54 protein-coding genes (2 of these 54 running past the window's edge) are annotated in these 57,270 nt (G+C 57.0%); 28 read left to right on the top strand and 26 right to left on the bottom strand.

The window, feature by feature from the left end; genetic code table 11:
- The 5 genes from BFP70_RS16770 to glmM all read left to right on the top strand — a co-directional run.
- Positions 1-417: the 3' portion of a putative PEP-binding protein gene (locus tag BFP70_RS16770; protein WP_066012940.1), read on the top strand. The gene continues 2,121 nt to the left of window position 1, outside the view; 417 of the gene's 2,538 nt are visible here — the last part of the coding sequence; the start codon falls outside the window, past its left edge; its stop codon occupies positions 415-417.
- Between the two features lie 247 nt (positions 418-664).
- Positions 665-1,354: a cell wall hydrolase gene (locus tag BFP70_RS16765; protein WP_083217576.1), complete on the top strand. Its 690-nt coding sequence runs from the start codon at positions 665-667 to the stop codon at positions 1,352-1,354.
- A gap of 94 nt (positions 1,355-1,448) precedes the next feature.
- Positions 1,449-2,351, top strand: coding sequence for a dihydroneopterin aldolase (locus BFP70_RS16760; RefSeq protein ID WP_066012785.1), 903 nt, complete (start codon positions 1,449-1,451; stop codon positions 2,349-2,351).
- 48 nt (positions 2,352-2,399) lie between these two features.
- Complete coding sequence (gene folP, locus BFP70_RS16755; protein ID WP_066012784.1) at positions 2,400-3,428, top strand: dihydropteroate synthase; 1,029 nt, start codon at positions 2,400-2,402, stop codon at positions 3,426-3,428.
- Positions 3,425-4,771: a phosphoglucosamine mutase gene (gene glmM / locus BFP70_RS16750; protein ID WP_066012783.1), complete on the top strand. Its 1,347-nt coding sequence runs from the start codon at positions 3,425-3,427 to the stop codon at positions 4,769-4,771. Before folP ends, glmM begins: the two co-directional genes overlap by 4 nt.
- Before the next feature lie 91 nt (positions 4,772-4,862).
- Here the strand turns inward: glmM and BFP70_RS16745 are convergent, their stop codons facing one another.
- From BFP70_RS16745 to rpsU, 5 genes are all read right to left on the bottom strand, one after another.
- Positions 4,863-6,515, bottom strand: a complete 1,653-nt coding sequence (locus BFP70_RS16745) for a methyl-accepting chemotaxis protein (protein WP_066012782.1) — start codon at positions 6,513-6,515, stop codon at positions 4,863-4,865.
- 77 nt (positions 6,516-6,592) lie between these two features.
- Positions 6,593-6,880 carry a hypothetical protein gene (locus BFP70_RS16740; protein WP_066012781.1) on the bottom strand — a complete coding sequence of 96 codons (288 nt, stop codon included), beginning with the start codon at positions 6,878-6,880 and terminating at the stop codon, positions 6,593-6,595.
- A 64-nt stretch (positions 6,881-6,944) separates the two neighbouring features.
- The gene (locus BFP70_RS16735) at positions 6,945-7,403 is read right to left on the bottom strand and encodes an Lrp/AsnC family transcriptional regulator (RefSeq protein WP_066012780.1); all 459 of its coding nucleotides are present in this window, start codon (positions 7,401-7,403) and stop codon (positions 6,945-6,947) included.
- A 132-nt stretch (positions 7,404-7,535) separates the two neighbouring features.
- Positions 7,536-7,970, bottom strand: coding sequence for a large conductance mechanosensitive channel protein MscL (gene mscL, locus BFP70_RS16730; protein ID WP_066012779.1), 435 nt, complete (start codon positions 7,968-7,970; stop codon positions 7,536-7,538).
- 272 nt (positions 7,971-8,242) lie between these two features.
- Positions 8,243-8,449, bottom strand: a complete 207-nt coding sequence (gene rpsU, locus BFP70_RS20475) for a 30S ribosomal protein S21 (protein ID WP_083217574.1) — start codon at positions 8,447-8,449, stop codon at positions 8,243-8,245.
- Between the two features lie 61 nt (positions 8,450-8,510).
- Here rpsU and BFP70_RS16720 point away from each other — a divergent pair, with 61 nt between their 5' ends.
- Both BFP70_RS16720 and BFP70_RS16715 read left to right on the top strand, forming a co-directional pair.
- Positions 8,511-9,254 carry a COQ9 family protein gene (locus tag BFP70_RS16720; protein ID WP_083217573.1) on the top strand — a complete coding sequence of 248 codons (744 nt, stop codon included), beginning with the start codon at positions 8,511-8,513 and terminating at the stop codon, positions 9,252-9,254.
- A complete protein-coding gene (locus BFP70_RS16715) occupies positions 9,251-10,234 on the top strand; it encodes an NAD(P)H-quinone oxidoreductase (protein WP_066012777.1) in 984 nt (327 codons plus the stop codon). The genes BFP70_RS16720 and BFP70_RS16715 overlap by 4 nt, the downstream gene beginning before the upstream one ends.
- 17 nt (positions 10,235-10,251) lie before the next feature.
- Here BFP70_RS16715 and BFP70_RS16710 read toward each other — a convergent pair whose 3' ends face one another.
- Complete coding sequence (locus BFP70_RS16710) at positions 10,252-10,887, bottom strand: ribonuclease T2 (RefSeq protein ID WP_066012937.1); 636 nt, start codon at positions 10,885-10,887, stop codon at positions 10,252-10,254.
- A 172-nt stretch (positions 10,888-11,059) separates the two neighbouring features.
- Here BFP70_RS16710 and BFP70_RS16705 point away from each other — a divergent pair, with 172 nt between their 5' ends.
- Positions 11,060-11,818: a DUF1013 domain-containing protein gene (locus tag BFP70_RS16705; RefSeq protein ID WP_066012776.1), complete on the top strand. Its 759-nt coding sequence runs from the start codon at positions 11,060-11,062 to the stop codon at positions 11,816-11,818.
- Positions 11,819-12,081: 263 nt separating this feature from the next.
- On the opposite strand, the gene BFP70_RS16700 is transcribed toward BFP70_RS16705, so the two are convergent.
- Entirely contained in the window at positions 12,082-13,308 is a 1,227-nt protein-coding gene (locus BFP70_RS16700) for a PAS domain-containing protein (RefSeq protein ID WP_066012775.1), read from the bottom strand.
- Between the two features lie 171 nt (positions 13,309-13,479).
- Positions 13,480-14,307: a GH25 family lysozyme gene (locus BFP70_RS16695; RefSeq protein ID WP_066012774.1), complete on the bottom strand. Its 828-nt coding sequence runs from the start codon at positions 14,305-14,307 to the stop codon at positions 13,480-13,482.
- Positions 14,308-14,603: 296 nt separating this feature from the next.
- On the opposite strand from BFP70_RS16695, the gene BFP70_RS16690 reads away from it, so the two are divergent.
- Positions 14,604-14,999 (top strand): hypothetical protein, encoded by a 396-nt coding sequence (locus BFP70_RS16690; protein WP_066012773.1) that lies wholly within the window; start codon positions 14,604-14,606, stop codon positions 14,997-14,999.
- Positions 15,000-15,254: 255 nt separating this feature from the next.
- Here BFP70_RS16690 and BFP70_RS16685 read toward each other — a convergent pair whose 3' ends face one another.
- Positions 15,255-15,794, bottom strand: coding sequence for a TlpA disulfide reductase family protein (locus BFP70_RS16685; protein ID WP_066012772.1), 540 nt, complete (start codon positions 15,792-15,794; stop codon positions 15,255-15,257).
- 39 nt (positions 15,795-15,833) lie between these two features.
- Here BFP70_RS16685 and argH point away from each other — a divergent pair, with 39 nt between their 5' ends.
- The 3 genes from argH to BFP70_RS16670 all read left to right on the top strand — a co-directional run bounded on the left by argH (position 15,834) and on the right by BFP70_RS16670 (position 21,401).
- On the top strand, positions 15,834-17,240 hold the full coding sequence (argH, locus tag BFP70_RS16680; protein WP_066012771.1) for an argininosuccinate lyase: 1,407 nt from the start codon (positions 15,834-15,836) through the stop codon (positions 17,238-17,240).
- Between the two features lie 152 nt (positions 17,241-17,392).
- Entirely contained in the window at positions 17,393-18,658 is a 1,266-nt protein-coding gene (gene lysA, locus BFP70_RS16675; RefSeq protein WP_066012770.1) for a diaminopimelate decarboxylase, read from the top strand.
- 88 nt (positions 18,659-18,746) lie between these two features.
- On the top strand, positions 18,747-21,401 hold the full coding sequence (locus BFP70_RS16670) for a TIGR02302 family protein (RefSeq protein WP_066012769.1): 2,655 nt from the start codon (positions 18,747-18,749) through the stop codon (positions 21,399-21,401).
- A 10-nt stretch (positions 21,402-21,411) separates the two neighbouring features.
- Here BFP70_RS16670 and BFP70_RS16665 read toward each other — a convergent pair whose 3' ends face one another.
- The gene (locus BFP70_RS16665) at positions 21,412-22,527 is read right to left on the bottom strand and encodes a zinc-ribbon domain-containing protein (protein ID WP_066012768.1); all 1,116 of its coding nucleotides are present in this window, start codon (positions 22,525-22,527) and stop codon (positions 21,412-21,414) included.
- 141 nt (positions 22,528-22,668) lie between these two features.
- On the opposite strand from BFP70_RS16665, the gene BFP70_RS16660 reads away from it, so the two are divergent.
- From BFP70_RS16660 to BFP70_RS16650, 3 genes are read left to right on the top strand one after another with little or no spacing between them, the layout of a single operon-like run.
- Entirely contained in the window at positions 22,669-23,340 is a 672-nt protein-coding gene (locus BFP70_RS16660) for a cell division ATP-binding protein FtsE (protein ID WP_066012767.1), read from the top strand.
- Entirely contained in the window at positions 23,340-24,230 is an 891-nt protein-coding gene (locus BFP70_RS16655; RefSeq protein WP_176715591.1) for an ABC transporter permease, read from the top strand. Before BFP70_RS16660 ends, BFP70_RS16655 begins: the two co-directional genes overlap by 1 nt.
- Positions 24,230-24,970, top strand: coding sequence for a 1-acyl-sn-glycerol-3-phosphate acyltransferase (locus BFP70_RS16650; RefSeq protein ID WP_066012765.1), 741 nt, complete (start codon positions 24,230-24,232; stop codon positions 24,968-24,970). The genes BFP70_RS16655 and BFP70_RS16650 overlap by 1 nt, the downstream gene beginning before the upstream one ends.
- 101 nt (positions 24,971-25,071) lie before the next feature.
- On the opposite strand, the gene BFP70_RS16645 is transcribed toward BFP70_RS16650, so the two are convergent.
- Positions 25,072-26,034, bottom strand: a complete 963-nt coding sequence (locus BFP70_RS16645) for an acetyl-CoA carboxylase carboxyltransferase subunit alpha (protein ID WP_066012764.1) — start codon at positions 26,032-26,034, stop codon at positions 25,072-25,074.
- A 176-nt stretch (positions 26,035-26,210) separates the two neighbouring features.
- Between BFP70_RS16645 and BFP70_RS16640 the strand changes: the two genes are divergently transcribed.
- On the top strand, positions 26,211-26,696 hold the full coding sequence (locus tag BFP70_RS16640; protein WP_066012763.1) for a GyrI-like domain-containing protein: 486 nt from the start codon (positions 26,211-26,213) through the stop codon (positions 26,694-26,696).
- Positions 26,697-26,751: 55 nt separating this feature from the next.
- Here BFP70_RS16640 and BFP70_RS16635 read toward each other — a convergent pair whose 3' ends face one another.
- Complete coding sequence (locus tag BFP70_RS16635; RefSeq protein WP_066012762.1) at positions 26,752-27,711, bottom strand: L-malyl-CoA/beta-methylmalyl-CoA lyase; 960 nt, start codon at positions 27,709-27,711, stop codon at positions 26,752-26,754.
- 342 nt (positions 27,712-28,053) lie between these two features.
- Between BFP70_RS16635 and dgcN the strand changes: the two genes are divergently transcribed.
- The 3 genes from dgcN to BFP70_RS16620 all read left to right on the top strand — a co-directional run bounded on the left by dgcN (position 28,054) and on the right by BFP70_RS16620 (position 31,061).
- Complete coding sequence (gene dgcN, locus BFP70_RS16630; protein ID WP_066012761.1) at positions 28,054-29,061, top strand: N-acetyltransferase DgcN; 1,008 nt, start codon at positions 28,054-28,056, stop codon at positions 29,059-29,061.
- A 155-nt stretch (positions 29,062-29,216) separates the two neighbouring features.
- On the top strand, positions 29,217-30,179 hold the full coding sequence (dgcA, locus tag BFP70_RS16625; RefSeq protein WP_066012760.1) for an N-acetyl-D-Glu racemase DgcA: 963 nt from the start codon (positions 29,217-29,219) through the stop codon (positions 30,177-30,179).
- 21 nt (positions 30,180-30,200) lie between these two features.
- Complete coding sequence (locus BFP70_RS16620; RefSeq protein WP_066012759.1) at positions 30,201-31,061, top strand: D-amino-acid transaminase; 861 nt, start codon at positions 30,201-30,203, stop codon at positions 31,059-31,061.
- Between the two features lie 86 nt (positions 31,062-31,147).
- On the opposite strand, the gene BFP70_RS16615 is transcribed toward BFP70_RS16620, so the two are convergent.
- The gene (locus BFP70_RS16615) at positions 31,148-31,555 is read right to left on the bottom strand and encodes a hypothetical protein (RefSeq protein WP_066012758.1); all 408 of its coding nucleotides are present in this window, start codon (positions 31,553-31,555) and stop codon (positions 31,148-31,150) included.
- Between the two features lie 430 nt (positions 31,556-31,985).
- Here BFP70_RS16615 and uvrB point away from each other — a divergent pair, with 430 nt between their 5' ends.
- Positions 31,986-34,169, top strand: coding sequence for an excinuclease ABC subunit UvrB (gene uvrB, locus BFP70_RS16610; RefSeq protein WP_066012757.1), 2,184 nt, complete (start codon positions 31,986-31,988; stop codon positions 34,167-34,169).
- 24 nt (positions 34,170-34,193) lie between these two features.
- On the opposite strand, the gene BFP70_RS16605 is transcribed toward uvrB, so the two are convergent.
- Positions 34,194-35,069, bottom strand: coding sequence for a hypothetical protein (locus BFP70_RS16605; RefSeq protein WP_066012756.1), 876 nt, complete (start codon positions 35,067-35,069; stop codon positions 34,194-34,196).
- Between the two features lie 106 nt (positions 35,070-35,175).
- Here BFP70_RS16605 and BFP70_RS16600 point away from each other — a divergent pair, with 106 nt between their 5' ends.
- Positions 35,176-36,834 carry an iron ABC transporter permease gene (locus BFP70_RS16600; protein WP_066012755.1) on the top strand — a complete coding sequence of 553 codons (1,659 nt, stop codon included), beginning with the start codon at positions 35,176-35,178 and terminating at the stop codon, positions 36,832-36,834.
- On the opposite strand, the gene hrpB is transcribed toward BFP70_RS16600, so the two are convergent.
- Positions 36,831-39,278 (bottom strand): ATP-dependent helicase HrpB, encoded by a 2,448-nt coding sequence (gene hrpB, locus BFP70_RS16595; protein ID WP_066012754.1) that lies wholly within the window; start codon positions 39,276-39,278, stop codon positions 36,831-36,833. The genes BFP70_RS16600 and hrpB overlap by 4 nt on opposite strands.
- A gap of 7 nt (positions 39,279-39,285) precedes the next feature.
- Positions 39,286-40,041 (bottom strand): DUF3108 domain-containing protein, encoded by a 756-nt coding sequence (locus BFP70_RS16590; protein ID WP_066012753.1) that lies wholly within the window; start codon positions 40,039-40,041, stop codon positions 39,286-39,288.
- A 204-nt stretch (positions 40,042-40,245) separates the two neighbouring features.
- Here BFP70_RS16590 and meaB point away from each other — a divergent pair, with 204 nt between their 5' ends.
- Both meaB and BFP70_RS16580 read left to right on the top strand, forming a co-directional pair.
- On the top strand, positions 40,246-41,229 hold the full coding sequence (gene meaB, locus BFP70_RS16585) for a methylmalonyl Co-A mutase-associated GTPase MeaB (RefSeq protein WP_066012936.1): 984 nt from the start codon (positions 40,246-40,248) through the stop codon (positions 41,227-41,229).
- A gap of 143 nt (positions 41,230-41,372) precedes the next feature.
- Positions 41,373-42,275 (top strand): MBL fold metallo-hydrolase, encoded by a 903-nt coding sequence (locus BFP70_RS16580; RefSeq protein ID WP_255356755.1) that lies wholly within the window; start codon positions 41,373-41,375, stop codon positions 42,273-42,275.
- 47 nt (positions 42,276-42,322) lie between these two features.
- Here BFP70_RS16580 and BFP70_RS16575 read toward each other — a convergent pair whose 3' ends face one another.
- The 4 genes from BFP70_RS16575 to BFP70_RS16560 form a co-directional block, all read right to left on the bottom strand.
- Positions 42,323-42,832 carry a copper chaperone PCu(A)C gene (locus BFP70_RS16575; RefSeq protein WP_066012752.1) on the bottom strand — a complete coding sequence of 170 codons (510 nt, stop codon included), beginning with the start codon at positions 42,830-42,832 and terminating at the stop codon, positions 42,323-42,325.
- A gap of 40 nt (positions 42,833-42,872) precedes the next feature.
- Positions 42,873-43,190 carry a hypothetical protein gene (locus tag BFP70_RS16570; protein WP_083217568.1) on the bottom strand — a complete coding sequence of 106 codons (318 nt, stop codon included), beginning with the start codon at positions 43,188-43,190 and terminating at the stop codon, positions 42,873-42,875.
- Positions 43,191-43,434: 244 nt separating this feature from the next.
- Positions 43,435-43,722 (bottom strand): 50S ribosomal protein L28, encoded by a 288-nt coding sequence (gene rpmB / locus BFP70_RS16565; protein ID WP_066012750.1) that lies wholly within the window; start codon positions 43,720-43,722, stop codon positions 43,435-43,437.
- Between the two features lie 214 nt (positions 43,723-43,936).
- Positions 43,937-44,638 (bottom strand): NAD-dependent deacylase, encoded by a 702-nt coding sequence (locus tag BFP70_RS16560; protein WP_066012749.1) that lies wholly within the window; start codon positions 44,636-44,638, stop codon positions 43,937-43,939.
- 27 nt (positions 44,639-44,665) lie between these two features.
- Here BFP70_RS16560 and BFP70_RS16555 point away from each other — a divergent pair, with 27 nt between their 5' ends.
- Complete coding sequence (locus tag BFP70_RS16555) at positions 44,666-45,115, top strand: low molecular weight protein-tyrosine-phosphatase (RefSeq protein ID WP_066012748.1); 450 nt, start codon at positions 44,666-44,668, stop codon at positions 45,113-45,115.
- A 139-nt stretch (positions 45,116-45,254) separates the two neighbouring features.
- Here the strand turns inward: BFP70_RS16555 and BFP70_RS16550 are convergent, their stop codons facing one another.
- Complete coding sequence (locus BFP70_RS16550) at positions 45,255-45,560, bottom strand: hypothetical protein (RefSeq protein WP_066012747.1); 306 nt, start codon at positions 45,558-45,560, stop codon at positions 45,255-45,257.
- Positions 45,561-45,748: 188 nt separating this feature from the next.
- Positions 45,749-45,937, bottom strand: coding sequence for a heavy-metal-associated domain-containing protein (locus BFP70_RS16545; RefSeq protein ID WP_066012746.1), 189 nt, complete (start codon positions 45,935-45,937; stop codon positions 45,749-45,751).
- A 231-nt stretch (positions 45,938-46,168) separates the two neighbouring features.
- Between BFP70_RS16545 and lepA the strand changes: the two genes are divergently transcribed.
- Positions 46,169-47,968 (top strand): translation elongation factor 4, encoded by a 1,800-nt coding sequence (lepA, locus tag BFP70_RS16540; protein WP_066012934.1) that lies wholly within the window; start codon positions 46,169-46,171, stop codon positions 47,966-47,968.
- 102 nt (positions 47,969-48,070) lie between these two features.
- Here the strand turns inward: lepA and BFP70_RS16535 are convergent, their stop codons facing one another.
- From BFP70_RS16535 to BFP70_RS21125, 3 genes are all read right to left on the bottom strand, one after another.
- Complete coding sequence (locus BFP70_RS16535; protein WP_066012933.1) at positions 48,071-49,876, bottom strand: TRAP transporter large permease subunit; 1,806 nt, start codon at positions 49,874-49,876, stop codon at positions 48,071-48,073.
- Positions 49,877-49,880: 4 nt separating this feature from the next.
- Positions 49,881-50,450, bottom strand: coding sequence for a TRAP transporter small permease subunit (locus BFP70_RS16530; protein WP_066012745.1), 570 nt, complete (start codon positions 50,448-50,450; stop codon positions 49,881-49,883).
- A gap of 120 nt (positions 50,451-50,570) precedes the next feature.
- Complete coding sequence (locus BFP70_RS21125; protein WP_176715590.1) at positions 50,571-50,708, bottom strand: hypothetical protein; 138 nt, start codon at positions 50,706-50,708, stop codon at positions 50,571-50,573.
- A 429-nt stretch (positions 50,709-51,137) separates the two neighbouring features.
- On the opposite strand from BFP70_RS21125, the gene BFP70_RS16525 reads away from it, so the two are divergent.
- Together BFP70_RS16525 and ilvN are read left to right on the top strand one after the other, a co-directional pair.
- A complete protein-coding gene (locus tag BFP70_RS16525) occupies positions 51,138-52,883 on the top strand; it encodes an acetolactate synthase 3 large subunit (RefSeq protein WP_066012744.1) in 1,746 nt (581 codons plus the stop codon).
- A gap of 136 nt (positions 52,884-53,019) precedes the next feature.
- Positions 53,020-53,580, top strand: coding sequence for an acetolactate synthase small subunit (gene ilvN / locus BFP70_RS16520; protein WP_066012743.1), 561 nt, complete (start codon positions 53,020-53,022; stop codon positions 53,578-53,580).
- 136 nt (positions 53,581-53,716) lie between these two features.
- Here ilvN and putA read toward each other — a convergent pair whose 3' ends face one another.
- Positions 53,717-57,100 carry a bifunctional proline dehydrogenase/L-glutamate gamma-semialdehyde dehydrogenase PutA gene (putA, locus tag BFP70_RS16515; RefSeq protein WP_083217567.1) on the bottom strand — a complete coding sequence of 1,128 codons (3,384 nt, stop codon included), beginning with the start codon at positions 57,098-57,100 and terminating at the stop codon, positions 53,717-53,719.
- 123 nt (positions 57,101-57,223) lie between these two features.
- On the opposite strand from putA, the gene BFP70_RS16510 reads away from it, so the two are divergent.
- Positions 57,224-57,270, top strand: the 5' end (the start) of a protein-coding gene (locus tag BFP70_RS16510) for an Lrp/AsnC family transcriptional regulator (protein ID WP_066012931.1). The gene runs 436 nt beyond the window's last position; the window shows 47 of its 483 coding nt (coding positions 1-47); it begins with the start codon at positions 57,224-57,226; its stop codon lies beyond the right edge, outside the window.

The raw sequence follows: 57,270 nt of genomic DNA, 5'->3' as shown, positions 1-57,270 counted from the left end.
GGCGCGATGATGGAGACCCCGCGTGCTGCGCTGCGTGCCGGTGAAATTGCCGAACATGCTGAATTCATGTCCTTTGGCACGAATGACTTGACCCAGATGACCTATGGCCTGTCGCGCGATGACGCTGGCCGGTTCATGTCGACCTATGTCAATCAAGGTGTGTATGCCGAAGATCCGTTCCATATCCTGGATGTTGAAGGGGTGGGGGAGTTGTTGTTGATCGGGGCAGGCAGAGGTCGCGCGACGCGGCGTGACATCACAATTTCTGTCTGTGGTGAGCATGGCGGAAACCCCGAATCGATAGCATTTTGCCGCGCGGCTGGCTTTGACTATGTGTCATGTTCGCCGTTTCGCGTGCCTGTCGCACGTTTGGCGGCGGCGCATTTCGCGTTATTGGCGCCCAAAAGTCACGGATAGGGCCGAAAAGGTCCTATCCCGATTTTCTATAAAATTCAATTTGATTCCAGTTTCTTCGCGGATGATATGGCCGCTTCGATCCTATTTGCTTTCCGTTAGGGTAGGCAAGATGTCGCTTAAGAGTGACTCCGAACATGCTGAAATCTGGGGCTAAACTGGACTTTTACCCAATCTATGCTGTATTGCGGCGAGGTTCCGTCACAGTTGAGTGAGATATCTGTGGCGCGTTCAGATGGAACGATGCGGGATGCCAAAGATGTTGAATGTGACCAGCTATGCCACAAAAGCCCTGTGCGGGGCTGCGATTGTGATCTTGTCCCTTTCGGGGGGCGCTCGCGCAGATGTGGCGGTAAGTGGTTCCAATGATCCATCTGAGCAAATCGACCAGCATCTGGTATCTTTAATGAGCGGCGAGCGTGACGGGCTTGGCAAATTGTCGGCCAAACGCATTGCGAAAATCACCACGACCCCGGAAGGTGCGACACCGCCGAAAATTACCGCCGAATGGTTGGCACAGCAACCTGCCGCCAAAGGCGGGCAGCAATTTGAATGCCTGGCAGATGTGCTGTATCACGAAGCGCGCGGTGAAAGCGTTCAAGGGCAGGTTGCCGTGGCCGAGGTCGTTTTGAACCGCGTGGAAGATCCCGCCTTTCCAAATACAGTGTGCGGCGTTGTGCATCAAAGCAATCGTCGCGGCTGCCAGTTCAGCTGGACTTGCGATGGAAAATCGGACCGTATCGGTGAAAGCTCGGCCTATTCCCGCGTGAAAAAAGTGGCCCGTGCAATGATGGACGGCGCGCCGCGTGTTGTGACCGATGGTGCGACATTTTTCCATACACCCGCAGTTAAGCCCTCATGGGCGCGTCGCTTTGTGCGCACGGCCAAGGTTGGGGCACATATCTTTTATCGTAAGCCGGTGCGCACCGCGTCAAATTAACGTCGTTTGAGGCCGTCGAAACGCCGTTTCGGGGTGGGCTTTGGCCCGCCCTTTTTCTATTCTGCACCGATGACAGCTTAGGTGACCGATCCCCATGACCAGCGACACTTCGCTTGCTTTTTCTCATCCCGAAGAACGTGCTATTGCCTCCGCCCCCGGAGATCCGCGCGACCGTATTTCGCTGCGTGATCACGTTGTTACGGCAGAAATTGGCGCGTTCCAACAAGAGCGGGGAAGCCAGCAACGCCTGTGCTTTAATGTCGTGGTAGAGGTCCGTCCCGCGCCAGCGCCATTGGATGATGATGTAGACCGCATCTTGTCCTATGACCGGATTACAGAATCCATCGCGGCCGAGCTGGCGGCAGAGCGGCTGAACCTGCTGGAAACCCTGGCAGAACGAGTGGCCGAACGTATTCTGGCCGAACCGCAGGCCATGCGGGTCTTTGTGCGGATTGAGAAGCTGGATCGTGGTCCCGGCGCGCTTGGCGTCGAAATATCGCGTTCGCGTGCAAGCAGCCCGGTGCAGGGCGATGCCGAACAGGCGCTGCACCCTTTGGTGGCCTATCTGTCCAATGACATCAGCGCAGCGGATGATTGTTCAGAGCGGTTGGATCGGCTGGAGGCACATGGCCTGCCCGTTATTTTGACCGTGGGCTTACCCGAAGCCACCGCGCCCGCGTCCGGCCATAAAACGACCCAGCGCCGCATTGATCTACTGGCGATTGAGCAAAACGCATGGATGTTGGCTGCGCGTGACCCGCGCTGTGTTGTCGTGTCGTCGCGCACCGAAATCGATTGGGCGATGAAACATGGCCAGACCGTTGTTTGGGCGCCGTCGAAAATCGTCCTGGATGCAGTGGATGGGCCGAAAGGTTCTGACCCGGTGGCTTTGGCGATTTGGCTGGCCGAGCAATTGGCGGCAACCCGGTTAGAGCTTCACGGGAATGTTTCGGCCCCGGCAGGAAGCCGCGTGCCGGTCATGGTCGACGCGGCCTGAGCCACCGCGCCCCCTTGCCAATGCCGCGCGTTTGCGGTGAATGGTGGCATGGAAAAACTGTATTACCGCCCGATTGCGCGCACCGATTTAGCCCGCCCAGACAGCGCAATGTCGCTGGCAGGTGGCTGGTGTTGGTTTGATGAGGTTGAGATCTTACGCCGTGGCGAAGATCCGGAGGTCATTTTGGCCGCTCATTTGCCAGAGGATGTGCTGGAACGGCTGACATCGCCACGCGGCCACATTGCTGGGCTGGATATGACGCAGCCACAGATCATGGGAATTCTGAATGTCACACCTGACAGCTTTTCCGATGGTGGCGATCACGACGATTTGGACGGAGCATTGGAACATGCGCAGCTGATGATTGAGGCAGGTGCCGATATGTTGGATGTGGGTGGCGAAAGCACACGCCCAGGTGCCGAAGAGGTTGATGAAGACGAGGAAATCCAGCGCACCGCACCGGTGATTGCGGCGCTGCGCGAATTGGACCGTCAGGTGCCGGTTTCTATTGATACCCGTAAATCCATGGTGGCCGATCAGGCCATTGAGGTGGGCGCGGATATGTTAAACGATGTATCTGCAATGGAATTTGATCCGGGCATGACAGAGCTGGCGATGATCTCGGGTTTGCCGATTTGCCTTATGCATTCGCAAGGTACACCGGAGATTATGCAAGAGGATCCGCGCTACACGGATGTGCTGTTAGAGGTTTATGATTATCTGGAGGCGCGCATTGCCTTGGCCGAAAGCGAAGGTATTTCGCGCGAGAAGATCGTGGTGGATCCGGGAATAGGCTTTGGCAAAACCTTGCAGCATAATCTGGCGCTGCTGCGCGGGATTTCCCTGTTTCACAGCTTGGGCTGCCCGATTTTGCTGGGTGTTTCGCGTAAACGTTTTATTGGCACGATTTCTCAAACCGAACAACCAAGCGACCGGATGCCGGGCAGTTTGGCATTGACCACATTGGCTTTGGAACAGGGCGTGCAAATCCATCGCGTGCATGACGTGGCGCAGATCGTGCAATCTGTGCGGCTTTGGAAAGCCCTCACATTCGGGTGGGAGCAGGAGGACATATGAGCAGAACTTTATTCGGCACCGATGGCGTACGCGGCGAAGCAAACTCGGGCCATATGACGGCAGAAACCGCATTGAAACTTGGGGCGGCTGCCGGGCGCTATTTTCGCCGGGACCGCAGCAATGGCCACCGTGTTGTGATCGGTAAGGACACGCGGCTGTCGGGCTATATGTTTGAAAATGCCCTTACGGCAGGTCTGACATCAACCGGGATGAATGTGTTGCTGCTGGGGCCGGTGCCAACGCCTGCGATTGGCTATTTGACGCGCTCGATGCGGGCAGATCTGGGGATCATGATTTCGGCCAGCCACAACCCGGCTAAGGATAACGGGATCAAGTTCTTTGGTCCCGACGGGTTCAAACTGTCGGATGAGGCCGAAGCCGAGATTGAGGCAATGCTGGGTGGGGAAATCCGTCTGGCAATCCCCGATAATATTGGCCGGGCCAAGCGCATTGATGATGGTCTGGGCCGCTATGTGGAATATGCGAAAACCACATTTCCGGCGCGCGATCGCATGTCTGGCCTGAAGGTTGTGGTAGATTGCGCCAATGGTGCGGCCTATAAGGCGGCGCCGCAGGTGTTGTGGGAATTGGGTTGCGATGTCATCCCAGTGGGCGTCACACCCAACGGGTATAATATTAATGACAATTGTGGTTCGACCCATACGCAAAGCTGTGCAGATGCGGTTTTGGCCAATGGCGCGGATCTTGGTATTTCGCTTGATGGTGATGCCGATCGGGTGATGATCATTGACGAGACCGGGCGCGTTGCCGATGGCGATCAGATCATGGCACTATTTGCCCGCCGCTGGGCGGATAAAGGGTTCTTGCGCGGTGGGGCCTTGGTGGCGACCGTTATGTCGAACCTGGGGTTGGAGCGGTTCTTGCAAGGGCGTGGTCTGCAGTTGGAGCGGACCAAGGTCGGCGATCGCTATGTTGTAGAGCGGATGCGCTCGGGCGGGTTTAATCTGGGCGGTGAGCAATCGGGCCATATTGTGATGACCGATTATGCGACGACAGGCGATGGCCTGATGGCCGGGTTGCAATTTTTGCTGGCGATGGCAGAGACCGGTAAACGCGCTTCTGACCTGTGCGAACAATTTGAAACAGTGCCGCAATTGTTGAAAAATGTTCGGTATCAGGCGGGGCAGGAACCGTTGAACGATGAGGCGGTCCGAAAAGTGATTGCGGACGCTGAAGTCAAACTGTCCGGGCAGGGGCGGTTGTTGATCCGTAAATCGGGCACCGAGCCGCTGATCCGCGTGATGGCTGAATGCGAAAGCGATGATCTTTTATTACAGACAGTGGATGGGATTGTGGCCGCAGTCGAAGCGGCAGCTGGCTGAACAAAACCGCCAAACATGGCACAAGGATCGGGACAGGTTTCAACTCGCCCCGATCCATTTTAGGCCGATCCGGTAAGGATGTCTTGCACCGCTACCCTGCGGCGCGCAGTGCATCATCGTTTAAGCTTTGCGCATCGGCCTGAAAAATAACCATAGCATCACGCAGGCTGCGGGCCATTCCGTCTAATGCCCTGTTCGCGGCGGTGGTTTCTTCAAACATCGCAACGTTTTGCTGGGTGACGTGATCAAGCTCTTCAACCGAACCGTTGATGTCCTCCAATGCGCGCGACTGTTCGCTTGCGGTCTGGGCCAGCTCATTGATCCGCACGGTAATTTTCTCAACCCCGCCGATGATACGATCCAACGCGGTGACGGTTTTATTCACCAGATCCACGCCGGTTTTTACCTGACGTTCGGACGCTTCGATCAAAGTGCTGATTTGACGCGCTGAGGAAGAGGAACGCTGTGCAAGTTCACGCACCTCGGAGGCGACGACGGCAAAACCGCGTCCTGCCTCACCCGCGCGGGCGGCTTCCACCCCGGCGTTCAGCGCCAATAGATTGGTTTGGAACGCGATATCGTCAATGACGCTGGTAATCCGCGCGATCTGGCTGGAGCTTTTTTCAATCTCTCCCATCGCTTCAATCGATTCTGCCACCACGCCGGAGCTTTCACGGGCGACCGAGCGGGCCTGTTCGGCGGTATCGGCGGTTTCACGGCTGACCTGTGCGGCCTGTTGAACGGAACTCGTCAGCTCATTTATTGCCGCTGCGGTATTGGCCAAAGTAGTCGCCTGTTGTTCTGACCGGTGTGACAGGCTTTCGGCTGCACTGGCGATTTCCCCGATTTGTGCCCCGATATCGACTGAACATCCCATAGCCACCGTGATGGATGAAGCAAGCTGTTGTGTTGCTTGATTAAAGTCACGCGATAAGGTTTTGAACCTTGGGTCGTCAAATTCTGGCAGGCGGACAGAAAGATCCCCGTTCGCCATGCGCGCCAAGGCACGTTGCAATTGCTGCGTAATTTGTTCTGTTTGCGCGGCGGTGTGCTCGCGCTCGGCGGCCAGAACCCGTTCCGCTTCGCGTGCGGCGGTGTCCGCATGTTGGGCGGCTGCGGCTTTGGCCTCAGCATCCAGACGCGAGGCTTCTGCACGTTTGGTCGCTTCTTCGGCGGCATTTTTTTGCGCCTGCGCGTCTTCGGACAGGGCCTGCGCGTGCTCTTTTGCGGCAATCGCGTCGTGCGACATCTGCTGCACCTCTTTCAGGCGCTCTGTGGCGGCAAGCTGCATACGCTGGCGCTGGCGCACAACCAGCATAAGCACCACGGCCTCTATACTAAAGGCGGCGCCGTGCAGGGCGATGCGGCCCAAGTTTTCTACAATATCAGAGCTGGGATACACCAAAACCGGATAAAACAGCCCCAACCCAGCGTGGTGCAACACCGTGCCAACCACGGTGACCGCGATCGCTCGAGTGTCGACCAGTGCCGTGGTCAATGCGCAGATTACGAAGAAAATCATATGGGTATCTATGATCCATGGATGACCTGCGAAGGCGGCTGTGAAGGCAAAACACTGACCAATCATCCCTTGTGCCAAAGCCGAGCGCGACTTGCGCGTATCGCCCTGACGTGCCGCCCAAAGCGACAGCGCCGCAAAGGCCCATGCGGACACAGTGGCAACGATAAAGGCATTCCCGATCATCCACGATACCAGTGTCGTCAGCGCGGCGAAGCCAACCATGCTCCTTGCCAGATATTTTATTGCTTTGTCGCGGCCTAAGAATGCAAGGTCACTGTCGTCATTCCAGAGTGATTTAATCATGCGCTACAAATCCATTTGGCTTTTTCTGCGTCAAGGATGAACCACGCTCCGGCATTTGATAGGGCGTCAATCTGCGACATTGTCTCGACAACGATTTGCACCCCGAATGGGGCTCTGGTCGGGCCGACAATCTGCGCCTTCGCGGCATGGGCCACGCTGCTGGCGTCCACCCAAGGAGGCATCACGACCAGCAATAGGCCCGGCGTGTCAGGTCGCGTAGCAGACAGATGCGCCAATGGCGCAATTATCAGCGACGACAGCGTCACCAAAATCTCAAGTTTCATACAAATACCCGAAGCACGTATTACCCGGTAATCTTCGGTCATATGTCTTAATATTATGTAGGGCTTAGACCGGAAACGCCGTGGTATTTTGAACTTCACGTAGGCTGAAGCTGGATTGAAGCTGTGCCACGCCGGGAAGTGAGGCCAATCGTGAGCGATGCAGCCGCGCAAAATCTTCGGTATCGATCGCGGCGACTTTCAGCAGGAAATCGGCTTTGCCCGCCATCAGGTGGCATTCCATCACCTCGGGCACTTTACGCACTTCACGTTCAAAAGAATTAAGAATTTCATCGGATTGACTAGAAAGGGTGATTTCAACCCAAACAACCGTCGTGCGGCCCAGCTTTGTGGGATTGAGCAAGGCAACATAGTTGCGGATGAACCCTTCATCCTCTAACCGCTGCACCCTGCGGTGACAGGCGGATGGGGACAGGTTCACGCGCTCTGACAAATCTGCATTGGAAATCCGGCCCTGCTTTTGCAACACATCCAATAAACGGCGATCTGTGGCATCAAGACCCATCTTTGCGCAACTTTCTTCGACATATCTAAGGCTTTGCCGAATTTATTACGTCAATCAGGCCCCGCACGCCAGATGCAAACATCCAACAGGGCGTGGCGGCAGGGGCGGGTGAGCGACCCTGCCGAAAGAAATTTACGCAGGTTTCTTAAGCTGATCGCGAATTTCGATCAGGATATCAAGTTCACTCGGGCCTGCGGGAACCTCTGGCACGACCTCTTCTGGCTTTTCAGCCTGGGCTTTCACGCGGTTGACCGTGCGCACCAGCATGAAAACAACAAAGGCGATGATCAGGAAGTTGATGACAGCCATCGTAAAGGCACCATAGGCGAAAATGGCGGCACCGGCTTCGCGCGCGACTTCAAGACTGGCACCTTCAGGAACGGATCCGGACAACACGACATAAAGATTGGTGAAGTCATACCCGCCGGTGAATAGCCCGATGAACGGGTTCAGAAGGTCATTTACCATGGATTTGACGATGGCTGTGAAGGCCGCGCCGACGATAATGCCGACAGCCATGTCCATAACATTGCCCTTTGCAATGAAGGCTTTGAATTCATTTAGCATGGTGATGCCCCTTTAAAAAACGGATCGGCGTAAGCGCCGATGGGATTACCGGGTAAATTGCCACAATCTGCATATGTGGACCAGACGGATTGCGCCGCCTGAATGTGCTTTTAACCATTAACCTTATGGGCGAGAGGTTTTCCAGATGTAAAAACACATCCGCTAAAAACCAAAAACCCCCAAAGCGCAACGCCATGGGGGCCATCGGTGCGGAACATCCATACAGAACGGACCGCCAGCTTTCTCAAACCACCGGGAAAACCCGGCAAGCCTCAGAGCGCGCCTTCGCGCTGAGCCTTCTTACGTGCCAGTTTACGGGCACGACGGACGGCTTCGGCTTTCTCACGCGCTTTCTTGACGGAGGGTTTCTCGAAGTGTTGCCGAAGCTTCATTTCACGAAACACACCCTCACGCTGAAGTTTTTTCTTCAGGGCGCGGAGCGCTTGATCGACATTGTTGTCGCGAACGCTGACCTGCATATGGTGTCACCACCTTCCTAAGTTAAAGTTGCATCAGATAGCAGGAACCCGCCATATAGCTATGACGTTGACGTTTGTCTACTATCAGACGGGAGAAACCGCAGTGAAGAATGATCATTTGGACGTGGATCGGGCCAAATCCGACCTTCTGGCCGCGATCGAGCCACATGTGCCCTTTGATGGCTGGACCAGACCCGCCTTTGAAATGGCTGTTGCTGATTCGGATATCGATCTGGCTTTGGCCGAGGTCATTTGCCCGCGGGGGGCGGTGGACCTGGCGATTGCCTATCACCGGAAAGGCGATCAAGCGATGTGCCTTGCGGTGAAATCAGCGGATTTCGACGGGATGAAATTTCGTGACAAGGTGGCTGCCTGTATCCGTATGCGCCTTGAAGGCGCGGATCCTGAATTGGTGCGACGGGGGGCAACGCTGTTCGCATTGCCACAAAACACCGCGGTGGGCGCCAAGTTGATCTGGGAAACTGCGGATAAGGTCTGGAACGTGTTGGGCGACAGCAGTCGTGATTACAATTGGTACACCAAGCGCGCCACTTTGTCGGGAGTCTATTCGGCGACCGTTTTGTTCTGGATGGGTGATGAAAGCGAAGGTCACTGCGAGACCTGGGAATTTTTGGATCGCCGGATTGGCAATGTGATGCAGTTTGAAAAGGTGAAAGGAAAGCTGTTGAAGCTGCCTTTCGCGGAAAGAATGGTGGGGGCAATACGCGCGCCGCAAGCGGGGCAGGACATGCCGGGCAAGACATATGGCGCCGCCGATGGCGCCAAAGAAAGGACGGATACATGAGCTTACCGCATCAAATGCGCGCCGTTGAAATCACGCAGCCCGGCGGGCCAGAGGTTTTGTCGATGATGCAGGCACCGGTGCCGGTTCCCGGCTATGGCGAGGTGTTGATTCATCTGTCCTATGCCGGGGTTAACCGCCCCGATGCATTGCAACGTGCGGGTTCCTACGCCCCGCCGGCGGGCGCGTCGCCTTTGCCCGGATTGGAAGGGGCTGGGCGGATTGCAGCCTGTGGTCCGGGGGTGACAGGTTGGTCGATCGGTGATCAGGTATGTGCGCTGCTGCCCGGCGGCGGCTATGCTGAATACGCGCTGTGCCAGGCCAGCCATGTGCTGCCGGTGCCTAAAGGACTGGATCTGAAATCTGCGGCCTGCCTGCCTGAAACTTGCTTTACCGTATGGTCCAATGTGATGCAGCGCGGCGGACTAAAGGCGGGGGAGCGGTTTTTGGTTCATGGAGGCTCCAGCGGGATCGGCACAACAGCGATCCAGATGGCCAAAGCCATCGGTGCGCGGGTATGGGCCACAGCCGGATCAGACGAAAAATGCGCCGCGATCGAGGCACTTGGCGCGACCGCAATCAATTACCGCACGCAGGATTTTGTCAAAATCATTGAGGCGGCAGGTGGTGCCAATTTGATCCTTGATATGGTCGGGGGCGATTATATCAAACGCAACCTGCGCGCACTGGATGAAGATGGGCGTCTGGTCTTTATCGCCTTTTTGCAAGGCCCAAAAGCCGAGATCAATTTTGCCCCCTTGATGATGCGCCGCTTGACCGTCACCGGATCGACCCTGCGGCCGCAATCAGATGCTGCCAAAGCCGAAATCGCACAGGCGCTGCGCCGCGATGTTTGGCCGATGATCGAAAGTGGTAAGTTAAAAGTTATTCATGACAGTGAGTTTCCCTTATCGCAAGCCGTTCAGGCGCACGAGCGGATGGAAACATCGCAGCATATCGGGAAGATCGTCCTGAAAATTTAACACCCGATTGGGCGGGATCATCGGATCCCGTCCATTCGTGCATCTGACAATGTACAATCACGGATAACATCCGGGCCACAATCGCGCGGCATCAATGCGCGGTTTAGGCAAATGCGCACCTCTTGAATGCGCCGGTCACGGCAGGTGACAGTGACGCTGTCGCGGGTGTAATTCGGATTTACCTCTAAAAATGCGTCTTCGACGACAGAGGCTGGCAGCTTCACATCTCGTTTCAGACTTTGAAAAACCTCTGGGATTTCAACGCTATCATAGGCCAACCGGGCAAGGCGGAAATAATCACTGGCGGCCAGTCCCGTACAGCGACCATGTTTTTTCCACTGATACCAAGCGGCGCCGGGCGCGCCCATGATGTCCGTCATAGCGGCGGTTGTACGCTTTTGCGGATCACGCGCTGTTGTGCGGCAATATTGCGGCCAGCCATCCTCATATTGTGGCCAAAGCCCATGCAAAACAAAGGAAAATTCTTCCTTTTGTGCGCATTGGGGCGATTGGCGCGCATCGCCTTCTAACGCACACCACGTTGGAGACCATGATAAGGCAAGAACATAATAGTCGAAGTCACCGGCGGCCTCACCATCGGCCTGAGCGATGGGGACGGATGTCAAATTTAAGAAGACAACGCAACAAGCCATCGCCAGCCACCGAACCAAAGCAGTCAAATGCGTCATTTCCTCTTCCCTCGCGCGTCAATTTTGCGTATATCAGAACCAATTCCCCTTCCAGAGATGGACCGCGGACCGGGACACCCCCGACGCCGCAGCCGATTTCTCGGCCCGGGAGAGATATGTGTAAAGGATGGCTCAGATGAACAACAAGCCCCTGATGGCCAAAGCGACCGCTGTGTGGTTGGTGGACAATACGACGCTGACCTTCAAACAGATCGGCGATTTTTGTGGCATGCACGAATTGGAAGTGCAGGGCATTGCCGATGGCGATGTGGCCGCAGGCGTGAAAGGCCAGGACCCGTTATCCAATGGCCAGTTGGATCAGTCCGAGATTGATCGCGCCGAGAAAGATCCGCTGCATAAGCTGAAACTGAAATTCAACAAAGCCTCTGTTGGCGAAGACAAGCGTCGCGGCCCGCGCTACACGCCATTGTCCAAGCGGCAAGATCGCCCGAACTCCATTCTGTGGCTGGTGAAGTTCCACCCAGAATTGGCAGATGCGCAAATTGCCCGCCTGGTTGGCACCACCAAGCCGACGATCCAATCCATTCGCGAGCGCACGCATTGGAACATTCAAAGCATGACCGCGATTGATCCGGTGGCTTTGGGTCTGTGCCGCCAGTCAGAGTTGGATATGGAAGTGCAGAAGGCGGTTAAGAAAACCTCTGCGAATGTGATGAATGATGACGAGCGTCGCAAGCTTGTCTCGACAGAGCAATCGCTGGAAATGGGCGAAGAGCCGCGTCTGCCCTCGTCCATCGCTGGGTTGGAGAACTTTAGCCTGTCCAATACCAAGAACGAAGAGGATGAAGAGGAGCGTAATTCGGCTAAGGATTATTCCAATGCTGACAGCTTCTTCAACCTGCCCGAAGGCGATGACGAAGACGATAAGAACTGATCGGTTCGGGTCTATCCGGCCTAACGAAACCGTAGCTGATATAGGATAAGCTGCGGAATTTTCGTGTTATTTATGAAGCCTGCCAGCCTGAATGCTGGCAGGATTTTGTTTGCTGGGGTGCGTAATCCGGTCCCCGCCGCGAGACGGCTGTGGCATTTGGGAACTGCTATTTTAGGGACAGTGCTGAATGACAGCGTGATTTTTTAGCGATTTGTTGCCGAAAATTATCATTGCACGTCCTTTGCCGCGCGCATGCGCAACAGTTAAATGTCGCGCAGATAGGCCAGCATGGCGTTTTCAATGACCTCCGATAGCTGCATGATCGCTTCCAGCCGGTTTTTAATATCCGCATGGAATGAATCCAGCTGATCGATGGTTGTCGACAACCCACCCACATCGCGCATCCGACCGCATTCGACCCGACCCAAAACGCGAATGGTATCCAACCCTAGCATCTGTCTGCGGATTTCCGCACTGGAACGATTGAGATCCGCGGCAAATCCTGCGGCGGTTGTCATTGCCACGCGGGCCTTATCAGCACAGGTCCCTTCCAAGCGTTTTAACAAATCGCTTTCATGCGCCCAATCAATGCCATCAACGGATTTGGAATCATCGAAATTGGCATTCATTTCGGCCAATATTCTGCTGCAGCTCATCAGGAACAGGGCCCGCGCGACCTCGCGAGACAGCTTGTCGCACATATTGTCCTGACCACCGACAAAGCTTTGCAGCCGTGCGGAAATCAGCTGTGAACTTGCTTTGTAATTCTCTGATATTGCGGAAACGGGGCCACCCGATGGCTCTAACCGAGAGGCGACAATACGCATATTGTTCGGAACCGATTGCAGCGATTCAAAGCTTCGTAACAAAGCACGTTGTTGGCCGGTCGATTTTTCAAGCGCGTCGTTCATTTCGGTCAGGATCTTTGTTCGACGATCGGCGGCGCGGCCCAATTTTTTGTCACGCGCGGCCATCTCTTGTCCCAATGCAAAGGCCACGAAACTCGTATAGCTGGAAAATCCGGCCTTTTCCGACATGCGCCGCAATTCATCCGCGCTGTCTTCAGGGTCCATGCCTTTGCTACGTTCGCGTTCGCTAAGGTCAGGATAAAATTCACGAATTTTATCGAAGGTCGGGCTGGAGGGTTTAAGCCGAACGGATAGGTAGCCGTCATCGATTGGCATAATAACCGCGAATACCCAGTAAAAATCGCCATTTTCAGAGCGGTTTTTGACATAGGCACCCATCGGATGGCCTTTTTGAATCGCATCCCAAAGAATACAAAACACCCCTTTGGGCGTATCTGGATGGCGCACTTTCTTATGGGGAACGCCCAGAAGATCCGGCCAGCCATAACCGGAAACCCGCTGAAATACCGCGTTTCCGGCCTGAATAATGCCACGGGTATCCGTCCGAGAATAAAATAACTCGTTGAAGGCAAAGGGCGTTTCGCCATGTCGCGTGGTGGCAAACTCGGAATGGGCGTTCATTCGATTATCCCTGAAAAACATCTGTTCCTTTGATCCCTAACCACAATGGGTTACTGCGACGTTTAGGCACGTAAGAATGTGCGCCCGTTTAGGACAGGTATCAAAAATAACCTCGCTCCCCAGGCGTGTTGCCCATCAATTGGGCAATGCCTGAGGGGCTGTGACGCCGGATCAGGGCTGCGCGCGGGATGCAAACCAACGGCGCCAGCCCGCGTCGGATCCCGCAAACGCATTCAGATCGACGGTTCCGCCGACACCGGGCACGATCCCGGTGCCGCTATACTGCCAAAACACCCAACGCGTGCCTGGATATTTTAGCGACGGATGTCCGGCGACGGACCGCAGCCAGAAATCGTAATTTCCCAAATGCTCAAGATCATTATCGGCCCAAAAATCAACAGTGGTATAGATCACCGGGCTGGTGCCGTAATGCGCTGTAACTAAATCCAAAAAGATACGCATTTCACGGCGCACGGTCGCCGCATCGGGGCGGCGTTTGCAGGTTTTGGATTGATGATTCCATTCAATGTCCAAAACCGGGGGCAGATCCCCGCTGTGGCGATCGACCCGGTCAATAAACCATTTTGCCTGCTCGACAGGGGTGCGGCAAAAATAATAGAAATGATATGCACCAACGGCGACGCCCGCGCGTCGGGCAGGGCCGGAATTAAGCGCATAACCAGGGTCAATGTGGTCGCCACCTTCAGTGGCTTTCAGCCAGGCAAAGCGGGTGCCTGCGGCGGCGGCTTGGCGCCAGTTGATCACCCCCTGATATCTTGCAGCATCAATGCCATGCACGGGATATGCCGCGGGGACTCTGCCGTCCCAATCATGGGGGGAGCGGTCGCCAAAATTCGTTGGAATGCCTGGCGCACGATATTGTGCAGCACTAAGCGTTCCTGGCGCCATCAATGTGGTGGTGGTCGATTTCGGTTCGCTGCCGCAAGCAGCCAGTGCTGCCAGCCCCAGTGCGATTACTGCCGTTTTAAGCCTGAACATTGCTCTGCCTTAGGGGGTTATGTCGCTTGGACTTGTGCAAAAGGTATGCGTTTTGCTGAATGTCTGCGACGTCGCTTTTGGTTGGATGGGGTGTGATTTGTTGCGCGTTGAGCAACAGTATCGCAAATTTATACGAACCTGCGCGAAAATTTGATCAAGTTGACGATTTCTTTGCATATCGTGGTGGAAAAAGGATCTCGGATTACGGGGCCGCTGTGGCAAGAACTTTGGCGAGAACAAAACGTCGGGCAGGGGAGAGCACTACTATGAAGAACGTCATATATTTAAGGAGAATATTGGCCGTTTGTTTTGCGCTTGTCGCGGGGGGCACTGTGGCCAGCGCCGGTAGTGAACCAATTGAATTTGCGCAAGAGCGTGAGTGCTTGGCGGTTGTCGTGGGCTATACCGAATGGCTTGAGCGTGTTGATATGATGAACTTAAGCGGGGCCGAAAGCGGGTTCTACGGCAATCCAATACAAGAAATTGCCCGTATTGAAAATGCCCGCTATGCGATTCTGACGCGGTTGATCCATGTTTCAGGACGCACTGATGTCAGCGAATTCGCGCTTGCCCGAGATGAGGTCTGGGCCGCGCGGCTTGCCACACCCTCACCCAGCAGCTTTCAAGAGCTTGGCTCGGAATTGCGTCTGGCGCTAAAGCCCTGCCTGGGCGAATTGATGGCGCAGAATTGATCTGCTGGCCGTGGGCTGGGAGTTGATCGGCTGTCCCAATACGTTAGCTACATAGCAAAGCTGAAATTGGGAGAGAGCCGATGAAAATCGCAGTAATTTTGGGGATGTGTTTAGCGCTGACGGCATGTGGAGGCGTTCCACTGGTTCCGCTGATCTAAGGGCTGCGCCAGATAATGCAGTTTGCTGGCAGGCAGCTTGGCGATATCCGTGCTGTGCCCATAGGATTTTCAGTGGGCAAAGCACGGACAGTCTGAATTAGTTTATAAGCGCCTTAATCACGGCCTTTGCATCATCGCTGGCCCAGTCGGCACCGCCGATCAACCGGGCGACTTCTTGTCCGTTTTGATCAATCAATACCGTCACCGGCAGCCCCAGAATGCCCATCGCCCGGGCCAATTTTTGGTTTTCATCGCGGAACTTGGGCAGATGGGTTACGCCGGCCTCTTCAAAGAAACTGTCTACTTTGCGCGGGGGGTTGCGCCCCGTGGCAATGGTCAAAACCTCAAACGCGTCGCCGCCCATCTCGGCTTGCAAAGCGTCCAGCTCGGGCATCTCTTCGCGGCAAGGTGCGCACCAAGTCGCCCACATATTTACCAAAATGACCTTGCCGGCATAATCTTGCAGCCGCAATTCTGCCCCATCGGGATCAGTGAATGGCAGCTCTGGCACTGGCAGTGGATCGTCGTAAACAACCAACTTTTTCATCTCGCCGGTTTTAAGGGCTGACAGGTCAGCAGCCATTACGCCATTTGCACCAAGCGCAAGGGCCGTATAAAGGACGAGCAACCGCAGCATGTAGCCTCCAGATTTAGGGCGCAGACAAAGGGCCAAGTGATGACCGAACAAGCCAAGGACAACCAAGCCTCCAACGCGATGTGGGGCGGGCGTTTTGCCGCTGGGCCTGACGCGATCATGGAGGCAATCAATGCCTCGATCGGGTTTGACCAGCGATTGCACGCACAGGATATCCGTGGCAGCCGGGCCCATGCGGCGATGCTTGCCGCGCAGGGCATCATCAGCAATAGCGATGCAGAAGCCATCCGGGAAGGGCTTCTCACTGTTTTGTCAGAAATTGAGGGCGGAGAATTCCCGTTTTCTACCGCGCTTGAAGATATTCACATGAATGTAGAGGCGCGGCTAAAGGCGCTGATCGGGGAACCCGCAGGCCGTTTGCACACGGCGCGTTCGCGCAATGATCAGGTTGCGACTGATTTTCGCCTTTGGGTCCGTGACCAATGTGATGCCGCCATAAGTGGATTGGAGGCCGTAATCCGGTCGTTGATCGGCCAAGCTGAGGCCGGGGCTGATTGGGTTATGCCGGGCTTTACCCATCTGCAAACGGCGCAGCCGGTCACATGGGGGCATCATATGATGGCCTATGTTGAAATGTTTGCACGCGATTTGGGCCGATTCACGGATGCGCGTAAACGGATGAACGAATCACCCCTTGGTGCGGCGGCTTTGGCCGGGACCGGGTTTAAGATTGACCGCCATATGACGGCGCAGGCCTTGGATTTTGATCGGCCCATGGCCAACAGCCTGGATGCTGTATCCGACCGTGATTTCGCGTTGGAATTTTTGTCTGCAAGCTCGATTTGTGCGGTGCACCTAAGCCGTCTTGCGGAAGAATTGGTGATCTGGTCTTCGGCGCAGTTCCGTTTCGTGGCGATGTCGGACAAATGGTCGACCGGCTCGTCGATCATGCCGCAAAAGCGCAATCCCGACGCCGCAGAGCTGATCCGCGCAAAGATTGGCCGGATCCTTGGTGCGACAGTGGCGCTGTTCACGGTGATGAAAGGTCTGCCGCTGGCCTACTCCAAGGATATGCAAGAAGATAAAGAACAGGTCTTTGACGCGGCGGATAACCTGATGTTGGCGCTGGCCGCGATGGCAGGCATGATTGCCGATCTGACCGTAAATACGCAAAATCTTGAGGCGGCAGCCTCTGGCGGGTTCTCAACCGCGACGGATTTGGCGGATTGGCTGGTGCGCGAGGCTGGCTTGCCCTTCCGCGACGCCCATCACGTCACCGGAACGCTTGTGGCTATGGCCGAAGAAAAGGGCTGCGATTTGCCCGACCTCAGCCTAGCAGAGATGACATCGGTCCATACCGCGATCACCGAAGATATTTATGGCGTTTTAGGGGTTCATAACTCTGTCGCGTCACGCATTTCTTATGGTGGCACCGCGCCCGAGCAGGTGCGCGCGCAGATCGCGCGTTGGAAGGATCTTCTGGCATGATCCGTACGGCCCTGATTGTTCTGTGCCTAGCCCTGTCTGCCTGCGGGGTTGAGGGCGATCCGATCGCGCCAGGTCAGGTGCAAACACAGTAAACATCCGGGCGGTGCGTGTCATGCGCCCCGCTGTCGTTCCCATAGCCGAAAGACCGTCTGATGGACCATTTTACCTATTCCAATGGCATTCTTCACGCTGAAGATGTTTCTATTACCGATATTGCCACCACTGTTGGCACGCCGTTTTATGCCTATTCGGCCGCCACTTTGACGCGCCATTTCCAGTTGTTCCAAGAGGCTTTGGCTTGGACTGATCACTTGGTCTGTTTCGCCATCAAATCGAACTCTAATTTGGCAGTGTTGAAATTGCTGGGCGATCTGGGCGCGGGAATGGATGTGGTGTCGATTGGGGAATATCACCGGGCCAAGGCGGCGGGCGTCCCGGGCGAGCGGATCGTATTCTCCGGCGTCGGAAAAACGCGCGAGGAAATCGCGCTGGCGTTGCAAGGCGGTATTCGCCAGTTCAACGTCGAATCCGAGCCAGAGCTGGAAGCGATTTCACAAATCGCATCGGGTATGGGCGTGACTGCGCCAATTGCGCTGCGGGTCAATCCCGATGTGGATGCGAAAACGCATGAAAAAATCGCCACCGGAAAATCCGAGAATAAATTTGGCATTCCCATTGCTAAAGCCCGCACCGTCTATGCGTTGGCGGCACGTTTGCCCGGTATCGATGTTGTTGGGATTGATGTGCATATCGGTTCGCAATTGACCGATCTGGAACCGTTTGAGCTGGCGTTCACGAAGGTTGCGGATTTAACGCGGGCGCTGCGCGAAGACGGCCATAACATCCGGCGCCTGGATTTGGGCGGCGGTTTGGGTATTCCATACGAGCGTTCCAATGACGCGCCTCCGCTGCCGATTGAATATGGTCAGGTGATTCAGCGCACCGTGGGCGATCTGGGCTGCGAAATTGAAATTGAGCCTGGGCGCCTGATTTCAGGTAATGCGGGGGTTTTGGTGTCCTCGGTGATCTATTTGAAACAAGGTGATGGACGCAATTTCCTGATCTTGGATGCGGCGATGAATGATCTTGTACGCCCGTCCATGTATGGTGCCTATCATGACATCATTCCCGTGGTGCAGGCCGAAGCAGGGGTCGAACAGTCCGCTATGGATATTGTCGGCCCGGTGTGTGAAACGGGCGATACCTTTGCCAAGGGGCGCAATATGCCCCCCGTTGGGCCGGGGGACCTGGTCGCCTTTCGCTCAGCCGGGGCCTATGGTGCCGTGATGGCGTCGGAGTATAATTCTCGGCCGTTGATCCCAGAGGTTCTGGTGCAGGGGGATCACTTTGCGGTCATTCGACAAAGACCGAGCTTTGAGGAAATGCTTTCCCGCGATAGCATCCCTGAATGGCTGTGACTTTGTTTGCGTGACAGGGCGGGCCGTTCTAACATCGGGGTGGTATCGCCCCTGTAGCAGGCCGTAGTCGGCCCGATGAAAGGCCTATATGACGCCGCCCATTGACCAGATCGAAACCTCACGTCGCGCCGCTTTGCGTCGTTTGGCACGACCGCTGTTGCTGACCCGTCTTGGCATGTATGCCGAACGCGGGCTGCGGGCGTTCTGGCCGTGTCTGTCGGTGTTGGCTGTGGCCCTGGCCTTTGGTCTGATGCGGCTGCAAGATCTGATGCCATTGCATTGGGCCGAGGCAGTTTTTGGCTTGTTCGGGCTGGGCTTCCTTGTGTGTTTTGGGATTGGGCTGCGTGGTTTCCACCGCCCCACCCGCGCCGAGGCCGAAGAACGTCTGGACCGCCGCTTGCCCGGACGTCCGATTGCCGCGTTGCAAGATGGCATGGCGCTGGGGCGTGATGATGCGGCGGCGCGTGCGCTTTGGGCGGCACATATGGCGCGTATGGCGCAGGCGACACGGCAGGTTAAACCGGTTCGTCCGGCGCCTGATTTATCGCCGCGAGATCCCTATGGTTTGCGGCTTACGGCATTGACTGCATTGGTGGTTGCACTGTTGTTTGGTGCCCCTGATCGGTTGTTCGAAGCTGGGCGAGGCACCACCATTGGCAGCCCGGTTCTGGCGGCAATGGGCCCGTCATGGGAAGGATGGGCCGAGCCGCCGCGATATACCGGCAAGCCGGGCCTGTATCTGAACAGCTTGAAGCAAGACAGGATCGAACTGCCCGAGGGCACGCAGTTTTCCTTCCGGTTTTACGGCGCGCCTGGCACGATCAGTTTTTCGGAAACCGTCACGCGGCCCAAGTCGGTCTCGGAATTCGCAAGTGACGAAACAACACAGGTCGAGCAGCGTGATTTTGAAGCCCGCGAGTCTGGCTATATCGAAATCGCCGGTGCTGGCGGGCGCCGTTTTGATATTGAAATTTTATCCGATGATGCGCCCAGCGTGTCGCTTGTTGGTCTGGCGGAACGGCGTGCAGATGGCCAAATGGCACAGCCCTTCCGGGCGCAAGACGATTATGCGATCACACAGGGGCAGGGACGAATCACTTTGGACCTGGCCGCGCTGGACCGTCGCTACGGCCTGGCTTTGCCGCCCGAACCGCGTGATGATCTGATTGTCGATCTGCCATTGCCATTCACCGGATCGCGCGCTGACTTCACCGAAACATTGGTAGAAGATGCAGCCAAACATCCATGGGCGAACCTGCCGGTTCGACTGGAACTGACTGTGGAAGACGGTTTGGGGCAGGTTGGCACTTCCGGGCCGCAGGTGATGGAATTGCCGGGGAAACGCTTTTTCGATCCTTTGGCCAATGCGCTGATCGAGGCGCGACGCGATATTTTATGGTCACGCGATAATGCGTCCCGCGTCAGCCAATGGTTGCGCGCCGTGTCAAACCGCCCGGGCGATATTATCCGCAAGCCGGAAGTTGCTTTGATGTTGCGGGCGACGATTGGCGTTTTGGAAGCCGATGAATTCACCGCCCAGACGCGTGATAAAGTGGCCGATAACCTGTGGGATCTGGCCTTGTTGCTGGAAGATGGCGGGCTGGCCGATGCGTTGGCCGCGATGCAGCAGGCACAAGAGCGCCTGTCAGAGGCGATTCGCAACGGCGCGTCCCAAGATGAGATCAATAAGCTGATGTCCGAGCTGAAACAGGCGACGGATAATTATCTGAAAATGTTGGCAGAGCGGTCTCAGGACCAACAAGAAGGTCCGCAATTTGGGCAAAATCAACAGCAAAACCAGCAAATTTCCGGCGATCAGATCCAGCAGATGATGGATGAAATTCAGCGCCTGATGGAAGAAGGCCGGATGGCCGAGGCGCAAGAAATGCTCAATCAGCTGGCCCGCATGATGGAGAATTTACAAGTCACCCAAGGGCAGGGGCAGGGTGATCAGCCCGGAGATCAGTCGATGCAAAGCCTGCGCGACACGTTGCGTGATCAGCAAGAATTGTCCGATGATTCTTTCCGTGAATTGCAAGATGGGTTTGAACAACAGCCCGGTCAAGGCCAACCGCAGCAAGGGCAAAATGGGCAATCCCCTAATGGACAAGGAGCGCAGCCCGCTCCCGGACAGGGTGCTGATCAGGGCGAAGGCGAGGGCGAAGGCGTGGGGCAAGGCCCCGGGCAAGGGGGGCAGCAGCCGGGTAATGGTCAGGGCCAAAGCCTTGCACAGCGGCAAAAAAGCCTGCGCCAAGAGCTGGGCCGGCAACAGGGGCTGATGCCACGGTTCGGCAGCGAAGCTGGCGATGCCGCGCGACAAAGCCTGGACGATGCTGGCCGGGCCATGGAACAAGCCGAAGAGGCACTGCGTGATGGCAACAATGGCCGCGCATTGGACCGTCAAGCGGATGCAATTGAGGCGCTGCGCGAGGGGATGCGCGCCTTGGGTGAAGCCATGTCAGAAGATCAGGCGCGTCAGCAGGGCGGTGCGGGTGAAGGGCAAGATGGTCAGGGGCAACGCTTTGGTGACGCCGGACAAGGCAGCCGCGAAATGCCGCGCGATCCGCTAGGCCGTTCAATGGGGCAGGGCGGGCGCTTGGGGTCGGAAGACAGCCTGTTGCAGGGCGAAGATGTGTATCGCCGCGCGCGGGATTTGCTTGATGAGATCCGTCGCCGTTCTGGCGAGCGTTTGCGCCCCGAGCAGGAATTAGATTACTTGGATAGGCTGCTGGACCGTTTCTAAGGCACAACCCTTATTGCAGGCGGCTGTCTTTTAACTGCAAGATCAGGTTCTGCAGCTGTCGATCCAGGTCAAGGCGCAGCGCGTCCACCGTGTTTGCATAGGCGGTGAATGGCACGGATAGCATCGGTATTGTCTGGGCCATCGGGCGCGCGGCGGCATACAGTGCGACGCAAATCACCGCCAGGCCGATCACTGAAAAGAACCCCAGTCGAAATCCAGAACGCCGTTGCGCCTTGACCTGTGGGGCATCAACTGCCGCTGCTTGACCGGTGCGATCGGCACTGGCGCGTAGGGTTGAATTGATTTCTTCAATGTCGGGCAGACGGGTGCGTGGGTTTTGCGATGGAACCTCGGGTTCGGGACGCGGGACCAGCCGTGCAGGTTTGACCGACACGGTGGATGGGGCGGGCGTTTGCGTCTCTGGCTCTGGAGGCTGTGCGGCGGCAAGTTTGGCCTGCACGCGGCTGGCGGCCGACATCGCCGGTTCCAAGTTCATTTCTTCTTGGGTTTCCAGCAATGTGCCTTCGGCGCGGCGTGCTTCGGCTTCACGCTGAGCTTCTTCACGCAGAATGCTTAGAAGGCTGTCATCCATGCGGCGCTTACGCGGACCGCCAACCGGCGCGGGGGGCGATTCCGGTGCAACCTCAACCGGGGCGGAAATAGGCGCCTCTACCGTCACTGTCGCGGTCTGCTGTGGGGCAAGATCTTGGGCCAAAGGCTCGGCTTCGGCTTCCAGTTCAGCAACGATCGAGGCCGCGATATCATCATCACTTGGATGCGGCTTTGGGGCGGTTTGCACTGGTTCGCCGCGTGCAATAGCCTGCGAACGTGTCATGGCGCGTTCCAGCCCAGATGCGCGTGCGCGGGCCAAATCGTTGATATCGAAGGCATTGGGTGGCGGATCCTCGGAAAAATTGGGGGATGGTGCAGCAGCGGGTTGCGCCGCGCCTTCCCATTCTTCCGGGCTGGGGTCAAGGTCTTGCGCCGCAAGCGCATCCATCATCGCGCGGCTTTGTTGAAACCACGTTTTCCCACAGCTTGAACATTGCACATCACGACCGGCGTCAGGAATGACGCTGTCGCCGACTTCATATTGTGCCGAACAGTTTGGGCAGATCAGCCGCATTCGGGTTCTTGCTCCCTTGCCACTTGCCATTCTGGCAATTCACTTACTGATGTTGTAGCAAGCAGTTAAACGATATCCAAGCTATAGCGTTGTCTGCGCACGCCGGGGATGTCAAGTCAGCGCAAAATCAGGGGCGATGTAGTGATTGAGCTTCAAAATGTGGCTGTAGGATACGGCGGGACCGATCTTTTATCGGAAATGTCGTTGAAGCTGGTGCCGGGTTCGTTCCATTTTCTGACAGGGCCGTCTGGCGCGGGAAAAACCAGTTTTTTGAAACTCTGCTACGGAGAGCTGACGCCGTCGGCGGGCCATCTTAGCTTGTTCGGCCAAGATGTGCGGATGTTGGGGCGCGATGATATTGCCAATATCCGTCAACGCGTTGGGGTCGTGCATCAGGATTGCCAATTTCTGGACCATTTGTCGCTGGAAGAAAATATCGCGCTGCCGCTGGCGGTGACACAGCGCACGGTTAACCGTGATGAGCTGCGCGAATTGCTGGGCTGGGTCGGGCTTAGCGCGCAAGCGCAGGCGCTGCCACCGCAGTTGTCGGGGGGCGAGCGCCAACGCGCCGCGCTGGCCCGTGCCGTGATGATGAGTCCGGAAGTGATCATCGCAGATGAACCGACGGGGAACCTTGATTGGGAGATGTCGCTGAGGTTGTTGTCTTTGTTGGTAGAGCTGAACCGGATGGGCAAAACCGTGGTCATCGCGACCCATGATTTGAACCTGATCCGGCAGACCAAGGCGCAGGTTTCGGCACGGGTGTTGCGGATTGCTGGCCGCAGGCTGCATTTGGCGGGGGCGGATCTATGATGAGATTACCATTTGCAAAATTTGATCCAGGCCAGGCCGGGCGTGTGGTGCCGCCCACAGGGTTTACCGCGAATTTGACGGTTTTGACTGCGGCCGCGATGGCATTTTTGGCCGTTTTCGCGCTGGCGCTGTGTTTTGCTACGGATCGGCTTGCGACGCGGTGGTCGGACAGTTTGGCGCGCTCCGCCACGGTGCGGATTTCCGCGCCGACGGAGCAAATGCAAAGCCAAACCGACGCAGTGCTGCAGGTATTGTCAGAAACGCCGGGCATCGCGGATTACGGCGTTTTAAATAATGATCAAATGACCGGCCTTTTGTCGCCTTGGTTCGGCCCTGATCTGCCGATCGACACATTACCATTGCCCAATCTGGTAGAGATTACCGAAACAGCCGTCGGCTTTGATTCCGAAGGCTTACGCCTGCGCCTTGCGGCCGAGGCGCCCGGTGCGGTGCTTGATGATCATTCCCGGTGGCGCCGTCCGTTGGTGGCCGCGGCCAGCCGTTTGCGCCTGTTGGGCGTGGTGTCGCTGCTGCTGATCGGTGGCGCGATGGCTGGGATGATTACGCTTGCGGCGCAGGCTGCACTGGCGGCCAATACCCAAGTGATCCGCACGCTGCGCCTGATTGGTGCGCAAGATCGTTTTGTCGCACGGGCCTTTGTGCGGCGCTTTACCGCGCGCGGCATCTGGGGGGCGTGTTTTGGCACCGGGCTTGCAATGCTGGCCGTGGCGTCCTTGCCCGCGGCCGATACGGCAGGCGGATTTTTGACCGGCCTTGGCTTTAGCGGCGCAGGCTGGATTTGGCCGTTGCTGATCCCTGTTACGGCCGGTGGCGTGGCATGGTTGGCCACCCGATTGGCCAGCGCGCGCGTGTTGAAAGGAATTCGTTGATGCAACTGATCCGCTCGGTCATCTTCATTGTCTTGATGTATGTCGCGCTTGCGTTGATTGCGACGTTGCTATTCCCAGTCGCCTTGCTGGGCGGGCGCAAAGTGGCAGCATGGGTGTGCCGGCTGTTTTGCCATTATGTTCGCTTCTCGGCGCGTTGGATCGTTGGCCTGCGGTCGGAGGTGCGCGGAACTCCCCCAACCGGCGATGTCATGATCGTGGCCAAGCACCAAAGTTTTTTCGATATCTTGATGATCTACTCTGCCATCCCACAGGGCAAGTTCATCATGAAAAAGGAACTGGTCTACACACCTTTCGTGGGTTGGTTTGCCTGGCTGATCGGCTGCATCCCGGTGGACCGCGGCAAACGTGGCGCTGCGATCAAGGGCATGCTGCGCGCGGCCAAGAAAAATCGCGACAAAGGCGGTCAATTGGTCATTTTCCCGCAAGGCACGCGTGTCGCAGCTGGCGTCCAGCAGGGCTATAAGGTCGGGGCGGGCATGCTTTATGGTGTGATGCAACAACCCTGTGTCCCGGTGGGTGTGAATGTCGGCGTCTTTTGGCCGCGCCAGTCGCTGCTGCGAAAACCCGGTCTGGCGGTGATTGAGTTTTTGCCACCCATTGAACCGGGCCTACCGCTGCAAGAATTTATGGCGCGGATGGAAACCGAGATCGAGGCAAGCTCAAACAAGCTGATGGCCGAGGCGGGACTGATCGTGATTCCGCCCGATGCGCAGCCCTGATCGCACGGGCGCACCCATTACAGTGTTTGCATAATAAAACCCGGTAGCGCGCGCTACCGGGTGATCGTTCTTATATGCAAGGCAAATTGCGGTCGACTGTTTTAGGCGGCCAGACCTTTTGATCCCATTTCAATGAATTTCTTGCGCCGCGACTTGATCAAGGCGCTGCGATCTTTGTCGTCCAGCTCTTTCAACATCAATTGGATTTCGGCGCCCACGGCATCCAAGGTAGCGGCACGATTGCGCTGTGCGCCGCCCATCGGTTCTTTGATGATCCTGTCGATCACGGCAAGCTTTTTCAAATCTTGGGCGGTCAGGCGCAACGCCTCGGCGGCTTCGCGCATTTTCTCGGCGTCTTTCCACAAGATGGATGCGCAGCCTTCTGGCGAAATGACCGAATATACCGAATGTTCCAGCATGGCGATCCGGTCGCCTGCGGCAAAGCCCACGGCCCCGCCAGAGCCGCCTTCGCCGATCACCACAGATACCAGTGGCACACCGATGGACAGGCATTTCTGCGTGGAGCGTGCGATGGCTTCGGATTGGCCGCGTTCTTCTGCGCCCTTGCCTGGATAGGCGCCGGGCGTATCGATCAGCGTTACGACGGGCAGGCCGAACCGGTCCGCCATATCCATCAAGCGGATCGCCTTGCGATAGCCTTCAGGGCGCGCCATGCCAAAATTCCGGGTGATGCGGGTGGCTGTATCATGGCCTTTTTCATGGCCAATCACCACGACCGGCTGATCGTTGAACCGCGCAAGCCCGCCCATGACAGCATGATCGTCGGCAAAGTTACGATCACCGGCAAGTGGCGTATATTCTGTGAACAGGGCCTCGATATAATCTTTACAATGCGGGCGGTCGGGATGCCGGGCCACCTGACATTTCCGCCACGGGCTGAGATCTTTATACAGATCTTTCAGCATTTGCGCGGCTTTCTTGTCCAGCGCAGCGGCCTCTTTTTCGACATCCATCTCTTCATTCGCACGCGCCATCGCGCGTAATTCTTCTGCCTTGCCCTCAATTTCTGCGAGCGGCTTTTCGAATTCAAGATAGGTTGTCATACGAGGCGCCTCCGTGTCACGACTGGGTCTATATGACCGTGCATTTCGGGAAATGCAACGGGGGCAGGTTGGCACAACGCGTATATGCGCTAGCTCAGCATCAGCAATTGGTTCATATCCATGCCAGCATACAAGGTCTGTGCGGCTGCATGGGCGATATTTTTTGGAGGACAGTGATGATTTCCGAAGTCACCATACACGAATTGCCAAAGGTGCGCCTTGTTGGGTTATTGCATCGTGGGGCCTATGCAAAGTTGGGTGACACGTTCGATCGGCTAAGCGCAATGTTTGAAGAAGGCGCGCTGTGGTCCTATGTGTCGGATGCGGCGGCGATTGGGCATGACAATCCGCGTGTCACCCCGGTTGATCAGCTGCGTGCGCATGCATGTTTCGTGGTTACCAATGAATTTCCGATGCAAGCCCCGTTGGAAGAGCATGTCTATCCCGCAGGCCGCTACGCGGTGATGGAGGTCAAAGGATCCTATGATCTTTTGTCAGATGCCTATCGGATGTTATTTGAAGAATGGTATCCGTCATCGGGCGAAACCTATCGTGGGCCGGCCGCATATGAGGTCTATCTGAATGACCCGTCGCAGGTTGCTGAAAACGACTTGCTGACAGAAATTCGGATCCCATTGGCCGGTGGAACCGACGCAGGCTGAGCCAAACCGACGCCCTATGCCCCAGCGTCCCGTGCCGGGGCATAGAGAAAACGCATCAGCCTGCTGCGATCATTTCGGATTGACGGACGATCACCTCAGCCTGTTTGATCGATGCAATATCGACAAGCCGGCCTTTGTACACCGTTGCCCCGGCGCCTTCGGATTTGGCCTTTTCCATCGCGGCCAGAATTTCTCGCGCTTCGGCGACGGCCGCCTCGGACGGGGTGAAGACCTCATTGGCCAGCGCGATTTGCTTCGGGTGGATCGCCCATTTTCCCACCATTCCCAATGTGGCAGACCGTAGCGATTGCGCGCGATACCCGTCGTCATCGCTGAAATCGCCAAAGGGGCCATCGACCGGCAACAACCCATGTGTGCGGCACGCTGCAACAATTGCGGCTTGCGCCCAATGCCACGGATCGGACCAGTGTTTTTGGCCGTCATGCAGCATGTAATAGTTTTCCTGTGTGCCGCCGATTCCGGTCGTCGCCATACCCATTGAGGCTGCGAAATCCGCTGCTCCAAGGCTCATGGCCTGCATCCGCGGGCTAGAGGCGGCAATTTCTTCGACATGCGCAAGGCCGGCAGCGGATTCGATGATAACCTCAAAACTGACTTTCTTTGTGCGCCCTTTAGCGGCCTCAATCGCGGTCACGAGTGCATCAACCGCATAAACATCTGCCGCGCAGCCCACTTTGGGGATCATGATCTGGTCGATCCGCTCGGAGCCTTCTTCCAAGATCTCTACAATGTCACGATACCAATAGGGCGTGTCCAACCCATTGATGCGAACAGATAAGTATTTGGTGTTCCAGTCAATATCATGGCTGGCCTGAATGATATTGCGCCGCGCAGTGGCCTTATCACTGGGCGCGACACTGTCCTCCAAATCCAAGTTAATGACATCCGCAGCCGAGGCCGCCATTTTAGGGAACAGTTTGGTGTTCGATCCCGGGCCGAACAATTGGCAGCGGTTCGGGCGGGCCGGGGCGGCGGGCTGGATGCGGAAACTCATTGTTCCTCCGGTAATGATATGTCTAATTGCGTCATAAATTCGATATAATATTGCGCAGCTGGCCGCAAGGAAATTCTGCATTGCGGCATGTTCTTAAGAATGTAACGGTCATGAGCATCGGAACCTATGCTGCGTAATGTATGGTCTGCGCTGGAATCTGGTGTGATTCAATGCGTTCGCAATCAATTACCAGCGTAATAAACCTATCAGGCGCTGATTTTTCCCGCGATATTTCTATTTTGTAGAAGAATATTGCAAAACTGAGGCGACAAAGATCGAAGATAAACAAGAAATTCCGTCAGGAAGTTTTACCTTATCTTCAAACATCAACAGGAGGGCACAATGGCGCTTATCGAAACCCCGTATCTGCTGTTTCTTGGCGACGCGCCGGACGCGCTCGCAGCAAAGGTTGCACAAGGCGTAAAGGACTGGCGTCCGGACTATGCCATTGGTCAATATCGCATGGATGGCTGCAAGGCCGATATGGGCCTACAGGATCTGGACATTCAGGCTGCTGTTGAGGCGGGCTGCAAAACACTGGTTATCGGCGTGGCCAACCGTGGCGGCGTGATTTCCGCGGCGTGGAAAACCGTGCTGATCGAGGCGCTTAACGCCGGATTGGACATTGCATCGGGCCTGCATAACCTATTGCGGGACGAACCGGATCTGGTGGCGGCAGCCAAAGCCAATGGCCGTCAGCTGCATGACGTGCGCATCCCATCGGTAAAATATCCGATTGCAAATGGTGTAAAACGCAGCGGCAAACGCTGTCTGGCTGTTGGCACCGATTGTTCGGTCGGCAAGATGTATACCGCGCTTTGCCTTGAAAAAGAGATGCTGGAGCGCGGCATGAAAGCCAGCTTCCGCGCCACCGGGCAGACCGGGATCTTGATCACCGGCGACGGCGTGCCGCTGGATGCTGTGATCGCGGATTTCATGGCCGGTTCGATTGAATATCTGACGCCCGACAATGACGCAGATCACTGGGATCTGATCGAGGGTCAGGGCTCTTTGTTCCATGTGTCTTATTCCGGCGTGACAATGGCATTGGTGCATGGCGGTCAGCCAGATGCGCTGATTTTGTGTCACGAACCCACTCGCGATCACATGCGCGGCCTGCCAGGGTACAAATTGCCCAGTCTTCAGGCGCTGCGCGATATTGCGCTGCAATTGGCCCAGGTTGGCAATCCAGATTGCCAGGTGGTCGGCATTTCGGTCAACACCAAAGGCTTGGCCGAGGATGACGCGAAATCCTACCTTTCGGGACTGGAAGCCGAACTTGGTTTGCCCACCACCGACCCGTTCCGGTTCGGCGCAGGGCCGCTGGTGGATGCATTGGCGAAAATCTAACGGCACTCTCCCCGCTGGTTCATGGAGGCCGGCGGGGATTTTTCTATGAATAACATTCGGATCAACTGGTTGCGCTTGACGCTGATATGGCTGGCCATGGCCGTTCTTGCCCCTAGTTGGGACATTATAAACCGGAACAAACGGGAGTATCAGCGATGATCACGGTAAGCGAAGACAGCTTCAAACTGGCGCAAGCCTTTACCATCTCGCGCGGGTCGCGCACGCAATCAGATGTGCTGACGGTGAAAATTAAACGCGACGGCATCACCGCAATGGGCGAGTGTCTGCCCTATGCGCGTTATGGCGAAAGCCTAAGTTCGGTGGCCGATCAAATCCGTGCGCTGCCAGCCGATATCTCCCGTGCGCAATTGCAAGAGGCCTTGCCGGCGGGTGCCGCACGCAATGCCGTCGATTGTGCTCTGTGGGATTGGGAAGCAAAAAAGGCAGGAGTTCGGGTTTGGGAGCTGGCCGGGCTGCCCGCGCCCCAACCAGAGGTCACGGCCTATACGCTGTCTCTTGATACTGTTGAGAATATGCGCGCTTCGGCTGCCAAACATTCTGACCGTCCGGTTTTGAAGATCAAATTGGGCACGCCAGATGATATTCCACGCCTTGAGGCGGTGCGCGACGGCGCGCCCGGTGCAAAAATCATTTTGGATGCGAACGAAGGCTGGGAAATGGAAAATTTCCTTGATATTCAAAAGCATCTTGTACGCCTGAATGTCGCGATGGTGGAGCAACCCCTGCCTGCTGCCGCAGATGAGGGCCTGTCCGCAGTCGAACGGCTTGTCCCGATTTGCGCGGATGAATCCTGCCATGACCGCGCGTCTTTGGCCAATCTGCGCGGCAAATATGATATGATCAACATCAAGTTGGATAAAACCGGCGGCCTGACCGAGGCGCTGGCGCTGCGCAATCTAGCGCTGTCGGAAGGGTATCAGGTGATGGTCGGCTGTATGATCGGGTCGTCCCTTGCAATGGCCCCGGCGACACTGGTTGCGCAAGGGGCGAAGATCGTCGATCTTGACGCGCCGCTACTTCTCGCCGAAGACCGTGAAACGCCGCTGCATTATGAAGATGGCAAAGTCTATCCACCCGAAGCTGCGCTTTGGGGCTGAGTGAATATAGGAGAACAGCAAATGAGCCGCACAGTCTATCTCAACGGAGAGTATCTGCCCGAAGCAGAGGCGAAGGTTTCCATCTTTGACCGCGGCTTTGTTATGGGCGACGGCGTCTATGAGGTGACAAGCGTTCTGGACGGTAAGATCCTTGAATTTCCAGGCCACTCGGCACGGTTGCAGCGCTCGTTGAACGAGCTGGAAATGAAATGCCCGGTCACAATGCCAGAGCTTCTGGCGATTCACCACGAGTTGGTCAAAGTCAATAATATTGACGAGGGCTTAGTCTATCTGCAGATCACGCGCGGCAACCCCGGCGACCGTGATTTTGCCTATCCCGATGACAATGTAGAGCCAACCATCGTGCTGTTTACGCAGGCAAAACCGGGTCTTGCGGCGGATCCAAAGGCAAAGAAAGGGATCAAGGTTATCTCGATTCCGGACCTGCGCTGGCACCGCCGCGACATTAAAACGGTTCAGCTTCTGTATCCTTCGATGGCCAAAATGGCTGCGAAGAAAGCCGGTGTGGATGACGCGTGGTTTGTCGAAGATGGCAAAGTGACCGAAGGATCGTCCAACAACGCCTATATCGTCAAAAATGGTCAGATTATCACGCGCGAGCTGTCCCATGATATCTTGCACGGGATCACGCGGGCGTCGGTGCTGAAAATGGCGGCTGAAGCCCAGATGGAGGTCGTAGAGCGGGCCTTCACAATCGAAGAAGCGCAGAATGCAGATGAGGCATTCTATACCTCTGCGTCCTCTTTCGTGATGCCTGTTGTCGAAATCGACGGAAAAGCGTTGAAAGATGGCAAACCCGGTCCGATCGCAGCCCGTCTGCGCGAGATTTACCTAGAAGAAAGCAAGAAAACCGCCGTTTAATTGCGGACGTAAGATGCGCCAGAGATGGCGCATCTTTTCACAAGCCATGCCTCATGCCTTGTGAGGATAGTTTTAAGATCGGGGCGCTAGCGGCGTATCGTCGCCCTGTCAGCGGGTGCCGAACGGCAAAACCTGAATTGATCGCCAGACAGCTGAGATGGATGCGTGTCTTCGATCACCAATGATGAAAATCCCATAATCTTGACCAATGTGTGCATTCCGTCTTGCACGAATTGAATGTCGTCATGCGTCGGCATCGGGACCGCGTCTTCCAGTTCCAACTCAATTTTCTCGTCGGTTTTCAGAGGGCTGAAATGCGGCAGACGCAGCGCTGTGGAATGCGGTGATGGTCGGTTCCGCCGGGGGGGGAAGGGGGCAAGCGGCACATCAAAACGGGTTTGCGCCGCCAGCAGGCTTAGGCGCCGGGCATGGCTGTGACCGCCCCAATACAGAAGCGTCAGAACGGTCGCAAAAGTTAAGAGTAAAGCAAACATAGTTCTTGATAACTGTTGAGCATGGCCGAACGGTTAATGTTTCGACGAAAAATCGTAGGGGCCGTTTTGACGGCTGCAGACGGGGTGGTCGTGCTATGATCGCATGGGCGGTTCCCCTGTCAGGGTAGTGTGCGACATCGTGCAGCAGGCAAGAAGGGGTGTCGGCCAGCGGGGGGAGCGAGGGGTGGGGTGGGTGCCAGCCGACACCTATTTGCTGCTTGCTGGAACAATATGCGAACAAAATCGGGCCTAAGCAAGCGTGAAATTAGGCAATATATTGAAACTTCACGACAATTCTATATAACCTAGAAAGGTTTTTTTAATGTCTGTGACGCTGTGCCGACCTGCCCGCGTGATCTTGGCTGCGACTGCCTCTTGAAACTTTTATCACCAGCGACAAATCTATATCACCTCCTATTCACGGACCGATATGCCCCATAATAACATCAACGCCCTGACTGAGCGCCCGAATGTTTTGACCCGCCCCAAGCTGGAAGGCGGCAAGCGGTTTGTAATGCATACCGAATTCTCTGCCGCCGGCGATCAGCCGGCTGCCATCGCGGAACTGTCGAACGGGATCCGGGAGTTGGAGCGCGATCAGGTGCTGCTGGGGGCGACCGGCACCGGGAAGACCTTTTCAATGGCGAAGATCATTGAAGAAACTCAACGCCCGGCGATTATCCTTGCGCCGAATAAAACATTGGCCGCACAGCTTTACGGCGAATTCAAAGGGTTCTTTCCGGAAAACGCGGTTGAATATTTCGTCAGCTATTATGATTATTATCAGCCCGAAGCCTATGTTGCGCGCTCCGATACGTTCATCGAAAAAGAATCACAGATCAACGAACAGATCGACCGGATGCGCCACTCTGCCACCCGGTCTTTGCTGGAACGTGACGATGTAATCATCGTGGCTTCGGTGTCATGTATCTATGGTATCGGTTCGGTTGAGACCTATTCCGCAATGACGCAGGATCTGAAAGTTGGGGAATTATACGAACAGCGCCAGTTTCTGGCCGATCTGGTCGCCCAGCAATATAAACGACTGGATATGGCGTTTCAGCGCGGGTCCTTTCGGGTGAAGGGCGACACCGTGGATATGTGGCCTGCCCACCTTGAAGATCGCGCATGGCGGTTTTCTTTCTTTGGTGAGGAATTAGAGGCAATCACCGAATTTGATCCGCTGACGGGGCATAAAACCGACTCGTTTGACCAAATTCGGATCTATGCAAACAGCCACTATGTCACGCCACGCCCAACGATGCAGCAGGCCACCAAAGGTATTCGCAAAGAGCTGTTCCACCGTTTGAAACAATTCAACGACGAGGGCAAATTACTGGAAGCGCAGCGCCTGGAACAACGCACGAATTTTGACCTTGAGATGTTGGAAGCCACTGGCGTTTGCAGCGGGATTGAGAATTATTCGCGCTATTTGACAGGCCGTGGCCCAGGGGAGCCGCCACCAACATTGTTCGAATTTATCCCGGACAATGCGATTGTGTTTGCAGATGAATCCCATGTTACCGTGCCGCAAATCGGTGGTATGTATCGCGGCGATTACCGGCGCAAAATGACATTGGCGGATCACGGATTCCGTTTGCCATCATGTATGGACAATAGGCCGTTGAAGTTTGAAGAATGGGACGCGATGCGTCCACAATCCGTCTTCGTGTCCGCCACGCCCGCGAAATGGGAAATGGAACAAACCGGCGGGATTTTCACCGAACAAGTGATCCGTCCAACGGGCCTGTTGGACCCTGTGATCGAAATCCGCCCGGTCGAGACCCAAGTTGATGATTTGTTGGATGAAATCCGTTTGGTCACGGCCAAGGGTCTGCGGGTGCTCTGCACGACCTTGACCAAGCGCATGTCTGAAGACCTGACCGAATATCTGCATGAACAGGGCATTCGGGTGCGTTATATGCACTCTGATATCGATACGATTGAACGAATCGAAATTTTGCGTGATCTGCGGCTGGGCGCCTTTGACGTGCTGATCGGGATCAACTTGCTGCGCGAGGGGCTGGATATTCCCGAATGTGGTTTGGTGGCAATTCTAGATGCGGATAAGGAAGGCTTCTTACGCTCCACGACATCGTTGATCCAGACCATCGGTCGCGCGGCACGAAATGCGGATGGTCGGGTGATTATGTATGCCGATAAGATCACCGGCTCTATGGAGGCGGCGATGGGCGAGACCAACCGCCGCCGGGCCAAGCAGATCGCCTATAACGAAGAACATGGCATCACACCGCAGACCGTGCGCAAGAATGTCGATGATATTCTGGCGGGCCTGTATCAGGGCGATACGGATATGTCGCGTGTGACCGCCACAGCCGACAGTAAGAAAGTCGGCAATAACCTGGCCGCCCATTTGGACGATATGCGCGCACAGATGCGTAAAGCGGCAGAAAATCTGGAGTTTGAAGAGGCCGCTCGACTGCGCGATGAGGTGAAGCGGCTTGAGGCTGTAGAGCTGGCGGTCTCGGATGATCCTTTGGCGCGGCAATCGGTGGTTGAGGAGGCGGCAGAGCAGGCGTCCAAAGGGCGTGGTCGCTCGACTGCGGGACGCCCGGGACAACGCGGCGGGGTGAAACGGCGCAAGACCCGCTAATCGGGTCTTGGTTTGGGGCTGGCTTTAAGGTGTGATGAATTCCACGCCATCCATCGCGGCAATATCTTCGACATCGGCATCATAAAGGGCGGATAGGGAATCCACCAATTCTTCAGTCCAGCCGGGTAGGGCCGCCTCCACTTCAAGCTCCTCTGGGCGGGCGAATTTTGCCAGAAATGCGGACACGATTTTGCGGCGTTGCAGGATCGATTTTGGCGGGTTGGCGGTCAGATATTCTGCCAGCCGGTCAAACCCGCCTTCTGTCATAATTTGGCGAAGCACAACTTGCTCGCCTTTTAGTGGCTGATCCTCTGGCAGGGCCGACAAGCTGCGCATCACCTCGGGCCAGATCAGCGGCAGGTCCTCGTTACACCACACCACCAATCGCGCGTTCGGCGCCGCCTCTTTCATCGCGGCAATCACGGGGCCCCAGCGCATGTCACGGGGGTCGTGACCATGCATGATTTCATCATAATCGCGGTTTTTATCTCGCGCGACCAAACCAGGGATCAAGGTAGCTGGATTGATTAATGCGATATGGAATTCGATTTCGGCATCGGGAAAAATATTCGCCAGTGGCTGCAATTTACTGGGCACCATCACGTAAAATCCCTGCTCGGTGATCACCCGCTCTGGCACACATAGGAAGAATTCATGGCTAAAGACAATGCGGCCAATGTCATCGCGGTCGGTCACGGCGGCTAAAACGGCCTCTGTCTGACCGGGATCTGCGGATGCCCCTTTCAGCGCCATCAATGTATCGCGCAGCACCAACCGATAGCGGCGCGGATGCGGTACAACCACCCCGTGCTCTGCCAGTTCATTCGGATTACGCGCCAAGGCACGAATTAGCCGATCTTCATCCGTGTTGTGTGCGCCTAGATGGTATACGACCTGCATGATTTTTATATCTTTACCTTCTGAAACTTGTGCCAGACTAGCGGGCCTTTACTAGACAGGCAAACGGCTTTCGGTTTAAGCGCTGTGCATGTCATTGGAGCAGCCCATGCAGATCAAACAGTTGGGGCAAGGTTTGCGACAGTCAGGTTCTGGCCTGTGGTCGTGCTTTGCGCTTGGTATTGCGGCATTTGTCATCGCGCCCATCGTTGCGGTGGTTTGGCTGGCCCTCCACCCGACCGAGAATATCTGGCCGCATCTTCTGTCGACGACTTTGCCGCGCTATTTCGGCAATTCAGCGATTTTGGCGGGTGGAGTGGGCCTGTTGACGGCGGTGGTGGGGGCTGCAACCGCGTGGCTGGTATCTATGTATCGCTTTCCAGGGGCGCGGTGGCTGGATTGGGCGCTGCTGATGCCGCTGGCAATTCCTGCCTATGTTGGGGCTTATGCGCTGGTGGATTTTCTGGATTACGCCGGCCCTGTGCAAATCTTTTTGCGGGACAGTTTTGGCTGGGCGGATGCGCGATCTTACTGGTTTCCGCAAATTCGCTCTCGCTGGGCTGCTATCCTTGTGCTTGGGTTCGCGTTCTACCCCTATACCTATCTCTTGGCCCGCGCGGCCTTCCGCGAACAATCCGGCGCCAGCTATGAGGTTGCGCGTGCGCTTGGCAGCGGCGGTTTTGCGCTGTTTTGGAAAGTCGGCCTACCGTTGGCGCGCCCAGCGATTGCAGCAGGGGCCGCGATTGCCATGATGGAAACAGTCGCGGATTTCGGGGTGGTCGATTATTTTGGTGTCCAGACTTTGACCACGGGTATTTTTACGACCTGGCTAGAGGCAGGAAACACAGGTGGTGCTGCGCAGATCGCAACTGTGATCCTTATGATCATATTTGCGCTTTTCGCATTGGAAAAGATCAGCCGCCGCAATTCGCGCTATTATCAATCGGCCCGGCATGCGCGCCCGGTGATCGCGCAGCGTCTGACCGGTTGGGCGGGGGTGGGGGCATGTGTGATCTGCCTGATCCCGTTGCTGGCTGGGTTTGTGCTGCCTGTTGCGGTGATCATGTCGCATGCGTTGGCCAACCCGGACGCATGGTTTGGCCCCGGCCTTGGGCGGGCGCTGTGGCATTCGATTGTCACCGGCGCTGCTGCTTCGGTGATCTGTGTGGCAGCGGGTCTGGTGATGGTCTATGGCGTGCGGCTGTCAGGGCGGCGTTTGCCGCGTCTGGTGCTGCCGCTGACCACTTTGGGATATGCCGCGCCGGGCGCCGTTTTGGCAGTGGGGATTTTGATCCCCTTAGCGGCATTTGACAACCGTTTGGCGGATTTGATCTTGGCGCTGACTGGCTATGATCCGGGACTGATGCTGACCGGCACGGGGGCGGCGATTGTTTTCGCCTATGTGGTGCGGTTTTTTGCGATTGCCCAAGGCGCGGCGGATTCAGCCTTTGGACGGGTGTCTCCCTCATTGCCGATGGCTGCGCGGTCACTGGGGCGCAGCAATGGCGGGGTGCTTGGCTCCGTCTATTTGCCGTTGATGCGCGGCTCTGTCGGGTCGGCGCTTTTGCTGGTTTTTGTGGAATGCGTCAAAGAGCTGCCAGCGACGATGCTGCTTCGCCCATTCAATTATGAGACATTGGCAACCCGCGTGCATGACCAAGCCAGCCTTGAAAATTTGGGAGACGCCTCTCCGCCTGCGCTACTGGTCTGTGCGCTGGGGCTTTTGGCGGTGGCGGTCCTGGCGCGGACGCTGGCGCGCAGGTCCTAGGTGCCGCGCGGCTTGGCGCGTAGGGTCGGATCTTCGGCGCGGGGATCTTCGGGCCATAAGTGGCGTGGGTAGCGCCCGCGCATATCCTTGCGCACATCGGCATAAGAGCCATCCCAAAATCCGGGCAGATCCAACGTGACCTGTATCGGCTTATGCCCCGGTGACAGCAAGGTCACGCGCAATGGCAGGCGGCGCGGGCCGACCGTCGGGTGTTGTGTGGTGCCAAACATTTCTTGCAGGCGTAGCTCAATCGATGGGTGGTCGCCGGAATAATCAATTGGCACCTCACGGCCCAAGGGGGTTTTGAAACGCGCGGGCGCGAGGCGGTCAATCCTTTGAAGTGCCTCCCAATCCAAAGAGGCACGCAGCGCCTCTGTGATGTCCAGCTTGCGCAGCTCGGCTTCGCTGCGCTTGCCGCCCAGATATGGTAGTAGCCAGTCTTCTGCCCGTTCAAGCAGGGCTTGATCCGAAAAATCAGGCAAGGGATCCCCCTCGTCGCGCAGCAATGTCACGCGGGCCTGAAAACGCCGTGCGGCCGGGGTAAAGGGCAGCCCAATTTGGCGCAGCCCGTCCAGCGCACCACGCGCCAATGCTTCTTTCGGGGCGTCTTTCCAGATCCGATCATCAAGAACCAACGCGCCGAAACATTCCTGCCGCCGGGCAATTACCTTTGCGTCGCGCCGTGACCAGGTGCAGCGGTCCTTCCAGTGGATCTGATCGGCATATAGCCGGCGCAGCTCTGCTTCGGTCAATGCAATGGCCTGGCGCAGCTTGGCTTCGCGCGGGTTGCCATCGGTATCGGTCACGGTGATCAAACGTTGTGCACCCAGCGGATCATCCGCTTGTGCGACCGCACCCTTGCCACCCGACAGAACAAAGCGAGGCTCATCGCCCTTGCGGTGCAATCCGATCCGGTCAGGATAGGCCAGCGCCGCCATTTCTGCAAAGGAATAGTCATCTTTGGGCGCCGGGGCCATCCGTGACAGGCGCTTGGCTTCCTGGCGAATACGCTCCACCGAGCCACGGTCCAGCGCATAGGGGCGCGTTGCGCTGAAACGTTTAGGATCTGTGATCGCCTCAAGGCGCAACGTCAGATCGCAGGGCGCGCCGCGCAGCAGGTCACGGTCTGATAAAAGCGCGGCCAATGGCGCAGCCTTGGCCCCGGCGCAGCTTAGCATATGTGCCAGACGCGGATGCAAGGGCAGGCGCGCCAAGGCTTGGCCATGTGCGGTGATGCCCGTCGTGTTCAATGCGCCAAGATCACGCAGTAAGGTGCGGGCTTCATCCATCCCGGCATCGGGAGGCGGTGTCAAAAACGCCAGATCGCTGCCATCTGATCCCCATACCGCCAGCTCCAGCGCTAGACCGGACAGGTCCGCGACCTCGATCTCGGCGGGGGGGAAGGCGGGCAAAGCGCCCTCGGCGCCTTTGGTCCACAGTCTGTAACACACACCCGGCGCGACACGTCCGGCACGGCCACGGCGCTGTTCGGCCTCGGCGCGGCTGACTGGTTCCGTGACCAGACGCGCCATGCCAGAGCCGGGATCAAAACGCATCCGTCGGGCGCGCCCCGCATCCACGACAACGCGCACATCTTGGATCGTCAACGATGTTTCTGCGATCGAGGTCGCCAAGACCAGCTTTCGCCCCGTGGTGGCCGGTGCGATCGCGGCCCGCTGGGCGGAAAATTCCATTGCGCCATAGAGTGGGCGCAGCTGGATTTCGTCGGGCAGCGTGCCTTGCAGCCGCGCCTCAAGGCGGCGGATCTCACCTTCGCCGGGCAAAAAGACCAAGATCCCACCTTCGGTCTGTGGTACGATCTCATGGATCAGCCCGGCCACCGCATGTTCCAACCGTGCCTTGCGGTCCACCGGGGTGTTCAGCCAGCGCGTTTCCACCGGAAAGGCCCGCCCCTGCGAGGTGATGATCGGCGCGTCGTCCAGCAGTTGCGCCACCGGTTGTGCATCCAGCGTGGCCGACATGACAATAATCGCCAGATCGTCACGTAACGCACCGCGGACTTCCCATGTCAGGGCCAGCCCCAGGTCGGCATTCAAAGAGCGTTCGTGGAATTCATCAAAGATCACACAGCCGATACCAGACAATTCGGGGTCCGATTGCAGCATCCGGGTCAAAATGCCCTCAGTGACCACTTCGATCCGTGTTCGGGCCGATGTTTTGGCCTCCCCGCGGATGCGGTAGCCTACGGTTTCACCGACAGGTTCGCCCAGCGTATCCGCCATACGTTCAGCTGCTGAGCGTGCGGCAAGCCGCCGCGGCTCTAACATCAAGATCCGTCCCTTGATCTGGTCCAGCAGCGCCAGTGGCACGCGTGTTGTTTTGCCCGCTCCTGGCGGGGCCATCAAAACGGCGCGCCCATGGGCGGCAACAGCGCTGCATAGCTGCGGTAGCACGGAATCAATCGGTAAGGCGGTCTGTTTCACACCGCCCTTATTGCCGTTTTAGCCGGGCTTTTCCATAGACGGTATCTGTTGAAATCTCGACAACCTGTAATCGGCCATTGGGTGCGGGCGCGTAGGTCAAGGTGAAAGGAAAACGTGACTTTTCTTTCATGTCATTGTCTGAAAATCCGGCAACCCTGCGATATTCGCCGCGACAGCTGAGCATCTGCCCGCTGGTTTCGGGCTGCGATAACTGCACAGAAGACCGGCGTGCGCCGTCGAAAATCGCCACGTTCAGCTTGCACGCAGCGTCACGATCAACATCGCGCAGCACCGCATAAAGCGCGGTCAATGGATCGACGGTGCCGTTTTGCTGGCGCGGGTCAAGATCACGGTCATCGCGCGGGCGTGGCGGCACTTTGGCCACCGACACCGGGGTGCCAGATTTATAAACGATGGTATTGGAGGATTGGCGCGATGGGGTGTCGGCATTTTCTTCATAGCGCATCGGTGCGAAACGCGTGCCATCGGTATGGCCATTTACCGTGGTGTCATAGCGCAGCTTGCGAATCGCACCGATCAGACCGGTGGTTTTCAACGTGCCATTCGCACCATAGCCATCACCGACGATCTTGCCATTGATCCGCAGTTCTGCGGCGCGGATCCCTTTTAGCGTGACGTCAAAAACAATATGGTCTTGTTGGTCGGCCCTTACGGGTGCGGGCAGCAGCGAAAGTGTCAAGGCGACCAAGGCGGCGCTTGCAACCGCAGTGCCGTGCAGAAATGCTGGTCGGGTCTTCAACATGGGGTGCGTTCCTTGTGCGGGCGCATAGTGCGATGAGGATTGGCATGATATTAGTCGGTAGTGATAGCAGGACATAGCCTGTTCGGCACTGGCGCGAAATTGCCACTCCGTCACGTTCCGGTGACGTTGGGGACGGTTCGTGATAGCGCGTCGCAAAAGCAGGCAACAGATAGGCAGACCCGGAAGGCAGGCGATATGGCCCCGATGACAGTGGCGCAGATGGGCGCAAAAATCGCAACAGGCGACCGGCGTGCCTTGGCGCGGGCGATCACATTGATTGAATCGTCGCGCCCCGATCATCGGACGCAGGCGCTGGATTTGTTAGCGGATGTGACCGGCGCGGGGCGGCAGGCCTTGCGTATCGGCCTGTCTGGAACGCCGGGTGTGGGCAAGTCCACTTTTATCGAATCCTTTGGGTTGATGTTGACAGGCCAGGGTCTGCGGGTGGCTGTTTTGGCGGTCGACCCTTCGTCTGCGCGGTCGGGGGGGTCGATTTTGGGCGATAAAACCCGGATGGAGCGGCTGTCGCGTGATCCGCTGGCCTTTATTCGCCCCTCTCCCAGCCAGACCCATCTGGGTGGCGTGGCCCGGCGCACCCGCGAGGCGGTGTCGCTTTGCGAGGCGGCAGGGTTCGATGTGATCTTGATCGAAACCGTGGGTGTGGGCCAATCCGAGACATTGGTGGCCGAAATGGTCGATCTGTTTGTTTTGCTCATGGCCCCTGCGGGCGGCGATGAATTGCAAGGTGTCAAACGTGGCATCATGGAGATGGCCGACCTGATTTTGGTCAATAAGGCGGATGGGGATTTGCGCGCTGCTGCGATGCGCACTGTGGCCGATTACGCCGGGGCGCTGCATCTGTTGCGTAAGCGCCCTTATGATCCGCCAAAATTCCCAAAGGCATTGCCGGTCTCTGCGATTGAACAGGCGGGCATGGAGGCCGCATGGGCGGATATGCAGGCCTTGGCACAATGGCGCCGCGATCAGGGGCATTTCGTGCGCCGCCGGGCAGAGCAGGCCCGCCACTGGTTTGAAACAGAGGTGCGCGAGGGTCTGTTGGCGCAATTGACTGCCGATCCCGATCTGCGCGCAAAAATGGCAGATCTGGGCGCACAGGTTGCCGAAGGCCGGGCCGCGCCAACCGCGGCCGCAGCCGAGGTCCTGTCGGTTTTGCCCAAACTATCGTGACGTGACTTTATGCGTTTCACGCAGGTGGCGTCTTTTACGCGGTGTTTTGGGCTGGTTTGGCGTGACAGATGCAACCACGGCGTTAGTCTGAAGGTATTTGGACCTTGTGGCGCCCGCCGCAGGCCGAACCGCAGGAGTGCGCGATGCCCCGCTTGCCTTTCGTCCCATTTGGTCTGGTGTTTAGTGCCGTTTTGGCCGCCACCTGTATGAAAATTGCGCCGGTGCAGGCGCAGACTCAGCTGCTGCCCCAGACTCCGCAGGTGCAGCCCGATCGCACCTCCACCGGGCGCATACCCAGCCATTGCATTGCCTTGGCCGATGCGACGCCCGGCATCGAGTATTTACATCATGCGCAATTCACCGATGCGGTGCCGCCGTCATCAATTCGTATCCAATACATTGAGCATTCTGAATTTTTGTTGCGCACGGTGGGCGGGCTGTCGGTTGTGACTGATTACAACGGGTATATCGGGCCGACCGTATTTGTGCCTGATGTGGTTACGATGAACCATGCGCATTCCAGCCATTGGACTGACGATCCGCCCAAGGCTGTGCGCCATGTGCTGCCGGGTTGGCACGATCAATACGGGCTTGCCGCAGATCATTATCTGGATCTGGGCGAGATGTTGATCCGCAATGTGACCACCGATATCCGCTCATTCGGATCCGTCGAAGAAAATGGTAATTCGATCTTCGTGTTCGAAGTCGAAGGCCTGTGTGTAGGGCATCTGGGCCATCTGCATCATGAACCAAATGCCGCGCAATATGCGGCGTTGGGGCGGCTGGATGTGGTTATGGCAGCGGTAGACGGGTCAATGACGGTGGATCAGGCGACGATGGTGCGGATCCTGACCCGGTTGCGGTCGTCCATTGTGATACCGATGCACTGGTTTGGCCGTGGCACATTGGATCGCTTTTTAGCGCAGATGGGGGGGCAGTTTGATATCGTCCGGCCCGGCGGATCTGCATTGACGGTGTCGCTGTCGACCTTGCCGCAAAGGCCGACAATCGTTGTGCTAGAACCAGAGCTTCTGCGTGATCCATGATCAACTGTGCAGCCGTAAAACCGCACAGAATATCGCGCAGGCCAGTGTCAGTGGCTGGTTTTCATCTTGTCATGGGTCATGGCGCCGTGATCCATTTCCCCATCGCTATTGGGTGTGCGGGTCAAATCGACCGGGATGTCGACAGTGATCTCGCCGGCATGTTCAAAACGCAATGTCACGGGAACAATGTCGCCTTGTGCCAGCGACCGGTTCAGCCCTAGGAACATGACATGATCACCGCCACGCGCCAGCGCATGATGGCCATGTGCCGGGATCGTAAAGCCCTGCGGCACATGGGTCATGGTCATCATGCCATTGCCGTCATCTTTATGTGTATGCAGTTCAACCCGCTGCGCCACGTCAGAGCGCACGTCAATCAGCTGATCGGGCATGTCCCCGGTGTTTTCAATTTGCATGAAGGCCGCACCTGATTTTGACATCGATGTCGAGACGCGAATATAGGGGCTGGCAACGGCGATATCGGCAAAGCTTGCGGTTGTCAGCGCGGGCAGTGTCAGGGCTGCGATCATCGCGCCCATCATAAATTTCGGGACCATTTGGACCTCCAGCAATATGTCTAAATTCGGAAAGCGTGGATTAAGACAGTGCAGGCGGGTCACGGGCGCGGCGGTGCGGCTGGGTTTGGGCGATCAACAATGGCGTATCAGGCCGGTTGATTTGATGGGCCTTGGTGTCGGGGCGGCGCGGCTGCTGCTGCGCCATATCAACCGCAACCAGCCAATTCAGCGCCATATCCGGGCAAATCTGTGGGCGGTCGATGGGCTGGCCTTGGGCGTCGACATGCACCGTGGTCACGCCGGTTCCGGTGCACAGCACAATCTGTCCCGCCACGCGTGCCTGTCCGCGCGCCACGGCCATTTGCAGGCTTGTCACGGCAAGCAATGCGCAAAGCATTACTGAAAGCACTGGGTGAGATAGGCGCGGTATCATCGGGGCAGGTTAAGCCCGAGAGATTAAAAAACCAAGCTTGTTGTCAAATTCAGCGCGCCAAAACGGCACGCTTAGATTGCACTGACACCCGGGCGTAGCCACTGATTGCCAAAAGGTGCGCCCAAATGAAAACAGCCCGACGAAATGTCGGGCTGTTTAATCGTTTATAGGGTGACCAATTCGTCAGACCCTAAAGCTAAACGCGAAATCAGGCAGCTTCCTGCGATTTTGCGATGGCTTTTTTGATTTTCAATGCTTTATCCGACAGCTCAGCGTCTTTTGCTTTGGCAAGATACGCATCCAGACCACCGCGGTGATCGACCGAGCGCAAGCCATGTGCCGAAACACGCAGCTTGAACGACTGGCCGAGCGACTCGGACAGCAGGGTAACATCGTTAAGGTTCGGCAGGAAGCGGCGACGCGATCTGTTTTTCGCGTGGCTCACAGTGTTGCCCGTCATCGGGCCCTTGCCGGTAAGTTCGCAAACGCGCGACATGGCATCATCCTTCGTTTCGATATGGGCGAGGTGCCGCCCGTTCTTCAACACTAAAGGACGCCGCTACGCAGCGCCCGGAATTCTGTCCGCGGGGCATATGACGAATTGCGCAGCGGGTCAAGCGATTCATTCCAGCTTTGGTGTGCTGGCCCCGATTTTCGCCCATATTTACCAGATTGCCCCGCAGGCTAGGTGATATCCCCACGATGCCGTGTCAGTTAGGCTTGGCGGTGCATATCTGGTCAACCCACTGGGGCACCAAAACACTGGCAAGCCCCTGGCGAGATTCGTCGAATATATGACTCCCGCTGGAGCGATCAAGGTTCAGTTCCAACGTGGCAACGCCTGTGCGCATCGCGTCCTGGGCGAAGCCCGCCGCCGGATAGACATTGCCCGATGTCCCGATAGAAACAAACAGATCCGCGCCGCGCAGCGCTGTCCAGATCTCATCCATCCGATAGGGCATTTCGCCAAACCAGACGATATCGGGGCGGGTCGCGGGCTGGTGACATGCCGGACAAAGGTCATGTGCTGTGCTGATTGCCGGGGCGGGCCAGCGATGGTCGCAGCTATGGCACAAATGCCCGAACAGCGTTCCATGCATGTGAATGACATGCTGCGACCCGGCGCGTTCATGTAAATCATCTACATTCTGAGTGACGACCAGAACCTGATGCTGGGGCGCGCGTTCTAGCTGTGCCAGCGCCACATGTGCCGCGTTCGGGCGGGCGGCTGCGGCAGTCGCACGGCGCATGTTGTAAAACTCATGAACAAGCTCGGGGTCTGCGCCAAAGCCTTCTGGGGTTGCGACATCCTCAATCCGGTGATCTTCCCATAACCCGTCAGAGGCGCGAAAGGTCCGAATGCCGCTTTCTGCTGAAATCCCCGCGCCAGTCAATATGACGATCTTGGCCATTGGTGCCTCCTGCGTTAAGTGTAGGGTATGCGTATCTTATTCTTATGTCTTGGCAATATTTGCCGCTCACCTGCCGCTGAGGGCGTTTTTCGTAAAATTGCGGGGCAGGCGGGGCTTTCAGTGCAATTGGACAGTGCCGGGACGGGGGGCTGGCATGTTGGTGAGCCCCCTTATGCCCCAATGCAACAGGCGGCTGCGGCGCGTGGCTATGACCTGTCGCAGCTGCGCGCGCGGAAATTACAGCGCGAGGATTTCGCGCGGTTCGATTTGATCCTGGCTATGGATGGGCAGAATTTGCGCGATGCCAATGCGCTTGCGGGCGGGGCATCACAGGCCAAACTGCAGATGTTTTTGCCGCCGGGCCTTGGCACTACCGATGTGCCTGACCCGTATTACAGCCGCGACTTTACCGGGGCATTGCAGCTGATCGAAAAGGGCAGCAGGCATTGGGTGCAGCGATTGCAAGGCGGGCTATAGGCCGGGTAAGGCGAGCAATAACACTGCGTTTAAGACAACACTGGCGAAGACAAGACCGGACGGCGATGATTTTAAGGGCTATGCCGCCCAAGCCGGTTATGGCTGGCGCAAAGGCGCCAGCATTAAAGAAAAAACGCGGTCAGCTGCAATATCCTTGCGCAGCATCTGCGAAATTCTTGTAGCGCTTCCAGAAATCTTCATCCGAGGGGCGGTCGGACATACGCACCTGCTGTGCTTCATCTGGGTTGCGGAAGAATTTTGCGGCGCGGCTTTGGTCGCGCCCACTTAGGGTCATGTCGGCAACCTGCTGGATGCAGCTACACAGCCCGGATGTATCGGCCCGGCCCGCTGCCTTACATGCCCGGTCAATCGAGCCGGCATAAGCGGTCGAGCCGAGCAATGTTACGAATGTCAGTGCTGCGGCTGCAACGATGGTCTTGGTCATAATCTGCCTCGGGGTTCGCGATGTGGGTCCGTGCCCGACATCATCATTTTCAAGCGGTAAGGTTAATCAATTCCTAACGCGCATTCAACAATTCAGCGGCTTGCCGCCGATTGCGTGGCCCTCGCCTTGTGCATGCCACTACTGCTATGGGGTTCGCGCGGCGTCGCCACCAAACACGGGGGGTGGGGTTATTCGACCACCTGGGCATCATAGCCTGCGCCCTTCAGTGCGGCCAGCACGGTCGATTCGGGAAGCCCGCTGACTTCGACCTCGTGATCTTCTAAATTGACGCTGGCTTTGCCGCCAACTTCTTCGATCGCCTGTTCGACCGCAGTCTTGCAATGGCCGCAGGTCATGCCGGGAACGGATAAGAACATGGAACTACCTCCTGAAGGACGCTCCCTATGTGCGCTGCGCTGCCTTACATTGCAAGATCATGAGGCGTGCAGCAGCGTTCACGATGTTCTTATTGTGCCAGCCTGCGTAAAAGGGCGAAGGGGGCAAAGTGCCGCTGGTGCCGTATATGCGACATTGCTGTGTTTACGCCTTTCGATCCTTATGCGCGAATTCCTCTTCCCGGCTCTGCAAATCCCATATATATCGCGCGCATGACCGACCTTGATCGCATCCGCAACTTCTCCATCGTGGCCCATATTGACCACGGTAAATCGACACTCGCCGACCGGCTGATTCAGCTCACCGGGACGGTGGCCGAACGTGACATGAAGGCGCAAATGCTCGACTCGATGGATATCGAGCGCGAGCGCGGCATCACGATCAAGGCCAACTCGGTTCGGATCGAATATCCGGCAAAGGATGGAAAAACCTATATCCTCAATCTGATCGATACCCCCGGTCACGTTGATTTCGCTTATGAAGTCTCGCGGTCCATGCAGGCGGTCGAAGGTTCGCTGCTGGTCGTCGATGCCTCACAAGGGGTCGAGGCGCAGACGCTGGCCAACGTGTATCAGGCGATTGATGCCGATCATGAAATTGTGCCGGTTTTGAACAAAGTCGATCTGCCTGCGGCAGACCCTGTGCGCGTGGCCGAGCAGATTGAAGATGTGATCGGCATCGACGCCTCGGACGCGGTGCTGATTTCAGCGAAATCTGGTTTGGGTATTCCCGATGTGCTGGAAGCCATCGTAACCCGCTTGCCTGCGCCCAAAGGCGACAGAGACGCGCCGTTAAAGGCGATGCTGGTGGACAGCTGGTATGACGCCTATTTGGGCGTCGTGGTCATGATCCGGGTGATTGACGGTGTCATCCGCAAGGGCGACCGGATTAAGATGATGCAGACCGGCGCCGTTTACGGTGTCGATAAGCTGGCCGTATTAAAGCCGAAGATGGTTGATATCGCAGAACTGGGGCCGGGTGAAATCGGCATCTGGACCGGGTCGATCAAACAGGTGCGTGACACCCGTGTGGGCGACACAATCACGACCGAGAAGAAGGGGTGTGAAAAGGCGCTGCCGGGGTTCAAACCTGCTCAGCCTGTCGTATTCTGCGGCCTGTTTCCGGTGGATGCGAACGACTTCGAAGATCTGCGCGACGCGATTGAAAAGCTGCAGTTGAACGATGCGTCATTCAGTTCCGAGATGGAGACATCCGCCGCGCTTGGCTTTGGGTTCCGCTGTGGTTTCCTTGGGCTGCTGCATCTGGAAGTGATCCGCGACCGTTTGGAACGCGAATATGATCTGGATTTGATCACCACCGCGCCCAGCGTTGTGTTCAAGCTACATATGAAAGACGGTGAAGTGCGTGATTTGCACAACCCCGCCGATATGCCCGACCTTACCTATGTTGATCACATCGAAGAGCCCCGGATCAAGGCGACGATCCTTGTGCCGGATGAGTATCTGGGCGATGTGCTGAAGCTGTGCCAAGACCGTCGTGGTATTCAAGAAGACCTGACCTATGCGGGCAGCCGCGCGATGGTTGTTTATGATTTGCCATTGGCCGAGGTGGTTTTTGATTTCTACGACCGTTTGAAATCTGTAACCAAAGGTTATGCCTCTTTCGATTATCAGATTACGGGCTATCGTGAAGATGCTTTGGTCAAGATGTCGATCCTGGTCAATGACGAGCCGGTGGACGCGTTGTCGATCATGGTGCACCGTGATCGGGCTGAAAGCCGGGGCCGGGTGATGTGCGAAAAGCTCAAAGATCTGATCCCACGGCATATGTTCAAAATTCCAATTCAGGCGGCCATCGGGGGGCGGGTGATTGCCCGTGAAACCCTGTCCGCGATGCGCAAAGACGTGACGGCGAAATGTTATGGCGGTGATGCGACCCGAAAGAAGAAGCTTTTGGAAAAGCAAAAAGCCGGTAAGAAGAAGATGCGTCAATTCGGGAAAGTTGAAATCCCGCAATCCGCCTTTATCGCGGCGCTGAAGATGGACGATTAAAGAAAACCGCCCTTCGGGGCGGTTTTTCTAACGACATGGCATCATGGAACTGAGAACATAGAAACGGCGGCCAATTGGGCCGCCGTTTCTATGTTGGTTTTTTTAGTTGCCGTTCAAACCGCCCAGCCCAAGCGGGGCCGGGATGCCAAGGCTGGCATCGCCGCCCTGCGGGGGGGTGACAGGATTGCCGCTGGGGGCGCCCAGCGGTGTAAGGCCGCCCAGACCCGGGATGCCGCCATCAAGGCCGCCGCCCAAACCACCACCAAGGCCACCGCCCATTCCTCCGCCCAAACCGGGCATGTCGGGCAGGCGCATATCAATGGTTGCCGGATCAATCGCCGGACCTTTGTAATGCATGACCATTCCCGGAAAGGTGATAACAATTGCGATCATCGCAATCTGGATGAAGACGAATGGCACGGCGCCCCAATAGATCTGCGATGTTTTGACCGGATCCGTCAGCTTGCCGGTGACCTTATCCAGATAAGGCACTTTGGGCGCGACAGATCGCAAGAAGAACAGCGCGAACCCGAAGGGCGGGTGCATAAAGGATGTCTGCATATTCACCCCCAGGATCACGCCGAACCAGATCAGATCAATGCCCATTGCCTCGGCCGCAGGGGCCAGAAGCGGAACGATGATGAAGGCCAGCTCAAAGAAATCCAGGAAGAAGGCAAGGAAGAACACCAAAATCGACACGACGATCAAGAAGCCGGTCTGCCCGCCGGGCAGCGAGGTCAGCAGATGCTCCACCCACAGATGCCCGTTCACGCCGTAGAAGGTCAACGAGAACACTCGCGCACCGATCAAGATGAACATAACAAAGGCCGACAGGCGGGTGGTTGCAGCCAAAGCGTCTTTGACAACGCCAAGGTTCAGCCGTCCTTTCATCGCCGACAGGATCAGCGCACCCACTGCCCCCATCGCACCGCCTTCGGTCGGGGTCGCAACGCCAAGAAAGATCGTGCCCAGCACCAGAAAGATCAGCGCCAACGGCGGGATCAATACGATGACAACTTGTTGGCCAAGGCGGCTCATCAAATTGATTTTGAACATCTTATCGGCAGCGGCGACGCCATAGACGACCAGAACCGCGATCACGGCAGCCAAGATGCCCGCATCATTAGGGTCGTGATTGGCGGCCAGATAGCGATCCATGGCGAAGAACAGCGCGATACCCGCAGCCAGCACCACAAATAGCGAGGTGACGCCAGAGCCAAGCGTGCGCGCCTCAACCGGTAGGGCGGGCATTGACTTGGGTCGGATGATGGACATCACGGCAACATAGCCCAGATAAATCCCCGTCAAAACCATGCCCGGGATCAGCGCGCCTTTATACATATCGCCTACGGATCGGCCCAGCTGGTCGGCCAGAACGATCAAGACCAGCGATGGTGGGATGATCTGCGCCAAGGTGCCCGAGGCCGCAATCACCCCCGAGGCCACCCTGCGGTCATAGCCGTAGCGCAGCATGATCGGCAGGGAAATAAGGCCCATCGCAATCACGGATGCTGCAACCACGCCGGTGGTCGCCGCCAACAGCGCCCCTACGATAATCACCGCATAGGCCAGACCACCACGGACCGGGCCAAACAATTGGCCGATGGTGTCCAGCAAATCCTCGGCCATGCCGGATTTCTCCAACACGATCCCCATGAAGGTAAAGAACGGGATTGCGAGCAATGTCTCATTGGATAAGACGCCCCAGAATCGTTCCGGCAGCGCGTTCAACAGCGGCCAGCTTAGATGGATGGCACCTTCGGACAATGGCGCCAGCTCGACCCCGATGATAAAGAACAACAGACCATTCGCCGCCAGCGAGAACGCTACCGGATAGCCCAGAAGGAGAAACGCAATCAGCGAGATGAACATGATGGGCGCCATGTTCTGCGCGATAAGCTCCATGATCATCTTACAGCGCCTCCTCTTTCACGATCGGATCCGCCCCATGCGGGCCAACGCTGGGGAAGGGGTCCTCGATCAGGCCGCGCATTACAGCGATCTTCTTGATGATCTCTGAAATACCCTGTGCATATAGCAGCGTGAACCCTGCCAAAAGCAGCGCCTTGGCCGGCCAAAGGATCAGCCCGCCCGCATTGGTTGATACTTCACCCGACGCGACAGAGCGCATGACATAGGGATACAGCAGATACAGCATCAGCGTCAGGAACGGCATCAAGAACAGCAGATGACCGATCAGATCAATCCAATGCTGCACCCGGCGCGAAAACGCCCCATAGACAATATCAATACGGATATGTTCGTTCTGTTTCAGCGTATAGGCCGCAGCCAATAAGAACGCGGCACCATACAGATACCATTGTAGCTCCAACCATGCGTTAGACGAAATGCTAAAGACCTTGCGGATCGTCGCGTTGACCGCACTGACCAAAATCGCGAGCAAGATGAGCCAAGAGACGGCTTTTCCGATGAAAGTGTTGACGCGGTCAATCCCCCGCGCAAGGGCCAGCAAGCCGCCCATATGTTCCTCCCTGAACCTTTCGGACCCAACAACTCAGGTTGTGGGGGTTATCATTCATTGGCCGAGCCTCCCCAACAGGTCAACGAAAATCCCGCCTTTGGTGATCTGGAGTGACCAATTTCACAGGGTTTTTGCAGGACGCAGCTTGGTGCGGGGCAAAAGCGCGAAGCTGGATGCAAATAGCGCGTTCTTCACCAGTTTGGAAAGACCATTCACACGGGTGATCGCTAGATCATGTCGGTTTTGCCTCTCCGTCATGGCTGCGAGCGGATGCAGGGTCGCGTTTCATTCATATATGTGGCGGCACGGCGCGTGCGGCGACTCGTAAGGACGTTCGTGAGAATCGCCACCGGCAGGATTTTAATTTCAAAAACCGCAAATCTATAGCAACAATGGGAAAGATTTTTGGCCTTTGATGTTACTTTCGGTGTCGTTTTGACGTTGACGCCCTCGCTTTGGGCACATAATGTCTCGCCGAATGCAGTTGAAAGGAATGGCGATGATCTCGCTTCTTGTCGTAGTCGAAAGGATGCGCGTGGGCCGGTAACGGTTTGACCATGATGGTTCCCATGCGCCCCCGCTTTGTCGGGGGTTTTTTCTTATCGGCGCTTGCGCCTGAGGCATCACAGCCATATCGCTGCGGATGAATGGATAGGCCCCGGTGGGGGCGGTTGGATGGAGAAGGCGATGTCACGTCAGATGACCGGCGCGGAAATGGTGGTTCAGGCGCTAAAGGATCACGGGGTCGAAGTAATTTTTGGTTACCCCGGCGGCGCTGTCCTACCGATCTATGACGCAATTTTTCAACAAAATGACGTTCGCCATATCCTTGTGCGCCATGAACAAGCCGCGGTTCATATGGCTGAAGGCTATGCCCGATCAACCGGTAAGCCGGGCTGTGTTCTGGTGACATCTGGCCCCGGCGCCACGAATGCTGTGACGGGTCTGACCGATGCGCTTTTGGACAGTATCCCACTGGTGGTGATTTCGGGGCAGGTGCCGACATTCATGATTGGTACGGACGGCTTCCAAGAGGCCGATACCGTGGGCATTACCCGGCCTTGCACTAAGCATAACTGGCTGGTGCGTGACGCTGAAGATGTTGCCCAGACCGTGCATAAGGCCTTTCATGTGGCGACCACAGGCCGGCCCGGCCCAGTGTTGATTGACCTGCCCAAGGATGTGCAATTTGCCAGCGGAACCTATGTGCCGCCGAAATCAATGACACCCAACCATTACCAGCCCAAGGTGAAAGGCGATATCGACGCGATCACCAAACTGGTCGAGCTGATGGAAACAGCAAAGAAGCCTGTGTTTTACACGGGCGGCGGGGTTATCAACTCTGGCAAGGGCGCCTGTCAGCTGTTGACTGAATTGGTCGATGCGACCGGCTTCCCGATCACTTCGACATTAATGGGGCTTGGTGCCTATCCGGCGTCCGGGAAATCCTGGCTGGGGATGCTGGGGATGCATGGCCTCTATGAGGCAAACCTTGCGATGCATGATTGCGATCTGATGATCAATATCGGCGCACGGTTCGATGACCGGATCACGGGCCGGGTGGCGGATTTCTCACCAGGTTCGGTGAAGGCACATATTGATATCGATCCGTCGTCGATCAACAAAATCATCCGCGTGGATTTGCCGATCATTGGCGATGTGGGCCATGTGTTGGAAGATATTTTGAAGGTCTGGAAGGCGCGCGGCCGTAAGACAGCCACGGCAGAGGTTGCGGCATGGATGTCGCAGATTGACGAATGGCGTGCAGTGCGTTGCCTGGCCTATACCTCGTCCGACACGGTGATTAAGCCACAATATGCTTTGGAACGGCTTGAAGCGCTGACAAAAAACCATGATCGCTACATCACGACCGAGGTAGGTCAGCACCAGATGTGGGCCGCGCAATATCTGCAATTTGACGCGCCCAACCGGTGGATGACCTCGGGCGGGTTGGGCACGATGGGGTATGGCTTCCCCGCCTCGATCGGCGTGCAGGTGGCCCACCCGGATGCGCTGGTGATCAATGTCGCCGGTGAGGCTTCGTGGCTTATGAATATGCAAGAGCTGGGAACGGCCACGCAATTCCGTTTGCCGGTGAAACAGTTCATCTTGAACAATGAGCGCCTTGGCATGGTGCGCCAGTGGCAAGAATTGCTGCATGGGGAACGGTATTCCCACAGCTGGTCAGAAAGCTTGCCTGATTTCGTGAAACTGGCCGAAAGCTTTGGCTGGAAAGGGATCTTGTGCACGGATCCGGCGGATCTGGATGATGCGATCATGGAAATGATCAATTATGATGGCCCCGTTTTGTTCGATTGCCGGGTTGAAAAACATGAAAACTGCTTCCCGATGATCCCGTCAGGCAAGCCGCATAATGAAATGTTGCTCGCGGCGGATGCCGATGCCTTCAAAGAAGGCGCGACGCTGGTGTGATGCGCCTTTGGGCCGTGGCAGCATCTGCTGTCGCGTGCCCCGCGCCCGCAGGGGGCTAAATGCCGCCAAGGGCGCGCTTTCGCCACATAGATTTCCATTGGTCGACCGCGACCAACGTTCAAAGGGAGATAGGCAGATGGCCGCTCTGAACATCAAACAAGGCTCCACTTCGCATTCCGCCTATGACCTGCGCGATTACCACGCGCAAGGTGTCGCCAGCCACACGCTTGCCGTTCTGGTCGATAACGAGGCCGGCGTTCTGGCGCGCGTGATCGGTCTGTTTTCGGGCCGCGGTTATAATATCGACAGTCTGACGGTTGCCGAAATCGATCATGAGGGGAAGCGGTCGCGTATCACCATTGTGACGCGCGGCACAGAAGAGGTGATTGACCAGATCCGCGCGCAGCTGGGCCGTATTGTTCCGGTTCATGACGTGATCGACCTGACCCGCACCGGCCCTGCAGTAGAGCGCGAATTGGCGTTGCTGAAGGTGAAATCCTCGGGTGAGAAACGCATTGAATCTTTGCGTCTGGCCGAAATTTTCCGCGCCAGTGTCGTCGATTCCACCTTGGAAAGCTTTGTATTCGAACTGACCGGCACGCCGGATAAAATCGATGCTTTTGCCGATCTGATGCGCCCTTTGGGGTTGGTCAATATCGCCCGCACTGGTGTTGCCGCACTTTTGCGCGGCTGTTGATCGTCAAGGCGCAGTGCGGTACCACAAATAACGCCAAAGCCGGGCAGCGATGCCCGGCTTTTTCATATGTGCTTATCGATGATCTGGCACGGTGGCTGATCAATCGCAGGCCGAAACAGCGCCTGCAAGACGGGGCTTATTCAGCCCCGGCACTGGACAGCAATGCGGTGTTCCCACCTGCGGCGGTCGTGTCGATGCAGACATGGCGTTCGTGATAGACGTGGCCAATATCGGGCGCGCCGGTGATCAACGGCAGGATCGGTCCCGGCCGCGTGGCCAAGGCCTGCGCGAATGGCCGCGCCTGATTTGGTGGTCCCCAATACAGCGCGCCGCCAAATCCCGTGCGGATAGACAGGCTGTGGGGCGTCAATGCAGGTGCCAATTCCGCCTCCCCACCCAGTGCCTGCACGGCGGCTTGCTGTGCCTGGGCCTGCTCATGGCCCGGTCCCAGGCACAGGATAGGCGCGCGTTTATGTAGGCTCAAGCGATTGGACTCGCCAGTCGGGCCGGGCAGGCTGCGTATCATATCTGGTCGTGATTGCGTGCCGCCCGTGGTAAACCGCCACATATAGTCGGGCCCGCCCGCTTTGGGGCCTGTGCCCGACAGGCCCTCACCGCCGAAGGGCTGGCTGCCGACGATCGCACCGATCTGGTTGCGATTGACATAGATATTACCGGTCTGCATCTTTTCGGTGACGTCTTGCACACGGTTGTCAATCCTGGTGTGCAGGCCAAAGGTCAGCCCGTATCCGGTTGCGTTGATATCGTCGATCACCTGATCCAGCTCGTGGGATTTGAAGGTCGCAATATGCAAGACCGGGCCGAAAATTTCGTGTTGCAGATCATTGATCCCAGTGATGGAGATCACCGCAGGGCCAATGAATGTACCCTCCTCTTGAGGTGCGGTCATCTCTTTCATCAGGCGGCCTTCGCTGCGGGCCTTGTCGATATGGGTGCGAATGGTCTTTTGCGCGGCTGCGTCAATCACCGGGCCGATATCAGTCGCCAAATGCCACGGGTCACCTAAGCTCAACTCCTCCATCGCGCCAAACAGCATCTCGGTCAGATGAGGCGCAACATCGTCTTGCACATATAGGCAGCGCAGGGCCGAACACCGTTGCCCCGCCGATTGAAAGGCCGAGGCCAGAATGTCGCGCACCGCCTGTTCGGGCAGGGCAGTGGAATCCACGATCATCGCATTCAACCCTCCGGTTTCCGCGATCAATGGCGCGCCCGGTGCCAGCGTGTCTGCCATCGTCGCGCGGATCCGTTTTGCCGTTGCGGTCGATCCGGTAAAGGCCACACCATCCACGCGCGGATCCGAGGTCAGGGCGGCACCAACGCGCCCCCCTTCACCGGGCAGTAGCTGCAATGCAGTCGCCGGGACACCTGCGTCATGCAACAGCTTGGTGGCGAAATGTGCGATGATCGGGGTTTGCTCGGCCGGCTTGGCCAGCACTGCATTGCCCGTGGCCAGCGCCGCCGCGATTTGCCCGGTAAAGATTGCCAGCGGAAAATTCCATGGGCTGATACAGGTAAAGACACCACGCGGCGGCACCTGTGGAATATGGGCCGCATAAAATCGTAAGAAATCCACGGCCTCGCGCAGCTCTCCTACGGCATCTAGCAGCGACTTCCCTGCCTCCCGTGCCAAAATAGCAAAGATTTCGCCGTAGTGGCTTTCATACAGATCTGCTGCGCGGTTCAAAATCTCGGCCCGTGTGGCGGCATCGGCGGCCCATGGGGTGGCGGCGCTCAACGCGGTGGCAATATCGGCGTCAGAAGCATCGTGGATCTCGGCAATCAGCGCGTGCGTGGCTGGATTCACCGCCGGGCGTGCGGGCAATGGGGCGCAAAGGCCGGCGACACGCGGGTATGGCGCGGGCAGCAAGCCCGTGGCATACGGCGCGCGCGCGGTCTCGATGGCCGCAAGCGCGCCACGCTGCCACAGGTCAAACCCTTTGGAATTGGGTCGGTCGTTGAATAGATGTGCCGGCGCGCGCAAGATCGGATTTTCCACTGTCGCAAAATTTGCGACCTGATCAAAGGGACAGGCAGCAACGGTTTCTGGCGCGACATCCTCGTCAACGATCTGGTTGACAAAACTGGAATTGGCGCCGTTTTCCAACAGTCGCCGCACCAGATAGGCCAACAGGTCCCGATGCGCCCCGACGGGGGCATAGACCCGGCAACGGGTCTTTTCGTCAGCCAGCACAATGTCATGCAGCCGCTCGCCCATGCCATGCAGGCGCTGAAATTCAAACCTGCGGGTGTCTTCACCTGCCAGTTCTAGGATCGCGGCCACAGTATGCGCGTTATGACCTGCAAATTGCGGATAGATGCGATCGGTCATTCCCAACAGCTTTTTTGCATTGGCGATATAGCTGACATCTGTTGCGGCCTTGCGGGTGAATACCGGAAAGTCGTCCAGCCCAAAAACCTGCGCGCGTTTGATTTCCGCATCCCAATAGGCGCCCTTGACCAGCCGCACCATGATCCGCCGATCCAACCGCGCCGCAAGCGCATATAGCCAATCAAGCGCCTCACCGCAGCGCCGGCCATACGCCTGCACAACCACGGCAAACCCGTCCCATCCGGCAAGCTCGGGATCCTCCAAGACGGCCTCAATCACGCGCAAGGACAGCGTTAGGCGGTCGGCCTCTTCTGCATCAACGGTAAAGGACATATCGGCGCGTGCTGCTTGTTTTGCCAGACCGATCACCACCGGCACCAGCTCTGCGACCACGCGGCCTTCCTGTGCCAGCTCATAGCGTGGATGCAGGGCGGAAAACTTGACCGAAATTCCGGGGTTGTCGCGCAATTGTCCGGGCTTACATCGCTGCGCAATTGCGGTGATTGCGTCACTATAGGCGCGCTCATAGCGTTGTGCGTCGGCCATGGTGCGGGCGGCCTCGCCCAGCATATCATAGGAATAGCTATACCCTTTGGCCTCTTGCTTCGCGGCGCGCTCCATGGCGGCGGTGATCGTTTCTCCCAAAACGAACTGGCGGCCCATTTCCTTCATCGCACGTGCGACGGCTTTGCGGATCACCGGCTCGCCCAAGCGGCGGATGGCGCCGCGCAAGTGCCCGGCAATCCCCGGCGGGCGATCATCAAGAACCTTGCCTGTCAGCATCAATCCCCATGTGGAAGCATTCACCAGTGGCGAGGCGGAATGACCCAAATGTTTGCCCCAATCCGATGGAGCGATCTTGTCCTCGATCAGCTCGTCCATCGTATCCGCATCGGGCACGCGCAGTAGCGCCTCTGCCAGACACATCAGCGCGATACCTTCGGCGGTCGACAGCCCATATTCCGCCAGAAATACTTCCATCAGCCCAGGGCGGGCATCCGCACGGATACGGCGCACCAGATCGGCAGCACGGTTGGAAATTTTCGCGCGCTGCGCCTGGGGCAGCGCCGCTTGCGTGATCAACCGGTGCAAAAGAGGGGCTTCGGGCTGCAACGTCAGCGCGTCAATTTCCAGCAGCGACAGAAGGGGGGGGGACGTGGTGGTCATGGGCGGGCTCCCGTGATGGACAGGGTGAATAAGTATTCGATCCAGCATACCCCGTTCATCAAAGTCTTTTCGTCTGTTCGCTGGCGATATATGGTCAATTTGACCAAATTGTGGATATATGAAATGCCAAATGACCTTCCTGAGCTTGATGGATATGATCGTAAGATTTT

Source organism: Thioclava sp. SK-1, assembly GCF_001705665.1.
Taxonomy (GTDB): domain Bacteria; phylum Pseudomonadota; class Alphaproteobacteria; order Rhodobacterales; family Rhodobacteraceae; genus Thioclava.
This window is presented reverse-complemented; position numbering and strand designations above follow the sequence as displayed.

Coding starts and splice junctions, on each gene's coding strand:
- BFP70_RS16765 (WP_083217576.1), top strand. CDS start 665: ATGCCAAAGATGTTGAATGTGACCAGCTATGCCACAAAAGCCCTGTGC.
- BFP70_RS16760 (WP_066012785.1), top strand. CDS start 1,449: ATGACCAGCGACACTTCGCTTGCTTTTTCTCATCCCGAAGAACGTGCT.
- folP (WP_066012784.1), top strand. CDS start 2,400: ATGGAAAAACTGTATTACCGCCCGATTGCGCGCACCGATTTAGCCCGC.
- glmM (WP_066012783.1), top strand. CDS start 3,425: ATGAGCAGAACTTTATTCGGCACCGATGGCGTACGCGGCGAAGCAAAC.
- BFP70_RS16745 (WP_066012782.1), bottom strand. CDS start 6,515: ATGGTTGGCTTCGCCGCGCTGACGACACTGGTATCGTGGATGATCGGG.
- BFP70_RS16740 (WP_066012781.1), bottom strand. CDS start 6,880: ATGAAACTTGAGATTTTGGTGACGCTGTCGTCGCTGATAATTGCGCCA.
- BFP70_RS16735 (WP_066012780.1), bottom strand. CDS start 7,403: ATGGGTCTTGATGCCACAGATCGCCGTTTATTGGATGTGTTGCAAAAG.
- mscL (WP_066012779.1), bottom strand. CDS start 7,970: ATGCTAAATGAATTCAAAGCCTTCATTGCAAAGGGCAATGTTATGGAC.
- rpsU (WP_083217574.1), bottom strand. CDS start 8,449: ATGCAGGTCAGCGTTCGCGACAACAATGTCGATCAAGCGCTCCGCGCC.
- BFP70_RS16720 (WP_083217573.1), top strand. CDS start 8,511: ATGACGTTGACGTTTGTCTACTATCAGACGGGAGAAACCGCAGTGAAG.
- BFP70_RS16715 (WP_066012777.1), top strand. CDS start 9,251: ATGAGCTTACCGCATCAAATGCGCGCCGTTGAAATCACGCAGCCCGGC.
- BFP70_RS16710 (WP_066012937.1), bottom strand. CDS start 10,887: ATGGCTTGTTGCGTTGTCTTCTTAAATTTGACATCCGTCCCCATCGCT.
- BFP70_RS16705 (WP_066012776.1), top strand. CDS start 11,060: ATGAACAACAAGCCCCTGATGGCCAAAGCGACCGCTGTGTGGTTGGTG.
- BFP70_RS16700 (WP_066012775.1), bottom strand. CDS start 13,308: ATGAACGCCCATTCCGAGTTTGCCACCACGCGACATGGCGAAACGCCC.
- BFP70_RS16695 (WP_066012774.1), bottom strand. CDS start 14,307: ATGTTCAGGCTTAAAACGGCAGTAATCGCACTGGGGCTGGCAGCACTG.
- BFP70_RS16685 (WP_066012772.1), bottom strand. CDS start 15,794: ATGCTGCGGTTGCTCGTCCTTTATACGGCCCTTGCGCTTGGTGCAAAT.
- argH (WP_066012771.1), top strand. CDS start 15,834: ATGACCGAACAAGCCAAGGACAACCAAGCCTCCAACGCGATGTGGGGC.
- lysA (WP_066012770.1), top strand. CDS start 17,393: ATGGACCATTTTACCTATTCCAATGGCATTCTTCACGCTGAAGATGTT.
- BFP70_RS16670 (WP_066012769.1), top strand. CDS start 18,747: ATGACGCCGCCCATTGACCAGATCGAAACCTCACGTCGCGCCGCTTTG.
- BFP70_RS16665 (WP_066012768.1), bottom strand. CDS start 22,527: ATGCGGCTGATCTGCCCAAACTGTTCGGCACAATATGAAGTCGGCGAC.
- BFP70_RS16655 (WP_176715591.1), top strand. CDS start 23,340: ATGAGATTACCATTTGCAAAATTTGATCCAGGCCAGGCCGGGCGTGTG.
- BFP70_RS16650 (WP_066012765.1), top strand. CDS start 24,230: ATGCAACTGATCCGCTCGGTCATCTTCATTGTCTTGATGTATGTCGCG.
- BFP70_RS16645 (WP_066012764.1), bottom strand. CDS start 26,034: ATGACAACCTATCTTGAATTCGAAAAGCCGCTCGCAGAAATTGAGGGC.
- BFP70_RS16640 (WP_066012763.1), top strand. CDS start 26,211: ATGATTTCCGAAGTCACCATACACGAATTGCCAAAGGTGCGCCTTGTT.
- BFP70_RS16635 (WP_066012762.1), bottom strand. CDS start 27,711: ATGAGTTTCCGCATCCAGCCCGCCGCCCCGGCCCGCCCGAACCGCTGC.
- dgcN (WP_066012761.1), top strand. CDS start 28,054: ATGGCGCTTATCGAAACCCCGTATCTGCTGTTTCTTGGCGACGCGCCG.
- dgcA (WP_066012760.1), top strand. CDS start 29,217: ATGATCACGGTAAGCGAAGACAGCTTCAAACTGGCGCAAGCCTTTACC.
- BFP70_RS16620 (WP_066012759.1), top strand. CDS start 30,201: ATGAGCCGCACAGTCTATCTCAACGGAGAGTATCTGCCCGAAGCAGAG.
- BFP70_RS16615 (WP_066012758.1), bottom strand. CDS start 31,555: ATGTTTGCTTTACTCTTAACTTTTGCGACCGTTCTGACGCTTCTGTAT.
- uvrB (WP_066012757.1), top strand. CDS start 31,986: ATGCCCCATAATAACATCAACGCCCTGACTGAGCGCCCGAATGTTTTG.
- BFP70_RS16605 (WP_066012756.1), bottom strand. CDS start 35,069: ATGCAGGTCGTATACCATCTAGGCGCACACAACACGGATGAAGATCGG.
- BFP70_RS16600 (WP_066012755.1), top strand. CDS start 35,176: ATGCAGATCAAACAGTTGGGGCAAGGTTTGCGACAGTCAGGTTCTGGC.
- BFP70_RS16590 (WP_066012753.1), bottom strand. CDS start 40,041: ATGTTGAAGACCCGACCAGCATTTCTGCACGGCACTGCGGTTGCAAGC.
- meaB (WP_066012936.1), top strand. CDS start 40,246: ATGACAGTGGCGCAGATGGGCGCAAAAATCGCAACAGGCGACCGGCGT.
- BFP70_RS16580 (WP_255356755.1), top strand. CDS start 41,373: ATGCCCCGCTTGCCTTTCGTCCCATTTGGTCTGGTGTTTAGTGCCGTT.
- BFP70_RS16575 (WP_066012752.1), bottom strand. CDS start 42,832: ATGGTCCCGAAATTTATGATGGGCGCGATGATCGCAGCCCTGACACTG.
- BFP70_RS16570 (WP_083217568.1), bottom strand. CDS start 43,190: ATGCTTTGCGCATTGCTTGCCGTGACAAGCCTGCAAATGGCCGTGGCG.
- rpmB (WP_066012750.1), bottom strand. CDS start 43,722: ATGTCGCGCGTTTGCGAACTTACCGGCAAGGGCCCGATGACGGGCAAC.
- BFP70_RS16560 (WP_066012749.1), bottom strand. CDS start 44,638: ATGGCCAAGATCGTCATATTGACTGGCGCGGGGATTTCAGCAGAAAGC.
- BFP70_RS16555 (WP_066012748.1), top strand. CDS start 44,666: ATGCGTATCTTATTCTTATGTCTTGGCAATATTTGCCGCTCACCTGCC.
- BFP70_RS16550 (WP_066012747.1), bottom strand. CDS start 45,560: ATGACCAAGACCATCGTTGCAGCCGCAGCACTGACATTCGTAACATTG.
- BFP70_RS16545 (WP_066012746.1), bottom strand. CDS start 45,937: ATGTTCTTATCCGTTCCCGGCATGACCTGCGGCCATTGCAAGACTGCG.
- lepA (WP_066012934.1), top strand. CDS start 46,169: ATGACCGACCTTGATCGCATCCGCAACTTCTCCATCGTGGCCCATATT.
- BFP70_RS16530 (WP_066012745.1), bottom strand. CDS start 50,450: ATGGGCGGCTTGCTGGCCCTTGCGCGGGGGATTGACCGCGTCAACACT.
- BFP70_RS21125 (WP_176715590.1), bottom strand. CDS start 50,708: ATGACGGAGAGGCAAAACCGACATGATCTAGCGATCACCCGTGTGAAT.
- BFP70_RS16525 (WP_066012744.1), top strand. CDS start 51,138: ATGTCACGTCAGATGACCGGCGCGGAAATGGTGGTTCAGGCGCTAAAG.
- ilvN (WP_066012743.1), top strand. CDS start 53,020: ATGGCCGCTCTGAACATCAAACAAGGCTCCACTTCGCATTCCGCCTAT.
- putA (WP_083217567.1), bottom strand. CDS start 57,100: ATGACCACCACGTCCCCCCCCCTTCTGTCGCTGCTGGAAATTGACGCG.